Origin of the sequence: Parabacteroides sp. D25, assembly GCF_000307475.1 — a bacterium.
In the GTDB taxonomy this organism is placed as follows: Bacteria; Bacteroidota; Bacteroidia; order Bacteroidales; family Tannerellaceae; genus Parabacteroides; species Parabacteroides distasonis.
Genome location: NZ_JH976500.1, coordinates 351886 through 409556, shown reverse-complemented (window position 1 = coordinate 409556; position 57671 = coordinate 351886). Strand labels below are relative to the sequence as shown.

The window sequence follows — 57671 nt, the reverse complement described above, 5'->3', positions numbered from 1 at the left end:
CAGCATCGACCCGATCGCCGGGACCGCTTTCCGTACCGGTAATATCGAGGTAGACAAACAACGTACCGAGGCCCTGCTAGCCGACCCCAAGGAGAACGCCGAGCACGTGATGCTGGTAGACCTCGCCCGCAACGACCTAAGCCGGAACGCCCACGACGTGCAAGTGGATTTCTATAAGGAGGTACAATACTACAGCCACGTCATCCACCTCGTATCCCGTGTGAGCGGCGAGATCAACGCCGATAGCGACCCGGTAAAGACCTACGTCGATACCTTCCCCGCCGGCACGTTGAGCGGAGCCCCCAAAGTACGGGCCATGCAACTGATCACCGACATCGAGCATCATAACCGGGGTGCTTACGGCGGCTGTATCGGCTTTATCGGTCTGGATGGTGATTTGAACCAAGCGATCACGATCCGTACCTTCGTCAGCCGTGGCAACGTACTTTACTATCAGGCGGGAGCCGGGATCGTGGCTAAGAGCAACGATGAGCGTGAATTGCAAGAGGTAAACAATAAGCTGGGAGCCTTGAAGAAGGCGATAGATCTAGCGGAGAAATTAATCAATTGATTATCCGGTTGTAGAGACGGGGCGTGCCCCGTCTCCCACAGTCTGATAGTATTTTAAGTTACCATTTTGAAAGGATGAGACGGGGCACGCCCCGTCTCTACAACAACAACAATATATATAAAATGAAGATATTATTATTTGATAATTACGATTCCTTCACCTACAATTTGCTACATATATTGAAGGAACTGGGTGCGGATGTAGAGGTACACCGCAACGACAAGATCTCCTTGGAAGAGATAGAGCGTTTCGATAAGATCTTACTATCCCCGGGACCGGGCACCCCCGAGGAAGCCGGCATCCTCCTCCCCTTGATCCGCCGGTACGCCCCGACAAAGAGCATCCTAGGTGTCTGCCTAGGCGAGCAGGCCATCGGCGAGGCATTCGGCGCCACATTGATAAACCTTACCGACGTGCATCACGGCGTTTGCTCCGATATACGGATTGTCGCTAAAGATCCTATCTTCGAGGGACTGGAACCGGGTATACGTGTTGGGCGTTATCATTCTTGGGCGGTCTCCAAGGAAAACTTCCCGGATTGTCTGGAAATTACGGCGGTCGATACGGAAGAAGGACAGATCATGGGCTTGCGCCATCGTGAGTACAATGTACGAGGTATCCAATTCCATCCGGAATCCGTGTTGACACCCAAAGGGAAGACAATTATAGAGAACTGGCTGAAACGCTAATTACCTCCTAAGGCACTTATAGTTTCTTCCTAACGAAACATCAGTTTCTCTATGGTGAAACTAATGTTTCTCAAGCAAGAAACAAGAGTTTTCCCCTAGAGAAACAAAAGTTTTTCGATAAAGAAATATCGCAAAACTGCAATATTTTATCATTCAACACATTACAGACATGAAGCAAATATTATACAGATTATTCGAGCACCAATATCTAGGCCGGGAAGAAGCCCGGAATATCCTCCAGAATATAGCGGAGGGACGCTACAACGATTCCCAGATCGCCAGTCTGATCACCGTATTTCTGATGCGCAGTATCTCCGTAGAGGAATTGACCGGATTCCGGGAAGCTTTGCTGGAGATGCGTGTACCGGTAGATCTAAGCGAATACAAGCCGATCGATATCGTAGGTACCGGAGGCGACGGGAAAAACACGTTCAACATCAGTACCTGTTCCTGCTTCGTAGTGGCCGGTGCCGGTTACAATGTCGTAAAGCACGGTAACTACGGGGCTACCTCGGTGAGCGGCGCCAGCAACGTGATGGAGCAACACGGCGTAAAATTCACGAACGATATCGGTAAACTACGTACCTCCATGGATACCTGTCATATCGCCTACCTCCACGCACCCTTGTTCAACCCGGCGCTGAAAGCGGTAGCTCCGGTACGGAAGAGCCTCGGCGTGCGCAGCTTCTTCAATATGCTCGGCCCGCTGGTCAACCCGGTCATGCCTACTTACCAATTGTTAGGCGTATATAACCTCCCGCTACTCCGCCTATATAATTATACGTACCAAGAGAGCGGCACTCGCTTTGCCGTGGTACATAGCTTGGACGGTTACGACGAGATCTCCCTCACGGCCGATTTCAAGGTAGCCATGCCGGAGAAAGAGAAACTTTATACCCCGGAGATGCTCGGATTCAAACGTTGCACGGAAGCGGACCTCGACGGCGGCGAGACCCCGGAGGAAGCGGCCCGTATCTTCGACGCCGTATTAGGGAACAAGGCTACAGAGGCCCAAAAGAGCTGCGTGATCGCCAACTCCGCCTTCGCCATCCAAGTGATCTGTCCTGAGAAAAAGATCGAGACGTGTATCGCCGAGGCACGTGAATCACTGGAAAGCGGAAAAGCATTGGCTACATTCCGTAAATTTATATCTTTGAACCATTGATAAAGAAACATATCCTATGAAAAAGGACATCTTACAAGATATTATCGCCAATAAGCGCATCGAGGTAGCCCGGCAAAAACAGGCCGTAAGCTTACAGACCTTATTGGCTCTAGGTAGCGACCGTATGGAGCGTGACACACGTTCCATGCGTGCGGCGCTGGAATCATCCCCCTCCGGTATTATCGCCGAGTTCAAGCGTAAAAGCCCCTCCAAAGGCTGGCTGCATCCGGGTGCGAATATCGCCGACGTGGTGCCCGCTTACGAGGCCGGAGGAGCCTCCGCCTGCTCGATCCTTACGGATGGGGATTTCTTCGGAGGTTCCTTGGGCGACTTGCAAAAGGCCCGCAAGCTGGTGGATCTCCCGTTACTTCGCAAGGACTTCATCATCGATACCTACCAACTCTTCCAAGCCCGGGTGATAGGCGCCGACGCTGTCTTGTTGATCGCCGCCGCCCTTACAGAAGAAGAATGCCGGGTACTCGCCGAGACCGCCCATAGCCTGCAATTGGAAGTCTTGCTGGAAGTCCATAGCGAGGACGAGCTCAAATACCTGAATGCGGATATCGATATGCTCGGCGTGAACAACCGCAATCTCGGCACCTTCCATACGGACGTAAACAACTCATTCAAGTTGGTCGATAAGATGCGAGGCTTCTCCCCTCTTTTAGTGTCCGAGAGCGGAATCTCCGAGACCGATACCGTACGCCGATTGCGTGAGGCCGGTTTCCGCGGATTCCTGATCGGAGAGACCTTCATGAAAACCGAGAGGCCGGGCGATACCCTAGCCGATTTTATAGGAGGACTGGCATGATCATCAAAGTATGCGGAATGCGAGACTCCCGGAACATCCAAGAAGTCTCCGCCCTAGCCGTCAACTGGATCGGCCTCATCTTCTACGAACGCTCCCCGCGCTTCATCGGGCAAAGCCCGACGAAGCAGTGGACAGTGGACAGTGGACAATTGACAGTTAAATACCGCTTGTCGCAACTGTCAACTGTCAACTGTCAACTATCAACTAAAAAAGTGGGCGTTTTCGTCAACGCTACCATCGAGTCCATGATGGAGAAAGCCTCCGCCTACAAGCTAGACTATCTCCAACTTCACGGTAACGAATCGCCGGAAGATTGCCACACCTTGCAAAAAAGGGGCTATTCCTTGATCAAGGCTTTCCCCATCGCTACGAAAGAGGACTTCGAAAAAACAAGGGAGTATGAGGGCCGGGTGGATTATTTCCTTTTCGATACGAGATGCGAGGGCTATGGAGGCTCAGGCAAACGTTTCGATTGGTCCATCCTAACCGAGTATAAAGGAGAGACTCCCTTCTTGCTCAGCGGAGGCATCCGTCCGGAAAACGCAGAGGCGATCCGGAACTTCCGGCATCCCCGTTTCGCAGGTATCGACCTCAACAGTGGCTTCGAGATTGAGCCGGGATTGAAAGACGTCGACAAACTAAAGAATTTCATCCAACAAATTTTACATCCAGCTGTAGAGACAGGGCGTGCCCCGTCTCCCACCGTCTGATAGTATTTTTAAAATAGAATTCAAAATGAATCGCATCACAAACTTATTCCAGACCCAGAAAGACGGAATACTCTCCGTCTATTTCACCGCCGGTTATCCGAACTTAAACGATACGGCAAGCATCTTAAAAGCCTTACAGACTAAAGGTATCCACATGGTAGAAGTAGGAATCCCTTTCTCCGACCCGATGGCAGACGGCCCTGTCATCCAAGAGGCCGCCACGCAAGCGTTGCGTAACGGGATGTCACTGCATCTCTTATTCGAGCAATTGAAAGAGATCCGGAGCGAAGTACAGATCCCGATCATCTTGATGGGCTACCTGAACCCCATCATGCAATACGGTTTCGAGAAATTCTGCGAGAGTTGCATAGAGGCCGGCGTAGACGGAATGATCATCCCCGACCTGCCTTATGCCGATTATATCTCCGACTACAAGGAGATCGCCGATCGCCATGACCTAAAAATGATCATGCTGATCACCCCAGAGACCTCCGAGGAACGAATCCGGCTGATCGATGCCCATACCAGCGGGTTTATCTATATGGTATCCAGCGCAGCCACGACCGGAGCCCAACAAGACTTCAACGAGCAGAAGCAGGCCTATTTCCGTCGTATCAACGCCATGAACCTACAGAATCCCCGCTTGGTAGGTTTCGGCATCAGCAATAAAGCCACTTTCGAGGCGGCGATAGCCCATTCTTCCGGTGCCATCATCGGCAGTAAGTTCGTACAGTTACTAAAGAGCGAAGCTACTCCCGCCGAGGCGGTCGATAAGTTACTGGAAGCCCTAAAACAATAGGAACCCTATTCATGTTTACATATAAAAACAGTAAATAGTCCTATGAATAACTTCACTTTTCACAACCCAACCCGTTTATTATTCGGTAAGGGCATGATTGAGAAACTGAGTACGGCCATCCCGATGGTGCATCGCATCATGATCACCTTCGGAGGAGGTAGCGTAAAGCAAAACGGTGTGTACGACCAAGTGATCAAGGCGCTAAAGGATCGTGACTATATCGAGTTCTGGGGCATCGAGCCTAATCCCACCATCGAGACCTTGCGAGAAGCTATCCAGATAGCGAAAGGCAAGCAGGTGGATTTCCTATTGGCGGTAGGCGGTGGCTCCGTCATAGACGGGACGAAGCTAATCTCCGCCGGCATCCAGTACGACGGTGATCCTTGGGAATTGGTACAGAAAGGGTATTACTATCATACCGTGCCCATGGGTACCGTACTGACCCTGCCCGCCACGGGTTCCGAGATGAATAGCGGGGCCGTGATCTCCCGGAAAGAGACGCAAGAGAAATTCCCGTTCTACAGTAATTTCCCCGTGTTCTCGATCTTGGACCCGGAGACGACCTTCAGCCTGCCCCCGTATCAAGTGGCTTGCGGTATCGCCGATACCTTCGTCCACGTGATGGAGCAATATATGACTACGACCGACCAATCCCGCTTGATGGATCATTGGGCGGAAAGTATTTTAAGTACCTTGGTTGAGATCGCCCCGAAGATTAAGGAAGATCCGAGGAATTACGACCTGATGGCAGATTTCATGCTATCCGCCACGATGGGCTTGAACGGCTTTATCGCTATGGGCGTAACGCAGGACTGGGCTACCCATATGATCGGACACGAGCTAACCGCCCTTCACGGATTGACGCATGGAGCGACCTTAGCGATCGTCTTCCCCGGAACCTTACGCACCCTTCGCAAGCAGAAAGAGGGCAAGATCCTGCAATACGGCGAACGGGTATGGGGTATCAATAGTGGAACGACAGAAGAACGGGTAAGCCAAGCCATCGAGAAGACTGAGCAATTTTTCCAAAGCCTCGGTTTATCTACCCGCCTCAGCCAAGAGAAGATCGGCGATACGACAATCACCGAGATCGAGAATCGCTTCAATGAACGAAACGCCGCCTTCGGGGAGGCGAAGAATGTAACGGGTAGCGTGGCACGGGAAATATTGGAGAGCTGTAAATAACGTACAACTTGTAGAGACGGGGCGTGCCCCGTCTCTACAAATGGGTATAGGTTTTATCTTAACAGGACTACTACCCGGATCGGGCCATGCGCCCCGAATACCAAGGCTTGTTCAATATCAGCAGTCTTTGAGGGACCGGACATGAAGACTCCGTAATCATAATCCATAGTGGCAGTACGGCGGTAAGCCTCATTCATCGTATGAACCAATTGAGTCTTGTCCAACAAGATCACCAAAGCGTTCGAGATAAAGTACAGACCTTTATAACGTACCTGACGGGGTAACCAGACAGCGGCATTCTCCGCCACGCCGAAACTACCCTCCACCACAGATACGTCCGTTCCGTTCAACTCCCGGGGATCGGTCAGCCCATCTGGGTTAAAGGTAGCGCAAGTAATCTCCTTCAAATTCGAGGCGATACGTTTCGCCTCCGGAAACTCACGGCGGATCACCTCATTCACATCCTCGCCGGGCTTTAACTCGATGGCCTTGCCACCCGCCCCGGCTAACACCTCCGAGAACGTAGCCAACTTATCCGCATAGGTAATCGCCTCCAACGTAAGCTCAGGCATCTCGTGGCGTGCACCCGTATGACGACGGATACTCGCCAATATAGAATCTTTACTACTCATTATCTCACCTTATTATTCTTCCACATATCATTAAACGACTCCTTGGCGAAAGCCGGAAGCTCACGTCCCTTGCCCCAAGCGTTCAAGCCATTGTAGACCATGAAACGGGGCAAATGATTCACTACCGGAGCAAACTTCAACGCCGTATTGAACAATCCCGGACGTTCCATCAAGAACTTCATGCCGAAAGACATCACTTTCTTCTCCTTGCTCGCCTTACCGATCTTATCCAAATCTTGCCGCCAACGGTAAATCTGCTCGCCCAAATCGATCTTTACCGGACAAACGTTCGAGCAAGAAAGACATAAGGAGCAAGCCGATACGTTATCCGAATATTCCTCCGGATTCCTCAGCATACCCAAGTTGATCCCGATCGGTCCCGGAATGAAATACGTATACGAATAGCCACCACTCCTGCGATATACCGGACAGGTATTCATGCACTCGCCACAACGGATACAATTCAACGTACGGATATGATCCGGTTTCGCCAAGATATCACTGCGCCCGTTATCCACGATAATGATATGGAACTCTTGTCCCTCGGGCGGACGGCGGTAATGAGAAGTATAAGACGTGATGGGTTGCCCCGTACCCGAACGAGCCAGCAAACGAGTGAATACGCCCAATGCCTCCAGATTCGGTACGATCTTCTCCATCCCCATCGTAGCGATATGCACCTTCGGGAAGGAGGTTCCCATATCGGCGTTTCCCTCATTGGTACAAACCACGATCTCGCCCGTAGAGGCGACAGCGAAGTTAGCGCCCGTCATCGCCACGTCGGCATGCAGGAATTTCTCACGCAGATTCTTACGGGCGGCATGCGTCAGGTAGGTAGGGTCGATATTCCCTTTCTCCGTTCCCATCTCACGCTCCATCATCTCGCTGATCTGCTCCCGTTTGATATGGATCGCCGGCATCACGATATGGCTCGGGGCCAAATGCATCAATTGCAAGATACGCTCACCCAAATCGCTCTCCACCACATCGATTCCTTTCGACATCAAGAACTCGTTCATATGGCATTCCTCCGTCAGCATCGATTTGCTCTTGATCAGGTTCCGGGCATCATGCTGGCGCAAGATCCGCAAGACGATCTCGTTATGCTCCTCGGCATCTTTCGCCCAATGCACGATAGCCCCGTTGGCGATCGCATTTTTCTCGAACTCCTCCAGAAGCGTGTCCAGATGGCTGTTGGAGTAAAGCTTGATCTCCGAGGCCAACTCTCTCAACCGCTCCCACTCGGGAAGCGAATGGCTCATCTTATCCCGTTTGGTACGTACCATCCAAAGCGTATGGTCGTGCCAAGCCTCATTCTCCTTATTCTCTAGGAAACGGGCCGCTGCTATAGCATGTTTCGTACTCATAATCCGGACGCTAATATTTGAACGATGTGAATAGTCTTGATCGGAAGTTTCTCTCGCTTGATAACCCCTTCCATATGCATCAGGCAAGAGCTATCCGCCCCGGTGATATACTCGGCGCCGGTACTCATATGATCCTTTACCTTGTCTTGCCCCATGCAAGTAGAGACCTCAGGCTCCTCGATGGCGAACATACCGCCGAAACCGCAACATTCGTCCACCCGCTTCGGCTCGAACACCTCGATACCTTTCACCAAGGAAAGGAGATCACGTAACTTGGAATAGTACGGGATATTACGCTCGCTGGGCGACGAGAGATGCAACTCACGCACCCCGTGGCAACTATTATGGATACTCACCTTATGCGGGAAAACGGCCGGCAGGGATCCCGGTCTCACCACGTCGTGCAAGAACTCGCAGATATCATAAATCTTCTTACTGTTCATACAAACGTGATCCCGCTTTCCCAATATATGGGGATGGTTCTCTTTTACGAAGGCTACGCAACTGGCCGAGGGGCCTACCACGTAGTCATAGTTCTTAAACTGTTCCTCCATCCGGAGGGCCAAGCGAGCCGCCTCATCCTCGAAGCCGGCGTTCGCCATGGGTTGTCCGCAACAGGTCTGGTCCATCGGATAATCGACATCCACACCCACATGCCTCAACAATTTATACGAGGCGATACCCACTTCGGGGTACACCGCGTTAATGTAACATGGGATAAATAATCCTACCTTCATACTAATTTTATCTTATATATCATATACGACACCGTATATAATTAACACCTACAAGCCCCTCATAGCTGCATATTGGCCCTTACCCTGCTTAATGTCTCGGGAGTCATCAGCAAATAAGAGGCGATATGGGACAAGGGGGCACGCTGCACGATCTCAGGGTGTTCTTTCAATAAGCGGGCATAACGTTCATTAGCGGTCTCGAAACGAAGGAAATCCGCCTTCCGTTGAGACAGGATCAGCGAATTCTCCAACAGGCGGCGATACATGACCTCGATCTCGTAATCCTCGGCGCACAATGCCAATAAAGGATCATGAGGAATGCCATACAGCACCGTATTCTCCAAGGCCTCCACCAACAGATTAGCGGGACGCTGGCGCAAGAAGCTCTCGATGCAAATGAAGATGTTGTCCTCGCTGGCGAAATGCTCGGTCAGCTCTTTCTTATTCTTGAAGTAAAACTGGCGAACCATTCCCTTATAGACATAACCGAGTTGCGTACAAACCTCTCCTTCGCTCAAAAACAGGGCGCCTTTTTTCAATTCTGTCCGGATTAAGATAGAGGCCAGTTTCTGGGCGGCTTCCTCACTGAGTAGAATCGATTGCGCCGCAATCCTGCGAGCTATAAATATCGCTGTATCCATATTCATGGTTGTTTTTGTTTGTTTCCGCAAACTTACGAAATAAATACCACTTGATTTACATCAAGCCCCCATTTATTTATATTCCTGCCAACTCTTGATGCAGATATCATCTACGCTCAAGGTACAGAAGGCTTGAATGAAAGCGCTCGCCAGACGGGCATTCGTAATCAACGGGATATTCAGGTCGATGGCGGCACGGCGGATCTTATAGCCGTTGTCAAGCTCGCCGGCGGAAAGGTCACGAGGGATATTCACGACCATATCGATCTGCTTCTCATGAAGCATCTTAAGCGCCTGCGGTTCTCCCTTCTCGCTCGGCCAGTACACCTTCGTACTCGGAATGCCATTCTCCGCCAAGAAACGGTGCGTACCTCCCGTAGCGAATAGGTTGTAGCCTTTCGTCGCCAACATCTTAGCGGCATCCAGCATGGCTACCTTCTGCTTCGGCGTACCGGTGGACAGGAGGATATTCTTCTCCGGAACCCGTTGCCCGACAGCGAGCATACTCGTCAACACCGCCTCGGATACATCGTCGCCCAGACAACCCACCTCGCCCGTGGAAGCCATATCGACCCCTAATACCGGATCGGCTTTCTGCAAGCGATTGAACGAGAATTGAGAGGCCTTGATACCCACGTAATCCAAATCGAACTCATTCTTATTCGGTTTCTCTACCGGCAAGCCCAGCATGACACGGGTAGCCAACTCGATGAAGTTTATCTTCAGCACCTTGCTCACGAACGGGAAGGAACGGCTGGCACGAAGGTTGCACTCGATCACCTTGATCTCATTGCCCTTCGCCAGATATTGGATATTGAACGGGCCGGAGATATTCAGCTCCTTAGCGATCTGCTTACTGATACGCTTGATACGACGAACCGTCTCCACATATAATTTCTGGGCCGGGAACTGAATCGTAGCGTCGCCGGAATGAACCCCGGCAAACTCGATATGCTCGCTAATGGCATACATCACGATCTCGCCATGATCGGCCACGGCATCCATCTCCACCTCTTTCGCATGCTCGATGAACTGACTTACCACCACCGGATGCTTTTGGCTGACGTTGGCGGCCAATTTCAAGAAACGCTCCAACTCCTCTTGATTCGAGCAGACATTCATGGCGGCACCACTCAGCACGTAACTCGGGCGAACCAACACGGGGAAGCCTACCTCCGCCACGAAGCCATTGATATCCTCCATGGAAGAAAGCTCTTTCCAGCGGGGTTGATCCACGCCGATACGATCCAACATGGCGGAGAACTTCTCACGGTCCTCGGCATTATCGATGCTCTTGGCGGATGTCCCCAAGATATTCACATGCTGCTCGTCCAAACGCATCGCCAAGTTATTCGGGATCTGGCCGCCGGTGGAGACGATCACGCCGTGCGGGTTCTCCAGCTCGAGGATATCCATCACACGCTCGAAGGTAAGCTCATCGAAATAAAGACGATCGCACATATCATAGTCGGTAGACACCGTCTCGGGATTGTAGTTGATCATCACGGAACGATAGCCCTCCTTACGGATCGTATTCAAGGCCTGCACGCCACACCAGTCGAACTCCACCGAGCTACCGATGCGGTAAGCGCCGGAACCCAGCACGACAATCGAGCGATGATCGCCCAAATACGTCACGTCGTTTTCCGTACCGCTATACGTCAGGTACAGGTAATTCGTCTGCGCCGGATACTCGGCGGCCAAGGTATCGATCTGTTTCACCACCGGAAGAATGCCATGCTCCTTACGGAACTGACGAACCAACATCATACCCTTCTCCACATCCCCGTCGAGACCGATCGCCCGTGCGATCTGGAAATCAGAGAAACCTTGTATCTTCGCCCGGCGGATCAACTCCGGATTGATGCGCCAACGTTGGATCCCCTTCATATCGAAAGCGTGAAGCTCCTTGGAGGTCTGCATGATTCCATATAGTTTCTGTAGGAACCATCGGTCTATCTTGGTAAGCTCATGAATCTGGTCTACCGTATAGCCAGCACGGAATGCCTTCGAGATAACGAAGATACGGCGATCGGTAGGCTCATGCAAAGCCTTATCGATATCCTCGATCACCAACTCCTTATTCTCCACGAAACCGTGCATACCCTGCCCGATCATACGCAAGCCCTTCTGGATAGCCTCTTCGAAAGTACGTCCGATCGCCATCACCTCGCCAACCGACTTCATGCTGGAACCCAACTCACGAGCCACGCCGTGGAACTTACCCAAGTCCCAGCGAGGGATCTTACATACCACGTAATCAAGAGCCGGCTCAAAGAAAGCGCTAGTCGTTTTCGTCACGGAGTTTTTCAAGTCGAACAAACCGTAACCCAAGCCTAATTTAGCGGCCACGAAAGCCAACGGATAACCGGTCGCCTTAGAAGCCAAGGCCGAAGAACGGCTCAAGCGGGCGTTCACCTCGATCACCCGGTAATCCTCACTCTCCGGATCGTAAGCGTATTGCACGTTACACTCGCCCACGATACCGATATGGCGAATGATACGGATCGCCAACTCACGTAACTTATGATAATCCGTATTGCTCAAGGTCTGCGAGGGGGCAATCACGATAGACTCTCCCGTATGGATTCCCAGCGGGTCGAAATTCTCCATGTTACATACCGTGATACAGTTATCGAAGCGGTCGCGCACCACCTCGTACTCTACCTCTTTCCAGCCCTTCAAGCTTTTCTCCACCAATACTTGCGGAGAGAAAGAGAAAGCCTTCTCTACCAACACGTCCAATTCTTCCTCATTGTCGCAGAAACCGGAACCCAAGCCCCCCAGCGCATAAGCGGCACGGACGATGACCGGATACCCCAGCTCGGCGGCCGCACGGCGAGCGTCAGCGGCATTCTCCACGGCCTCGCTCTTGATCGTCTTCACGTCGATCTCATCCAGCTTGCGTACGAACAACTCCCGATCCTCGGTATCCATGATAGCCTGCACCGGGGTACCCAATACCTTCACGCCATACTTCTCCAGCACGCCGCTTTGGTAAAGAGCCACGCCACAATTCAACGCCGTCTGCCCGCCGAAAGCGAGCAAGATACCTTCCGGACGTTCCTTCTCGATCACCTTTTCCACAAAAAAAGGAGTAACGGGCAGGAAATAAACCGTGTCCGCAACTCCTTCCGATGTCTGTACCGTAGCGATATTCGGATTGATCAATACCGTTTGAATCCCCTCTTCCTTAATCGCCTTCAGGGCTTGGCTGCCTGAATAATCGAACTCGCCCGCCTCACCAATCTTCAAGGCTCCGGAACCGAGTATCAGGACTTTCTTTATATCTTCTTTCATTGCTTTACTTTTTTTAATGTTCTCTTTTAGGGTAAGCCTAAACACCCGTTTAGGGTAGACCTAAACACTCATTTAGGGTTGCCCTAATCCCTCGTTTAGGGTGGGCGTAAATCCCCGGCTACAACAATTCCGTGAATTTATCAAACATGAACTCCGTATCCAGCGGCCCGCTGCAAGCCTCGGGATGGAACTGAGAGGAGAAGAAAGGCTTCGTCTTATGCTTGATACCCTCGTTCGTCCCGTCATTCATATTGATGAACAGCGGTTCCCACTCCTCACCCAGCGTATCGTTATCCACGGCGTAACCATGGTTCTGCGAGGTGATGAAGCATTTCTCCGTGCCTACCATACGTACCGGCTGGTTATGGCTGCGATGACCGTACTTCAATTTATAGATAGAAGCACCGCCGGCTTTCGCCAACAACTGGTTACCCATGCAAATACCGCAAATCGGCTTATCCCCGGAAAGCGCCTTACGGATATTCCGCACGGCGGCATCGCAAGTATCCGGATCGCCCGGACCGTTGCTGATAAACAAGCCATCGTATTCCAGCTGATTGAAGTCGTAGTCCCAAGGCACACGGATCACCGCCACGTTACGCCTCAACAGGCAACGGATGATGTTATGTTTCACGCCGCAGTCCAAAAGCACGACACGCTTTAGGAATTGAGAATTGAGAATCGAGAATCGAGAATTGGAGGCTTCCGATAAAGAACAGGCCTGGCTCGTACCATCGGGCAGGTAACAAATAATCTCTTTGCACGATACCCGATCCACATAGTTCACATGCTCATAATTCTCGATTTTCAATTCTCCATTTTCAATTTCGTTATCGGCATCGCCGATAACGATGCGTCCCATCATCACGCCATGCTCACGCAATTTCTTAGTCAACGCACGCGTATCGATACCGTATATGCCCGGGATCTTCTCCTCCTTCAACCAGTCGCCCAAGCTGTACTCGGCGTTCCAGTGGCTATACTCATGGCTGTAATCGCTAACGATAATCGCCTCGGCGTGGATCTTCTCGCTCTCCATAAACGTAGCGATCCCGTTCGGCTCGAACGTACGAGGCGGGACACCGTAGTTACCAACGAGCGGATAAGTCAACACCATCAACTGGCCTGCGTACGAAGGGTCCGTCAAGCTCTCCGGATATCCGGTCATAGCGGTATTGAACACGACCTCGCCAGCCACCGGTCTCTCATAGCCGAAAAAGTAGCCACGGAAGACGGTACCGTCGTCTAACATCAAAGTTGCTGTTCTGTTTGTCTGCATAGAATCTGTATGTTGTGTCATTTCACTAAATATTCTTCTTCCATATAGTGAATAAAAGCCTCGTTCACTAACCGAGTCCCGCCCGGTGTCGGGTAATCGCCGGAGAAATACCAGTCACCCGGATGCTCCGGACAAGAGGCATGCAAGCCCTCCAAAGTCTGGTAGACGATCTCTACTTTCGCCTGTGTCCCGGCCGGTGTAAGCAACTCCACCATCTTAACGGATATCTCCTCGTCCGTAAACGGGGCGTATATCTCCTTTACGTAATTCACCAACGGACCATCCGCCGCTGTTTGTTGTCGCTTCGCCTTCTGATAAGCGTCCAAGATCACGTATTCCATCCCCCGGTCACGTAACAGGGCCACCGCGGCCTTAAAAGCGATAAACTCGTTCATCCGGGACATATCGATACCGTAATAATCCGGGTAACGTACCTGCGGAGAAGAACTTACGATCACGATTTTCTTCGGATGCAGGCGATCCAAGATACCGATAATACTCTGGCGTAAGGTAGTACCCCGCACGATGCTATCATCTATCACAACCAGATTATCGATAAAAGGTTCAATACTTCCGTAAGTAATATCATACACGTGCGCCGCCAGATCATTGCGGCTATTGCCCTCAGCGATAAATGTACGTAATTTTATATCTTTTATAGCTACTTTCTCCGAGCGGATTCGCATGGAAAGGATTTGCTCCAGTTCCTCTTCCCTGAGCAAGTGACTACGATCGGCGATCCATTCTTTTTTCAGCTTATTCAAATAGTTGTTCAATCCCTCCTGCATCCCGAAATAAGCGACCTCAGCCGTATTCGGGATAAAAGAGAAGACGGTATGATTCAAATCATAATCCACCGCTTTCAAGATCGGATGCACGAGATTATCTCCCAAACGCTTCCTTTCCCTGTAAATATCCACGTCGCTACCCCGTGAGAAGTAGATACGCTCGAAGGAACAAGCCTTATTCTCTTTCGGCTCCACGATCTGGGAGATATGCCACTCGCCTTTCTTGTTGACGAGTATCGCCTCTCCCCGATTCAACTCCCGGATATCCTCTACCTGCACGTTCATCACGGTTTGTATAACCGGACGCTCGGACGCCAACACGATAATCTCATCATCCGCATAATAGAAGGCCGGACGGATTCCCCACGGGTCCCGCACGCTGAACGACTCGCCACTACCGGTGATACCGCAAATCACGAAACCACCATCCCAGCCCGGGGTACAGCGTTTCAGCACGTTCGACAAATCAATTTGATCCTCGATGGCATGCGTGATATCCATCCCTCTCAATCCTTCCGCCTCACACTTTTGGTACAGGCGCTCCACTTCCCGGTCCAGCCGGTGTCCCAGCTGCTCCAGCATGATATACGTATCGGAATATTTCCGGGGATGCTGGCCGATCGCCGTGATCTCCTCGAATACTTCATGAACATTTGTCAGGTTGAAATTTCCGCAAACGGCAAGGTTCTTTGCACGCCAGTTATTGCGTCGTAAAAAAGGATGGATATAAGAGATTCCGGATTTTCCGGTGGTACTGTAACGGAGGTGGCCCATATAAAGTTCTCCGGCGAAAGGTAGGTTGGCTTTGGCGAATAGCGGATCGTTGAGTTGCTCGGGGGTTAAATCCTTGTAGTGTTCGTGAACTGCGGCAAATATCTCGGTAATAGCTCCGGTCCCGACGGCCCGTTCACGGAACATATATTCCTCTCCGGCATTTGCCTCTAACTTCACGCAGGCTAAGCCCGCTCCTTCCTGCCCCCTGTTATGCTGCTTTTCCATCAGCAAATAGAGCTTGTTCAGTCCATACATCCAACTACCGTACTTCTCGTGATAATACTCCAAGGGTTTCAGTAACCGGACCATGGCAACACCACACTCGTGCTTCAATACTTCCATTGTCGAATCAACTTTTTGATTTTGCCGCAAAGATACAGACAATACCTAACATATTGTTTAAACAAACATAAAATAATTGACACTTTCACGGAAAAAATGTTTTTATCGGACGTTTGGTTAACAAAGCTTACATTTTATAAGCAAAAGGGAGCGTTTTATTTTCAATCCATAAGCCACTCATTTCCCTCTTGAAAGAGGCCTTTCAAAGATATCCATCCGAGAACCGTAATATTTCCGTAACAGAAAGAAAAACACCAATATTCTTTCTGGCACAGAAATATTCTTGCATAAATTCTTTCTATCATAGAAATAATTCGGTAATTTTGTGCGTAAATATAATTTCCATAGAATGAATACAAATATACTCCAAACACTGGTAACGGCCATGCAACGCCGATTAGCGGCTCTTCCGCAGAGATTGCGACCATTTACCACGGAGTTTGATGAGCTCCCTAAAAACCTGATGCTAACCGGTGCCAGAGGATGTGGCAAATCTACATTTCTACTCCATCATTCACAAGGCAGGCGCTTATTATACTTTTCTGCTGATAATCCGAAGATTATTGGCGAACCGCTCTATGACTTAGTTAGTAGCGTATTCATGCTTGGTTATGAAGGTGTTATTATCGACGAGATTCACTACGCATCAAACTGGAGCATACATCTGAAGGCCTTGTATGATGACTATCCAGGAAAAATCATCTGGATTTCAGATTCCTCATCGTTAGTACTTCGTGATGGCAAAGCCGACTTGTCCAGACGTTATGTAGCGATACAGATGCCTTTAATGTCGTTCAGAGAATTTCTATATCTTGAAACTGGCCAAATATACCCCAAGTATAAACTGGGAGACACAATACTACCTACACAACCAGATGCGGAGCTGTTGAACCATTTCCTCAATTATCGTAGTTACGGTACACGTCCTTTCTACCAAGAGAAAGATTTCGAAGCACGTTACATGGCTATCATCGACAAAATTCTCAATAACGATATACCGTTCTTCCTGCCTAGCATTTCCGAAAACAACCTACGTGTGATGCGAGCCATTATCGGCACACTGGCAAACTCCTCAATACCTCGTGTACAAGTCACCTCCTTATGCTCCGACTGGGGAATAGGAGCGGAAAAACTCTATCAACTACTCTTTGTGATGGAAAGTGTAGATCTATTGAAAATAGTAAAGTACCCCAATGACACGAAAGCCCGTAGCACTGGCGCAAAAATGTTGTTCGCAGACCCATGTGCTTATAAGGTTTTGAATGCAGACCAAGGAACGGAACGTGAAGCCTACACTGTCCACTGCTTTTCTAGGGCAGGTTACGAGATAAACGCCATGAAAGACGAGAAGAAAGGTGATTATGTGATTACAAAAGACCATGTATCACAAACCCTAGAAGTTGGAGGAAAAAACAAAAATCCTAAAGAAGCGGACTATGTCTTGAGAGACAACACCGACTACCCTGTAGGCAACGCCATTCCATTCTGGCTCATGGGTATGATGTGGTAGTATTATAGTCATCACCTAAAAAAAATAATCACCCCAGCCATTCGTCTCCCCCCTTCAAAAAGGAAATGAATGTCCAAGGTGATTATTTTTAAGTTTATCAGAAAACAAGAAAATCCCTATCTTCCCCACTCCTTTATCATCTGCTCATTCTGCAAACGACAAATCAATAGTTGCCCATTCTTTTCAGCTACGATATAATCCTTAAGTCCTTCAATCACAACTTTGCGCTCATCCGAGGTGTGCACAACACATCCAGCACAATCGATCATCCGTACCTCTGACCCCACGGCTGAATTCCCATCCATATCTTGAGGTAACAAGGAATGTAGTGATCCCCAGCTACCCAAATCACTCCAGCCAAACTCAGCAGACAGCATATAAACCTCTTCAGCTTTCTCCATCACCGCATAATCTATCGAGATCTTTTCGCAAGTAGGGAATAGTTCTCCTATTACTCTTTTCTCATCATCCGTATAAAAGCTTAAACTCATCTTGTCCATCACTCTCGCCAGTTCCGGTGTATATTTACGGATAGCCTCCATAATCATGTCTACATGCCACACAAAGATACCCGCATTCCAAAAATAATGACCATCAGCCAAGTAATCTTCTGCCCCCTTTCGGTTGGGCTTTTCCTTAAATGCCTCAACCTTTACGACCTCATTCTTTATAGAGGAAGAAAATGTTTTTATATATCCATACCCAGTTTCTGGTCTTGAAGGTTTGACTCCTATCGTCACAATCGCCTTCCGCTCTTGCGTGAATGAAAGAGCCTGCGCAATCACCTTTCGAAATCCAATCACATCGATCACCAAGGCATCTGAAGGTGTTACGACGATATTGGCATTAGGGAACCTACACTTGATCTTCCAGCAGGCATAAGCGATACAAGGAGCCGTGTTACGAGCCTCCGGCTCAGCAAGAATATTATCTAGCGGTATTTCCGGTAATTGTTGCTGAACGATCCCCACATACTGTTCACTTGTCACCACCCAAAAATTACTCAAGGGACACAATGAGGAAAAACGTTCCACGGCAAGTTGAATCAATGATTTCCCTACACCCATCACATCAATAAATTGCTTAGGATAATCAGGCGTGCTCATAGGCCAAAATCGAGAACCAATACCTCCGGCCATGATGACGATATGTGTGTTGTTTGTTTGCATATATATTTAAAGAATTAATTTCAGCGACCAAATACGAATGTCATCGCAAAAGATTTACCTATCTTTACATAAAGATAATTCATAAATACTAATATAATCAATGACAGTATCGGAGTTAATACTAAATCGGTAAAGTATTTATCAAGATTATCTAAATCCAGAAAAACACCTAAAACAGTTTCAAGAAAGAAATACTGAAAGACATAGATATACAAAGTATTTTTACCCATATAAGAAATATATCTACCCAACTTAGAAGATTGAAAGAGACTAGACCTCATTTTAAACAAACAAAACAGAAACACTGAACCACAAAGGCCAATTATTATTTTATAAAATAAGACACTAAAATAATGCGTTAAAGAAGAAGAAGTATCAAATAAAACAAAAGGACCTAAATGTTCATAATATATTTTAAGATACTCATTATTCCAAAAACAAAACAGAAACAAAAATACGGTGGCTGATAAAAACGAAACAAGACGAATCTTACGATAGACTAATCTTTCAAATTCACGAAGGAACGTACCAAATAAAAAGCAAATGTACATTTCATTAAATTTATAATAGACGACAAACAGACTCAGTACTATTGTAAAAAATAGAACATACACATTCTTATATTTTGCATATGGATAATAAAACACAAAGCACAAGAATATAGATTTCAAAAACCATAAACAATAAAAATATTTACCTAAAAGACTACCTCTATATATATATATATATATATACGAACATAAAAAACCATAAATTATACAAGGAAATATCAATTGAATAAATTTCTTTTTTAGAAACTTCCCAAAAGAATACTTTGCAATATTGCCCGCAAAGAAACCTGATATCATCATAAACAAAGGCATATGAAAAGAATAGATACCTATATGTATATCATTTTCAAGGTAATCCGTAACACCATATTGAATAACGTGTCCCCAAATCACTAAAAACATCGCAAAGCATTTAAGAGCATCCAACCATAATATACGATTCAAACTAACAGGATCTTGCTTAATACACTCCATACAACTAATATTTTTATTTTATATACTTCATAAAACCCTTATAAGCAAAAATCAGCATAAAGTAAATAGAGGGGATCCATTTCACACCCTCTACCTTCCGGAGTACGAACCACTGTTGGGCGAACATCTTCCATTTATTTCCTGAACGAGAATTCACAGCCTCACGATACAATGCATGTATCTTACCCGTGTTATAAGCCTTTACCCCTTTACGCAAAATCTCTAGCCAAAAGGCGTAATCTTCTTTGGGAATCGATCGGAAGCGAGTCTGCTCGATTAACTCCCTATGCAACAATACTGTCAAGCAGGGAATCTCATTACTCTCTAGTATATCCCAATAAGTAGATACACTCCTAACCCGAATCCACCGATCAGCCCTAGCTCCATTCCACGACATCTTCTCGTAGTCTGAATAAACAAAGTTATAAGAATAAGCCTCCATGAACGCCACCTGCTCTTCTAGTTTATTAGGAAACCAAGCATCGTCACTATCCAAGAAGGCGATATATTCGCCCTGCGCTTGTTGAAGTCCAATATTCCTTGGCAGCGACGGACTGCCCGACGGATTCTCCGTCCTCAAATACCGAATTCTTGTGTCACGTTCCACATACGTTTGAATAATTTCAGCTGATCGGTCTGTCGAGCAATCATCTACGATCAACATCTCCCAATAAGGATAAGTTTGAGATAAGACAGATTCAATCGTTTGGGTAATAAAAGGAGAAGCATTATAACAAGGAGTTATAATAGATATAAGGGGGTTCATAAAATAAAAGTTTAGTAAGCACTTTATTTAGCCCATATGAGGCACTTGTTTGTGCCCCAAACTGAGTTTAATCATAAGAAAGTATATCTTATCTAATTATCTGTAATTTAAAAATTTACAAATAGGCACATCTACATCGATTCACCGCTCAGTCGCAAAATTAACGCCAAACCTACTCAAAATACTTTTTAGCGTTCTCCGTTGCCTAGGTGATATTTTCCACTGAAGCCAATTAGTCATATCAATCTTTATCTGTTGAGAGAGAGGAACAACGCCTCTACCAGAATCTATATACAAGCTCAATCCACTCAAACTTTCAACAGCATGCCTAATCCATTTACCTTTATATACTCCATGTATATATGGCAAGATATATTCTGAAACTGCCACCACATCTTTATAATCCTCTGATGGAGCAACAGCGGCTTGTTCATTTATTGAGTTTTCAATATCCCATGCGCTAAGAGAGCCATCACCTAACAGCTCAACAAAAAGATCCTTTCGAAATATTCCAAATTGAAGATTGATAGCATAGGGGATTTGCTTATTGACACTACGCAATAAAGGAAAAGATTTAATTTTAGATCCTTTAGGAGTAGGGCCTAAATTACAATACCTTATCTCGTGGCTATCCATATAGTCAAGTAACCGCTCTATTAATGAATTGTCAACATTGTCACTCAAGATAATGTCATCACACATCAACATTACATACTTCGATTTTATAACTGGCAAAGCCGCTATAGTACGCTCAACCCAAGTATCATTTTGCTTATTATTGCATATACAAGTAATACCTTCATACGATTTGGTATTGGTGGTTAGAATAAACTCATAGGGACAATCACTCCAATATCTCCGATATCCTTTTAAAAATACGGCAAGCACATCAGAATACGAATCCGGAGAACTAACATAAATAGAAAGTCGCTTATCCATCAGCTATTTTACTTTTTCTATATATTCCTTCAAACTCATCAAGTTTTTATCCTTGTCAGAAATGATCAATTTCTCAATACCGCCAATCTTACCGAAAGGCCACTCTATAGCCATATCCGGATCATTATACATTATGCCGGCATCACCTTCACCATAAAACACCTCACCACATTTATAGCTAACGACAGAATCCTCCAGCACCAAATAGCCGTGGCCAAAATACTGAGGTATGTATAGAGCCTTCTGATTCTCTCCGGTCAGATCAAAACCTTGCCATTTACCAAATGTTGGCGAATCAGGGCGAAGATCTATGATTACGTCATACACATGGCCACTTATACAACGAACAAGCTTGGCTTGCTGTTTAACAAGCTGGAAGTGCATCGCACGAATTACACCCTTTTTACTAATGGTATAGAACACCTCTTTAAGTTCATGATCTATACCATTTTGCTTAAATGCATCAATATTGTAATCCTTGATAAAGCCACCACGTTCGTCTGTGGCATAGAAGGGAGTTATCTCATATGCCCCCTTCATATCAAGTTCCTTGAATTCAAATTTCTGTATCATGACTAATTCCGCTATAACATCAAAGAGTTTTTAAGCCAATTAATAGTTTTATCAATGCCTTTATCAAAGTCTATAGACGCATATTCTCCAATAGTACTAACCAAGTTACTATTGTCAAACATATCCATTGTATACTTTACACCATCATCTTCACGGACTCCTATCCCTACCTTATCTGCGCAACCAACTAGTTCTCCTATACGAATAAGATAATCTTTCAAGACTCTAGGATTGCCAGAGCCTATATAATAGAACGGCTTATTCGTTTCCTTAAAGCCTAGACGATATACAGCTTCTATAAGATCATCCACATAAATAAAATCATATGGTTGTAAAGCTGGACCAAATGCGGCTTCTTTACCAGCCATCAACTCACCTAACGTATAACTAACCAAATTGCCCGTTTTATTACCTACACCGTATATATTTGAGAACTGCATCCACACAAACTGTTGAGCGATATTCTTGCAATAATCTTCCAAAATTATTCTGCAAGCATGCTTAGCCACACCATACATCATTCCACCAGTCGTTTTTTTCAGATGCGACAAACTAAATGCTACATTCTCCGCTACAGTACCCGCACAAAGAAATTTTTTCACATTTAGCCTCTTGCAAATATTAGCGCAATCTACTGCCATCTGAATATTTGATAATTGAACCGTAGGATCTGCTTTATCAGCCCCATTTACACCTTTCCACGCAAAATGATAGAAAGAGTCATATTCAATTACTGGCAGTCTTTCGACTAGAGATGTATTCACCCCTGATTCTATCCTCGTAATAAGATTTGAATCAGGCAAACGATTGCCATGAAAGGTAATATCAACAGCAACAACCCTAGTACCTTTTTCTATCAATTTCTTTATAAGTGAACTACCTATAAAACCATTGCCCCCTGTGACGATTACGTTCTTCATATTATCGTTATACGTTTAAAAATTCATCTATCTGTTTATCCATACAAACACGAACATCCCCACCTGCTAGCCAAACCTTACTCCATTCAACAATCTTTTCCATTGCCTCATCCAGATTCCATCGAGGGCTCCATCCAAAAGTCTTTTTCAATTTAGAGCAATCAAGCTTCAAGAAATTAGCCTCGTGAGGACCACCGTCATACTTGTTCACCCACCTCATGCCTTCGCCCCACTTGTTCACAAATAGCTCAACAAGAGCGCCTGTTTGAAAACAATCCACATCATCGGGACCTACATTATAATAATCCGCAAAACCGATATCCTCATATTGCTTCATCGCTATCAGCAGGTAAGCATACAAAGGTTCTAGAACATGTTGATAAGGACGGGTAGAGTATGGATTACGCACAACAATATCCTCATGTTTTACAGCCGCACGGATACAATCAGGTACTATTCTATCATTGGCGAAATCTCCACCACCTATCACATTACCCGCTCTAGCAGTAGAAATAGGAATAATAGGCAGACCATCAATATCTGTAAAGAAAGAACGCTTGTAGCTATGAGTCACCAGCTCCGAACAGGATTTGGAATTTGAATAAGGATCATACCCATCCAATTCCTCATTCTCCCTATAACCCCAACTCCACTCCCTATTCAAATACACTTTATCCGTAGTGACATTCAAGAAAGACTTCACGCAACAATTATTGCGAACACACTCAAGAATATTCACGGTACCCATCACGTTTGTCTCGTAGGTATAGGCAGGATCTTTATAAGAATCTCTAACAATGGGCTGAGCGGCAAGATGCAGCACAATTTCTGGTTGAGACTCATCAAAAGCCTTCTTTAGAGAGGCATAATCTCGTATATCGCCAATCACGGAATGTATGTCATCTTCAATATTGGCAATTTGAAACAACGAAGGCTCTGTTGGGGCTTCAAGTGAATATCCGGTAACGACCGCTCCGGCATTAGCGAGTATCCTACACATCCAAGAGCCCTTAAAGCCGGTATGGCCCGTAAGGAAAATCCTCTTGCCTTTATAAAAATCCAATATATTTCCCATTCGTATGATAACTTATTATTTTGCGTAATCTGGTATTTCCGGAACAGAGCGCTCCCAACGCTTCCAAGGAGCTTTATCCTCGGCAAGCAGTTTTTCAAGCATAGATTTTTCACGTATATTATCCATGCACTGCCAAAAACCAGTATGGATATAAGACATCAACTGACCCTCTTGCGCTAACCTGACAAGTGCGGTCTTTTCGAAGACACAAGAGTCACCCCCTTCCAGCATATCAAAAACCTCGGGTTCTAACACCATGTAACCGGCATTAATAGGAGCGCCATCAGAGGCGTTCTTTTCCCGAAAAGCCCTTACGGCTTGATCTTTAGTAATATCTAAGACTCCTTTATCTTGTGCTATCTTGACGGCCGTAAGGGTCGCAAGCTTACCATGGCTCTTATGAAACTCCACCAATTTATCAATTTCTACATCACAAACACCATCGCCGTATGTCATCAAGAAAGTCTCGTTCTCTATATATCTCTGGATACGCTTAATACGGCCTCCAGTCATAGTGTTGTAGCCCGTATCAACGACAGTGACTTTCCAAGGCTCCATATTAGTTTGATGAACGGTCATTTCGTTGTTGCCACCACGATAGTCGAAAGTCACATCAGAGTTATGAAGGAAATAGTTGGCGAACCACTCCTTAATATATTCCTGTTTATAACCGGCGCAAATGATAAACTCGGTATAACCATAATAGGCATACTCTTTCATTATGTGCCACAAGATTGGCATACCACCAATCTCAATCATTGGCTTTGGCTTGAACTGGGATTCCTCAGATATACGAGAACCGAAACCTCCTGCAAGAAGTACTACTTTCATTGTAATAAATTTATAGTATTGTAATCAATGCATTGTCTTAAATTAGACATACAATAACCTAAACATCAGAATAATATCAAAAAGCATCTATAAAATCTCTGAACTTATTTTCAATCACCGAAGTCTCATATTTTTCAGAAAATAGCTGATAAGTATATGGATTAAACCTGTTATCAGAAAGAGAATTTATAGTATGAATAAACTCTGATGGCGTATTACATTTCCCCCCCATACGACAATAATCACATTCTATACCCTGAAAAGCTTCATCAGTACCTATGATAGACTTACCAAAACTCATCGCCTCTATCACTTTCGTTTTCATACCCGACCCCTTAAATATAGGGGCTACAACAGCTAACGCACTTTTATAATATGAAGATAAATCATCTACATATCCCTCAAGTTTCACATTAGACAGAGTTTTATTTCTTAAAGTAGGATTATTACAACAAGCCCCAACAATGCGTAAATCCAATTGGATAAAAGGGGATACATGTTCAATAAACCATACTATCCCTTCTATATTTGGATAAAAATCAGCACCAACAAATAATAAAAACGGTCTATTTATAGCGGTTAATACAGGAACATCATCTAAGTCCACCTTAGGACTTGTTATCGGAAAAATCAGTTCTGGTTTCCGTCCATACATTCGCTCGAACCCATCACAATCACGTTTATTAAGTGCTATTAAAGAGGTAGCATATCTCACAGTTCGCTTTTCATTGAATTTTATAAAGCGATATTTTACGTAAGAGACAAGAGAATGATCATACAAGTATTCTTGATAAGCCATTGACGCATCTACATTATGCTCAAATATCACGGACTTTGCTTCTAATCCATGCAACAATTTAACAATCCTACCAAATAATGACCCTTCAAAGAAAACGAAATCAAAAGAATCCTTACAATAGACATCCATTATAGTTTCTTCGTCTCTTTTAGAAACACCATAACACCCCATGCGTAATAAAGATAAAACGATGATTTTCAGAGTAGGGCGAGCTACTGAATAACAAATGACATTATCTCCTCCAAATAAGCGAGTAAGCATCTCATAATTTCGATGCATCACATAAGTTCCACCGTTAAGGACTGAGGAAAATTCTCGATGGACATATAATATTCTCATGATTCAAGATATTAAATAATTTGAGACAGAAATAAACTTAAGATCGAATTAATTCTTTTGTACTATCCAAGGAAGAAATTCGCAGCAATAAAAAAGACAACAATAGATAATCCTTACTACTATAAAACACGAATAACATCATTATAAATGCAAAAAATGACATTACTTGTCTGGAAAGAAATAATTTTATTAATAAATGGATATACATAATCAAAATAATAATACCACCACGCACAAAAACACCATAGATCGCCAAGTGTAATCTTACATAATCATTGCGTATCATATCCAATTCTTTATATCCTCCATATCCCGCAAAAGGCTGAAACCAACCAAACAAATCCGGAACTCCTGCTCCTGCCCCCTTACCTATAATAAAATAAATAGGATTAAGAATAAAGTAATATAACAAAGTTACTAACTCTGCGACAAGATTACCAATACTACTAAAGTCTGATGCAACATCCAATATACTAATTGAATTAAAAAGCAATAATACTTGATGAAACTTATAAGCAATTGTTCCATTCTCTAGATTCTCACTCAGAAATTCTAATAAAAACAAAAACCATGGAATAAATAACAGTATTAACAAAATATTAACCCAAAAAATCTTTTTATTATATCCAAGAATCCAGAGAAGTAAAAGCCCAAAACTTATAATCGTTTTTCCTGAAACAAAATAGGAATTGGTTAACAGCAAAAATATTATTATCACAACAGAAGATAAGAAAAAAAATGAGGTATAATATTTTCTCATTATAAAAACCCCACATGGTAATAAATAATACAGGCTATTATATACAACAAACTCACTTCCACCATATTCCATTTTACGATGTAGAAGAAAAGCAAATAGTAATGAAATAACACTAATAGAAAAAGTATATATCAATACTTTTTTCAAGCTTTCGACATCTAAATTTTTAAATAGAACAAAGTAGAATAGAACAGGTAAAATAGCCAGCAAATCATCTATATAGTTATCCGAATAAATATTTCCAAAAAGGACATTAACAAAACCTACGACAGCTATCCATATCAAATATATAAGTAAAAACCTAGAATAAGGATCCATGCAGTAGCTAATAGATAATCTCCGTTTTAATATTAAAATCACACAAAAAAAGAACTGAATTACAATATTCAACGAACCCCCCCCAAATCGTATTCCCCAATAATTCAAGGAAGAATTGTCTAAATGATAATAATTACCCCATCCTATAGTCAACAAATTAAAAGAGATAAGATATAATATAGCATTTTTTTTATTTATAAAAAATAATATTACCAAATAGGCATAAACAAGGCAGGAAAATAAAAACTTAATTAAATCTATCCCTTCTATTCCATATAAAAAAACATCGATCAAGGAAAATAGAAGTAAAATACAGAAATTATAATTGTCCATAGAGAGCCTTTTTCCACAACTTGTAGATATCAACTTAAACATCATGTTTATTCAATAGAAATTTATAATCAGGCATTAACGCCAACAGATCATTAACACTCTGCGATACTTCAGATGACGACAAAGACAAAAGCGTTTGCAGCGAAGAAAGCACATCACTATTAGATGTAAAATATCGAATATCAATTCCTACATTTTGATATTGACGAAAATAAGAAGTATCACTTACCAATGCTTTTTTATGATTAGAAAGTGCCTCAAGTAACACCCCACTAGTTCTATACTGAAAAGACCGAGGATAAGGTAAAAAAATCACATCACTTTTTAGAAATAAACACTCATAATCCTCTTTCTCCATCACATCACGTATGATATGAATATATCCACAGGTTGATTTCAAGACTTGTGAACGTAGAACAAAAAGAACATTATTACTAGCCAAATAATCAAGAAAAGCGGAATCTGCGATAAGAAAGGCTAGTACATGTTCATCAACGCTGGTCAAGGAAGGAGAAAATATAATTTTACTATAACCCTTAAACTTTTGATCGTACACAGAAGTAGCACTTTTATTATAAAATGGTTTAACTAAACCATGTGCAACGACTTCCACATTGTCAACACCTAACGAATGTAAATAAACCTTTGACTCTGCATCAAGGACAATCTGCTTATAACGCTTTGACACACATCTGTAAAAAAAACGTTTTATCCTACTAAATGGTAATCCACTTACATTTATATGATTAATTAAATATGTAAACAATGGATATTTAACAAAAAAAAGACATATTTCATCATAATAGGAAAATAGGATAACATCATAATCATTCAGTTTTATATTTCGCTTTATCAAATAGTACACATATATGGTTATCAGCCTACTTAATAAAGAATTTTTTGTCCTTTTGTAATACCTCAAAGGTATGCTATAAACAATATTATCAGATGCAATATTTAAGTCTTTTTCATATCCTTCTTTAAAAACAAAATCAACTCTATCTGCTATCTTACAAAGAGCCTCTATTTGCATTCTATTATAATTAGAATGAGCCAAAAATGATGCAGGATCTATATAAAGTACTCTCATATTAATTTACCATCTTAGCAAGTATAGACATTGATTTATTTCTCTCTGTACTCAAAATAGCATTTACAGGCGTATAATCTATATCATTTATGGCAGTTTCACCATTATACATTCTTCTCGAAAGATTAAATTTATTCAATATAGAGACACTTCGACTGGAATACTTATCAGGTAAAACCGCTAAAAATTGCTTATTAAAATTAATAGAAAAAGCTGTTCCATGAAAAGAACTTACAATCACGTAGTCAGCCTTACTAAATAGAGAAATAAACAAATCAGGCGTTCCAAATACAAAACGCTTATCACATTTTACACTTTTAACATTCCAACTGGTAGAATACACATATATCTTCAAGCCTCTCAACGATGCTATATCTTTAGCCAATTTCATAATTAGATCATCATTGTTCCATTCGACCGAATACACCAATAAAAAAGGCTCTACTTTTATAAATGAAGATTTCTTGAACACAGAAAGCCATTCCTCTTTGGATAAAAGGAGCGTAGGATCTAGAACTTGAGTAGAGTCATACCCTAATTCGGTCAACTGAGCTTTAGCTAAATCTTCCCTTACAGTCAAACAAGCATAGCATTTCAAAGCACTACGCATAGATTCTTTTTCTATATCAGACAAACTATTTTGTCCGATACTTGCCGCATAAGCAATTTTTTTTGCGTGTTGAGGAGCAAAATCTAAATAAAATACTGGATCTATCCCCCTATTGTACTCATTATTCCATACTTGATCACTTCCTGTCATATAAATAGTATTTCTATCATCTATTTTAGATAAGGTGTTTAAACTACACATCGGAATTACCTTACGGACTATGTGCTTCAACCTCATTCTTAAAATTTGCTCCAAACTAATATTAATAATAGAAAGCCCTTTTCGAAAAAATGATTTCGACTGATTCCTAAAAACATTCTTTACCAGGTATACAAATCTTAAATGAGGACGGCTATAATTAACAAGTACAGGATTATGTCCCAATTTTCTTACACATACACCTAACGCCAATGCTTGCAAAAAAGTACCCGTATTTATATTATCAAGAATTGTAGCTATAACTATCTTTGCCATACTACTTATTTATATATTAGCATTTTCAATTTATTAAAAGCTGATCTAAGATGAAAAACATCAATCCATTTAGAAACATAATTTCTAACGGAAAAAGGCTTATGAAACACTTTGTATTTTCTTAAAAAGTCATCCAAATGCATATTATCAAAATCCTCATAAAACGTATCCCTAAGATTTGGACGTCTGCTAGCTCTAAATATATTAGGATTAGCCAATTTAGCCTCTTTCAAACTTCGAGCCTCACAATATGCCTCTTTTTGTATATCTTGCCATAATTCTATCCCTTTAGAATTATTGATTAAAATACATGATACTCCATGAGTTGTATCATGGCCAAACAACTTCCACCTACCTATACCCCAAAAATCTCCAATTGAAATATCTCCTTGCCTAGGTAAAGCCGCAAATGGACACCGATAGCAAGATTCTCTAAAGTTTAATCCTTTTAAAAAGGATTGAAGATATATATCATCCGGGCTATTATATTTAACAACATGATTACCATAGCTTTGTTGACACTTCCATGTTTTTGTATCCCTAAAGATGAGAGATTTCGTCACATCATATCCCCTATCGCTCAGTATACTTGATGTTTTATGTAAAAATAAAGGCGAGGGAACCCCATGACAAAATATATCTACTAAAAACAGATTAGGGTATGGTTTCCTTAAAAAACGTTTAAGGCCTGCTATTTGACATGGGGTACCGGTAAACAAGACTAAACGACCTTTCTGTAAGATCTCTCGTACCTCACGATATGAATAACCAAGGGTACTTTGAACATATTTTGATCCTCGCAATTTATCTAACTCATCTATAGACGTGATACTAGTATGATATACTTCGTTATTAGAATTAATAGCCGCACCAAAAACAACACCACCTCTATTTATAAACAGCATAGCCAATAAAGAGAAAGCACCTCCAGAAGAACTGCGTTGACAAATAGAATCCTCAGCACATAAAGCATATGTAGAAGGAGCTGGATCATTATCATACAGTTTATCCTCATTCAAGACAGGACATGCTTTTTCACACAAACTACACTCTTTACATTTATCCACATCTATCACAGGATACAAAAATCCTTCTTTATCCGGTTGCATAGACAGCGCCTGGTGAACGCAAACATTATAGCAAGAGCTACAACCTGTACAATCTTTTTTATCACACAGTTTTATCATAAACTTTTATTTTTTTAATCTTTCTAAAGTAAGAGCCACCATTCTACGTTCACTCCTATCTAAGCCTATAAAGTAAAAGAGTACTCCTACGCTTAACAAAGATGAGATAATGGAACTAACAATCTTAATAATTGGAAATGAAATATTTAAAGAAGAAAAACAAACAAGCTCATAAGAAATGGCTGTCACAATAATACTTCTAAAAACAACTTTTCGCAAATAAGAATTTGTAGGAAAACTAAATAGATATTTCAAATATAATAGCCTTACTATATATATCAAAACATTCATTACCACCTTTATGCCCAACGCCACCTCAGGAACATAACCTAGTCTAAAAAACAAATAGCTTATGGGTACGTTTGATAAGATCATTATGCCCATCAGGATTTGATAATTGCGGATATTTCCAGTAGCCTGTACAGAGATCCAAAGCGGTCCCTGAATGGCATCTAATAGAGAGAAGAGAATCATCCACCGACAAAAGGAGACTGTATATGTAGGCACCTCACCTAGCCACAAGGCCAACACCTCCTCACAGCAGAGATATAAAGGCAGTGAGATTACATAAAGCAAATAATAAGAATACTTGGAAGTTCGCATGATCAAGTCGATGAAATAGCCTCGATCGCCCGAGGCGTAAGACTTAACAATTTGCGGATTAAAAGCCGTCTGGAAATTTCCAACGAAGCTATAAACCGCCGATTGTACTTGATTAGCAATGCCCATAGCGGCATTTACCGTCACACCAAAAAAGAGATTCAGTAAGATATTCAATCCCTGCGAAGCTCCCATATTGGCCACTCCCCCGAACAGGCTCCAACCGGAGAACCCCAACAACGAACGATACAAGCCTTTGTCCCAAAAGAACCGATAAAGGCATACGGCAAACGACCGCCTACAATACAAATAATAGCAAACCGTTATCAAAACCAGCACGACAAACATCAAGAACGCATAAAAGATCAAACGATCCCAAGATGCCAAAGCTAGCAAATAGACAATCAAAAGGCGAAGCACGGCCTCAATCACGCTACTATAAGCATAAAACGACATCCGCTCATGAGCGATGATGGCAGCGTTATAAGGGGTACGAACGACATTGATGCAGGTGGATAATATCGTAAACTGATACGTTAGTGTCACCGCCCATTCCCTGTCCGAAGGATACTGGATATAATGCTCCAAAAACCACAATCCCACGGTCTCCGCCAGTACGAACGTCAACAACGCTATACCCAGATGGATCGTGACACTAGCTGAGAACACTCGCCGTACCGCCTCCGAATCTCCATGCCCCAACTCATAATTCAAGAACCGTTGCGTGGAGGTGACCATGGCGTTATTGACAAATGTGAAGAGTACCACTATTCCCCCCACCACATTATAAATCCCGAAATCCTCTACCCCCAATACTTGTAGCACGACCCGGCTGGTGTACAGCGTCACCCCCATGATTAGGAGCATTCGCATGTAGAGGAATAGCGTGTTTTTCGCTATCCGCTTATTATTCTCTGACGTAGCTGACATAAAAATGAGCACATAAGACACGCTTACCCCGCCGATACACCAGCGGGACAAACACATCGAATATTTAGATTTAAAATGAGCTCAAGCGATATTTATAGAGATAGATCACTGGGACAAATCATTCAGCATAATACAAATAGCAGAGTTTCTAGGATCTCTCATTTATCTCATCCCTTCCCCCAGCACATACTTCCTGATCCCATATCGAATGCTCGGTACATTCGCCCCGTTCACGAACGTGAGGTGAGGCAAGAGGGCGCTGATGAAGGCACGGCTCTTGACCAGCTTGAGGGGAGACGAGTAGTCGGCTAGGATCTCGTTGTAAAGGTCTGTCAATACCGTCTGGCAAAGGGTGACCGTGTCCGGGCAGGCGCATAGGCGGGCCTCGTAGACAAGACGGGTCGCCTCGTCCGGGATGAACAAGGCCAACGAGGAGGGTTCAGCCGTCACTGGAGGGGCAGGAGAGTTTATCGGAGGAGACGGAGACTCATGAAGTCCCGATTCCGCGGGCGTAATCCAACGTTCCGTCCGTGTCACCGTCCCGTCACCCCAATGGATGTTCTGGATAGCGATGGTGGCATTGGGCAGGATCTGCACGTTACCTCCATTGACCGTAAAGGCAGAACGTGCCTGTTCCGCCCGCTCTTGATTTTCTGTCATATCCGTTTTTAATTTAAGTGTTAACAATAATCACCCTTTTCACGGGGGATATTTATTTCTATCCTCATTTCATCCACCATACGTCCGTTTCCGTACCCGTCCCGTCCATCGCTATTCCGGGAACGGGCAGGAACGCGTTCCTTTACCGGCAGTAACCGAATAATCAATTTATTTTATCCGATCATGAAAGAGTCTATCTTTTCCTTTTTCAACGCCCCCATCACCAATCAAGTACCGAACGGGGTCGTCTGTGTCAGTCAATTGTACGCCTATATCACCACCAGCGAGTGGCTGCGTGAGCGTACCGATCAGGTACGTGCCGCATCGAGCGACGAGAAACGGTTCAGGCGGCTGAAACAGAGTTTGCTACCCTATGTCACGCCCGCCGGTATCTTCTCCTACCGCAAGGAAGATCACTTGCTCGTGCCCTCGGGCGAGTTCGTCATCGACATCGATCACCTCTCCTCACCCGAAGAGGCGATCTGTTGGAGGGACACGCTCTTCGCCGATGAGCGGCTACGCCCCGATCTCTCCTTCGTGAGTCCCAGTACCACGGGAATCAAGCTCCTCGTACCCTATCGCCTGTCGATCAAGAAAACCGTAGAGGAGTCTTTCGACGAGGCGGTACGATTCGCTTGGGAATACCTTGAGTGGAAATACGGGCTGAAAGCTGATGCCACGAACGCAGACCTCTCACGGGCTTGCTTCCTTTGCCACGATCCCTCAGCGAGGCTAGGAGACCGGAATTGTTGACAGAGGACAAGTGACAGTTGGTAGTTATAAATCATTATTCACCATTCATTATTCATTCATCATGAACCCATTATCAGATCTGGAGCGGCTCGTTGCCGCCATCGAGAAACAGGGGGCGAACATCGCTCCCACCTATCAAGAGTATATGCCGATCGCCTTCGCCATCGCCAACGATTGCGGAGAGGCCGGCCGGACATTCTTTCATCGTATCTGCCGGATGTCGGAGAAATATGTCTCTACCGAGGCGGATAAGCTATACGACCATGCCCTCAAAGGAGGCAATGGACGGAATGGCTTGGGATCCGTATTCCACTTGGCGGACCTAGCCGGCGTGAAACTGGACAAATCCATGGCCGAGGCCGGGAAACTTTCAAACTTTCAAACATTCACGCCTCCTTCACACACGCACACGTGTACGCACGAGGAACAGTCCGTGAAAAATGTCCCGCCCGCCTTTCCGGAGTATCCTTGGCCCGCTTTCCTCAAACGGATGATCGACCGGGGCGATACCCCCGCCCAAAAGGATATCCTCCTGCTGGGAGGTATCACCGTGTTGGGAGCGACACTCAACAAATCGATCCGGATATCGTACGGGCGAAAATTCTACTACCCTTGCCTGCAAACGTTCATCGTCGCCCCTCCCGCCTCGGGAAAGGGAGCCCTCGCTTGGACACGCCGGCTTGCCGAGCCGATACATGAGGCGATGATGGCGAACTACCGGCAGAGGCATAAAGCTTACCGGGAGGAGAAGAGCCGTTGGGACTCGCTGGGCAAGAAAAAATCCGATACGCCGGAGCCCGAGATGCCTCCCCTCAAGATGTTCCTTATCGCCGGTAACAATTCCGGCACCGGCGTGCTGGAGAACCTCATCGAGGCCGACGGCATAGGGCTGATCTGCGAGACCGAGGCCGATACCGTGAGCACGGCCATCGGCACCGAGCACGGGCACTGGAGCGATACCTTGCGTAAATGCCACGACCACGAGCGACTGGCTTTCAACCGACGCACGAACCGGGAATACCGGGAGTGCCCGGCCTCTTACCTCAGTGTCTTGTTAAGCGGGACCCCGGCGCAGGTACGGCCACTCATTCCCTCGGCCGAGAACGGGTTGTTCTCACGCCAATTGTTCTACCGGATGCCACCCATCGACGAGTGGGCGGATCAGTTCGAGCAGGGCGACGAGGACATGGATAGCCTCTTCTCCGATTGGGGGAAGCAGTGGAAAATGCTCGTGGACTACCTGCGTGAGAGGGTCAATATCATACAATTCCATCTCTCCGACACGCAAAAGGAGCGATTCAACAGCTGCTTCGCACGCATATTCGGGCACGCCGGCCTTTCCTACGGATATCCGATGCGAAGCTCCGTGGCCCGGATCGCTATCAATATCTGCCGGATCGCTTCCGTGGTGGCCTTCCTACGATCGGTGGAGAATCTCCTCATCCCACAAGCCATTCTCGATTCTCAGTTTTCAATCCTCAATTGTCCCGGCCTCTCGCCTGCCCCCGAGATCCCGGAGGAGAACGTACGAGACGGTATCGTTCCTTCCCTAGAGTTACGTATCGATGATGACGATTTTAAGGCTGTCCTCTCGCTCGTGGAGCCGCTCTACCGTCATTCGGCGGGCATACTCACCCTGCTTCCGTCTGACGAGGTGCCACGCTCTCGCACGCCCACGCCCCAAGAGGCTCTCTTCGCGGCCCTTCCACTCTCTTTCAACCGACAACAGGCCTTGGAGGAAGCAGAGAGGAACAACATCCCCACCGCCACCCTAGATACCTGTCTCAAGCGAATGCAGGAACGAGGCACGCTGGAGAAGAACGGCCGGGGCGAGTACAGCTTCGGCGGCCGTGTCACCCATAAGTAATCCCGGCCTCCCTCACACCCCTATATAACGTACCCCACGGGCGTGTGTGTGTGAGGGGGGGACGAATGTTTGAAAGTTTGAAAGTTTCATTCTCCCAAATCTATAAATCATAAATCAAATGTTCTTGCCATTAAGAAAGTCCGCACTAGCGGCATCCTATTTCCCGGAGCTGGCCTCCCATCAAGCTTGCAACCGCTTACGTCGTTGGATCATTCGATGCACGGAATTGCACGACAAGCTGCTGGAGACGGGCTACCGCCCCGAGCAACGTATATTCACGCCCCGACAGATCAGATTAATCATCCACTACCTAGGAGAACCGTAAATTAGTTGACAGTTGCGCACAGAGGTAAATAAAAACAGCCTACTGTCACTAGTCAACTGTCAACTTGGATGGGTATTCTAAGATCTTTACAATGCCCATCCAAGGCTTCTTATAATGCCTATTCAAAGGGGCTTACGATAGGCAGCGTAAGAAACCGGCGGTTATCACTGCGTCCCATGTTAATTAATCGTTATTCCCTACCCCGGGCATCAATCGGCATCACCGTCCCTTACGGCGGAACCTATCTTTGTAACATTGATCAGCAAGCAATTAATTTTCTATTATTAATCTTTAATTATCAAACTATGCCACAAGCATTTCAAGCACGAAAGTTTTTTATCCCCAAGACGGATCCTAAGCAGGAGGTGTACAAGCCGGTTCCCTATTATTTCGGTACCCTGTCCACACAAGATGCGGCCGACCAGATCGCCGAGGAGTCTTCGCTCACGAAGGGTGACGTATTGAACGTATTGGATCGTTATCAGCGGTATGTCATCAAGAACCTACAGAAAGGTTACAAGGTGGAGCTGCTAGGGTTCGGAACCGTCTATAACCGCTTCGTCACGGAGAAGGGGGTAGCGACCGCCCCCGAGGTCAAGGCTACGCATATACGGACTATCGTGCCGGGATTCTCGCCTTCCTATACCATACTGAACGGGGCACGACGCTACTCGCTGCTGGGCGAGAAGACTTCGTTGCTCAAGGTGACGATACTCGGGACGCCGGTAGAGGAAGGGGGCGGTTCCGATTCTGAGTCGCCTGATGAGATCTGATGTGTCACTTTTGGCTTGACCCAAAAGTAACCAAAAGGTCAAGGCTGACGCTGACGGGCTACTTCGAGACCTACGCTCGCTGTCGCATCCCAACTCGCTTCGCTCAGACAGGGATGCTCCGGGCGCTCGCTGCGGTCTCTTCGCTTGACGCCCGTCCGCTGAGGCCGTCCAAAGGAAAGCCAAGCTTTCCTCTTATATCAGCCGGGATTCCTAATTCATAATTCATAATTCATAATTTAAAATTCATAATTCATGAAAAAGTCCGTATGGAGTACCATTATCAAAGTAATCATCGCCGTAGCTACCGCCATCGCGGGAGCACTTGGCATCCAATCCTGTATTCTCTAATTTTCAATTTCAATTATCATGGGTAAGGTTTATTGTTTCTACCAGAATTACAGGGAGGTCAGCCTCCTTGTAATTCATTGCTCGGCCACACGATATGACAGGGATTTTCCTATGGAGGCGCTCCGTTCATCGCACAAGGCACGGGGATTCGCCGATATCGGCTATCATTTCTATATCACACGGGACGGGGAATTACACCGCTGCCGGCCGGTCAACCAGATCGGGGCGCACGCAGCCGGATGGAACGACAAAAGTATCGGTATATGTTACGAGGGAGGACTCGACGAACAAGGCCGTCCAGCTGATACCCGGACCTACGCCCAGCGGTGTACCTTGATGGATCTGCTACGGCAATTACGAAGGGACTATCCGGAGGCACGCATCCTAGGACATTACCAATTAAGCCCTTACATACGCAAGGCTTGCCCTTGCTTTGACGCAAGGGAGGAGTATCTCGTCTTATAAAATAGATACCGGCTCGTCATTCACTCGCTAGATTGTCCGGTTTCACGACTTACTTTGTAAAAATACCCCCTATCTCTTTCAGCTCTTGCTCTTTATGATGCCTCGTTATGAAGCGGTTGATCGTCAAGTGAAGGATAGACCATAAAACCAAGTTCAAGAGCAAGAGGTAGGTGGCGTTTACCTTCATGGCCAATAAGACATTCAATACGATGAAAAAAACAGATACGCACAGAATCGTCACCATCACCATCCGTACACGCATACCCGTACGAAGCAACTTGTGATGGAAATGATTCTTATCGGGCAAGAACGGGTTACGATGATTACGAAGGCGATGAAGCACCACACGGATCACATCGAGTAAAGGGACCAAGACCGTGGAGAAAGCGATCACCATATAGGGATTTGGTAACTCCGGTAAGACTTGATTCGACACGCACAGATGGATGATCAGAAAACTGATCACGTAGCCCAGCGTAAGACTACCCGCATCGCCCATGAAAAGCTTATGGCCACGGTTTGCGTTGCCAAAGACGTTGTAACACCAAAAAGGCATGAGGACTCCCAGCGTACAGATGGCCAACAAGGCGTAAACATATTGCATGCGGATAAAGAAGATCACGCTCAAGACCGACAGGGCGATGCTACACAAACCGGAGGCCAAGCCATCGATACCGTCTATCAAGTTAATAGCGTTCGTGATATACACCACGATAAAGACCGTGACAGGGATCCCCACCCAAGCGGGAACCGAGTACACACCGAACAAGCCTCCCAAGGAACCGAACCAATTACCGGACAGTACCAATAATAACGCCGACACGATCTGGACGGCGAACTTGTAACGGTAGCCAACACCCACTAGATCGTCGCAGACACCCACTAGATAGAGTAACGTCATGCCCACGAACAGAAAGAGATACTCATAGAGCATGTTGAACGACAGGCTCGATGAGCCCATATCCCAAAAGTACAGGCGGAAGCCTATCACAAGGAACATGGACATCAGGATCACCGGAAAAAACGACAGGCCGCCCAAACGGGGGACCGGCGTCGTATGTACCTTACGGGAATCCGGGACATCATATAACCGTTTCTTGTGGGAGATCACCAAGATCCTCGGGATGATCACCATCCCGAACAGCACGGAGAAAAGGAAGCCCGACAGTAGTAGTAATGTTATTTGCATGATTTGCGTATTAGTTATTTCTTCTTGTCACCGGCCTCGAAACCGTAACCATAGCCGTAGCCATAACCGTATCCCTTGCCGTAGCCGTATTTCTTGCCGTAACCGTAGCCGTAGCTGTTCTTGCGCTTCGTCATGTCCAAGCCGTTGATCACCGTCGCGAGCTTCGGGAACTTTCGCTCACGCCGCAACACGTTGATGTAGCTGAAACCGGCCTTCGGTGTCACGTCCGCACGGCAGACGTACACGCACATGTCGGCCACACGGCCGATGATCGCCGTGTCCGTAACCATGCCGATAGGGGCTGTATCCAAGATGACATAGTCGTAGCGTTCCTTCAACCGGGCGATAGCCTTCTCCAGCACGTCACGGGCGACCAGCTCAGTCGGGTTCGGGGGGATAGGACCGCCCGGGAGGATATCGAGGTTAGGGCTGATATCGGATCGCTGGACCATGTCGAACAACTCCACGTGATCAGGGTCGCTAAGGTAGTTCGTGATGCCCTCCATCTTACGGGAGATATTGAACACCTTGTTCAGGCCCGGCTTGCGGATGTCCATGCCGACCACCACCACCCTCTTGCCCAAGTAAGCCAAGCTCACCGCCAAGTTGCCAGCGACGAAAGACTTGCCCTCGCCCGGTTGCGTGGAGCTGAAAAGGATCACACGCTCGTCCTTGCCTAGCATGAACAAGAGGTTCGTGCGCAACCCCCGGAACATCTCCTCCATCAGGTCGTTCTTGTTCTCACGCACCACGATCGAGCCCTCACCCGTCTTCTTGACCAACGGGAGCTCCGCCAAGATAGCCACGCCCGTGATCGCCTCGACGTCCTCACGGTTCTCGATCTTGTATTTCAACAGGTCATGAAGGTAGACAATGCCCACCGGGATCGCCAGGCCCAAGATCAACGCCGCAAGCATGAAGACCATCCTCTTCGGGGCGACAGGACGCTCATCGGCGAGCGGCTCCTCGATGATGCGGCCGTTGTTTGCCGTGGCTGCCAGCGTGATGGCGTTCTCCTCACGCTTCTGCAACAGCATGACGTACAACGTGGCCTTGATCTCCTGCTGGCGGGAGATCGTCATGAACTCCTTCTCCTGCCTCGGGGCGTCGCTGATGCGGCTCTCGAACTTGCTCGCCTGACGGTCGATGTCCGCCTTGGCGATCTGGAGACCCCTCAAGACACTGTTCACCGTCGTCCTCACGTTGCGGCGCATAGCCTCGATGCCGGCGTTCATGTTGATGATGGCCGGGTTGCTGTCCGAAGAGGTGCGCAACAGGCGCTTGCGCTCGATGATCATCGTGTTGTACTGGTCGATGACAGAGGTGAGGTTTTGATCCCGCAGGCCCACGTTGGCAGGGATCACCTCGTCCATGTTCGCAGGATCGTCGATATAATTGCGGAGATACTGCACCAAGTTGATCTGCGTGGCGTTCTCCGTACGTTGTTGCTCATACCTCGAGCTTTCCTGCAAAGCCATCTGGGCGTCGCTCGTCAAATTCGTCAGGCCGGAGCGTTGCTTGAAGGCAGCGAGCTCGCTCTCCGTAGTGCCCAGCTCGCCGTTGATGATGCCGATGCGCTCCTCGATGAACTCAGCCGTCTTCTGCGCCACCTCGTTCTTCTCGTCGTTGGCGTCCTGGTTGTAGAACGACACCAAGCGATTGATGAAATCAACGCCTCGTCGCCTCACCGTGTTCCTCAAGGATACCTTGGCGATCGTCGTCGTCTTGGACGAGGGCGTCACGCTCAACTCCTTGCCGTAAGCCTCGGCAGTGGACGTGGGCGTATGGACGTGGGCCACCAGCTCGATCTCCCCGCCCTCCAACTCCGGTATGGAATCCATGCCCGTGAAACTGAAAACCCCTACGGGGGTGGGCAATATGGCGGGGAGCCTGTCGAAGCCCTGCTCCATCGTCTCCTCGTCACCCTCCTTGTCAATCTTGTACTCCGCTCTCACCGTTAGCTGACCCTCCTTCGTGTAGCGCATGCGTAGCTCGACGGGGGCCACCAGACGGTCCGCCTCCTCGGGGGTGATGAACACGTTAACGGGGGAGTTCTTGTATAAAGGGGGGTTAAAGCCCAAGGCGTTCGACTCCTCCATGTCGATATACAGGCCCATGTCACTCACCACCTTCTTGATCAACGTGCGGGACCTCAGGATCTCGACCTCGTTGTCGAAGTTGCTCGTCATCGAGAGCATGCCAAGGTCCTGTATCGCAGCCAAGCCGCTGGCGGCGTTTGCCCCCTTCTTCTCGTCCTCCTTGATCAGCACCGACGACGTGACGTTATACACCGGCGTCTGGTAACGCAGGAAGACGTACATCCCGATGCAGCAGGCCAGCACGCTCGCCACGAACCAAGGCCAATAAACCATATACTTGAAAAACACGGCGTAAAGATTGATCTCACGATCCTCCCCCTCCGGATTGTTATTGTTATTATTATTATTGCTTGTATTTATACCATCGTCCACCATCTCTCTAAATTTTCAATTCTCAATTCTCTATTTTCAATTATTTAAGTATGTTCACCAACAGGCCGGCGATCGAGACCAAGATCGAGATCGAGCTCACCCACAACGTCGTGCTGTTACCGATATCGGAGTTCTTCGCCTTCGTCTCGTTCGGCGTGACATAAAGGATGTCGTTCTGTTTCAAATAATAATACGGGGAGGTCACGATTCCGGCGTTGTTCAGGTCAAGGTTGATGATCTTGCGCTTCCCGCTCTCGTCCTCGCGGATCAGCTTCACGTTGTCACGTACGCCGTAGATCGTCATGTCGCCGGCCATCGCCAACGCCTCCAGAACGTTCACCTTCTCGTTGCCGATCGTGAAGCTGCCCGGACGGGCCACCTCGCCCAAGACCGAGATCTTGTAGTTCGCCATGCGCACCGTCACGATGGGCGCCTCCTTCAAGTAAGGCCTCAATCTCTCACGGATCAGGCTCTCCGCCTCGTTCTTCGTCAAGCCGCCGACCCTCAGCGTACCGATCACAGGGAAGTCGATCTCGCCGGAGTTGTTCACGAGGTATTGCTGCAACGTGGGTTGCGTCGTCGTGTTGATGTTCGTCAGGGCCGCGTTCAACGGGGTCTGCACCGTCAGGTTGAACGGGGCCGCCGCCTGAGGGTCCGTCGTGTTGACCGTGATGCTCAACAGGTCCTTCGGCATGATCTTGGCATCGTACAACGGGAGAATCTCCCCGAAATCGTTCACCACCTCCGGGTTCTGGAGGTAGGGCACGTTCTTGTAGGACGTGCACGCCGCCAGCAAAAGGGGCAGCGAGAATAGGAACAGTAGTCTTTTGATCTTCATGTTATCTTGTTATCATTTTTATTTCCTTGAACACGGATGACACGGACTTAACGGAAAAGGCGGGACAGGAAACCTTTGGGTTTCTCCGGCTCGTATTCCGACTCGTATTTATGTGTCAAGTCCTCATAGCTCAGTCCCTTGGTCACCATCTCGTAGATCGTGCCCCAGTCCGGGAGGCCGCCGAGGTTGCGGTCGTCGATGAAAACGTCCGCCTTCAGCTTGCGGGAGAAGTGGTTGTTCCGGTCTCTCTCCTCCTCCGGGTAGTCACGGTTCACCGCGTAGAACTCCAAGCCACGCTCACGGCAGAAGGACAGCGCCTCCTCCAAGAGCCCGCCCTCACGGACCGTCCAAAGGATCAGCTTATGCCGATCCGATTGCAATTTCCTCAACGTCTCGATGGCGAAAGGAAGCTCACGCCCGATCGCCGGATACTTGTGCTCGACGATCGTACCGTCGAAATCTACCGCTATTATCATCTCTTTAATTCTCAATTTTCAATTCTCAATTATAAAAGGGCCGGACCACCGGACGGCCGGAGTGGTATATGTTAAAGCGGGGTCAGCCTATCGGCCAAAGCCAAGGGGTCTCCTAGCCGCTAGAGACGGCCATTGCCATCCGGGGGATCCGACCGTTTCTTTTCTGCCCTTATCTAATTCTCGCTTAACCGGGGCAATCCCTCCACCTCGCCGGCGTGCCATTCACGGTAGTCCGCCAAGGGAAACCCGGGGACGGTCAATAGCTTGTAATCCGACCCGTCTCTTCTCAAGATATGCTTGCGAGTATATGAGCGGAGCGAGCGATCCGTAACGGACACCATCACGATCGGGAACGGGTAGGCGAACAGGCGCAACGGAGTGGTCTCGCTATCCGGGAACGCACGATGCAGCTGGTAGGCCGAACGCTCGAACGCTACCCAGTAGGGACCCGTGCAATACAGGTGTATTGAGTTTCGGTTCGCACGCTCACGATCCATGATCTCTGTCAAACGCTCACGCAACAGGTTCATCAGCCGGATGCCCGAAGGGACGCCGCATGTCTCTCTCTCTTCTCTCATATCTTTTATTCATCGCCGTTCCCGTGCCCGAACCAGCGGTCGTAATCCCGTAAACGACGTATCAACACGGACTTGCTCCTCTTGGGCGAGGCCTCCTCCATCCAAGGGCCAACCAGCTCGTGCGCCATGCGCTGGTAGAGGCTGCTATCCGTACAGCCGTACAGCGTGACCAGCAACAAGGCACGGGATTGCCCCGCTTTTATCACCGGGAGCATGCTGCGCATCGTGGCATGCAAACGATCGAACTCATCCGACTCGCCCAAAAGCAGATAGGCAGGAAGGAGCAAAGAGTAAAGCTTGCAACGGATCACGTCGGTCTCACCACGGAGAGAGGCGTAGCCACGCAGGACCTCACGGGCCAGACGGGCATCCTCATCCACTACCACGCCAGAGGCGTGGTAACGGCCCAAGGCCCCGTGCAAGCCCTCCGACAGACGGTCGTTGTCCAAATGGGTATACACGTGCTTGCCCCCCGTGTTCAGCTCGATCAACTCGTACTCCCCCGCTCTCACCTCGAACAAGGGGACCCACAGACAGTCGAGGATACGCACCATCACGTCCTTATGCCCACCGCCCGGCTGCACCACCACCTCCGCCTCCATATTGGAAAAAGGGCCGGAGGTGATACGCACACGGTCGCCTTTCAACAAGCGGCCGCTATCTGGCACGTACACCGGAAGCTCGTTGGAGTAAGAAGCCGCGACCCAACGCAAGGTATCCATCTCACGATCCGAGAGGTACGGGAAATAGGACCGCCCGCCGGAGGAAACCCGGGGGAGGAAATTATACAGGGGAAGCGTACGCTTCAGGCGGAAGATCTCGTCCTCCGAGGCGTGGACGAACACGTAGTTGTACAACAGGGGTTGCCTCGTGTTGACCATCTTGCCGCCCACCTTCCTCGCCTCGACATACGAGGGGGAGAAATACTCGAACAAGGCCTCACCACGACGCTCACGGCGGGAAAGCTCAGCGTCCAGCCCCTTCGAGGGACTGATCCTGTCACGCCCGCCACCGGCGGTAGGGAGCGTGAGCACGTACCAGCGGACGGCCTCCTGGTCACGTCGCTTCAGAACATGCGCCATGAACCTATCCGAGCACTTGCCTGTCAATATATCCATCTCTATGATTATCTTTTCCAGTGGTTATCCCGTGGCCCGAAAACAGACCCCACGGCAATTCAGAGCCCTACCAAGAATCTTTTATATTATCTTGATAAACAGTACTTTATATTTTTAAATGTGGCATTACTGAAAATTACCATCTCTTGAAATCTTAGGCTACTTGGGGAGTAGCCTAAAAGGTGCGAGAACGGTTATCACCCGGTTGTAGAGACGGGGCGTGCCCCGTCTCCCACTGTCTGATAGTATCTTTAAGTTACCATTTGGAGGGGATGAGACGGGGCATGCCCCGTCTCTACAGGAATACACACAGGTTATAAGGCATGGTGGAATGATACCGGGAACAAGAGGTCATTTCACCCGCATCACCATGTCTATACGTCTAGGATAAAACAGGAAAATCAAAAAATAGAGAGGATCAAACGCCTACAATGAGTAAACAAGCGCATTTGTTTGCTTGTTTTTAGTTATTTTTTACTACATTTGCGCCGTGAAAGAATACGCTACTCCCCAAGTAGCCTACTCCCTTTACCCTACTTTCGGTACATGATTGTACACACTCTCAAAACAAATTTTATTCACCGCAGACATCTTTTCCAACGAGAAACTTTTCAAATAGATTTGCGTAGTCTTGATCGATTTATGGCCCAATAGTTCGCTGATCATCTCAATCGGGACATCCTGTTCCTTCAAAATCATCGCAAAAGAATGACGGATCGAATATGAGGTGATCGGGATAGACACACCGCAGGCTCTCGCCAACCTCTTCAAATTCCGGTTAAAATGGGCCAAAGCGGAAGTGTACTCCTTGTAGGCTTCTTTTCCCACTTTTATCCCTTTCAAGAAAGGAAACAAATAGGGTGAGTCCTTACCTACATCACTTGACAGTTCCCTCAGCGACTCCCATGCGGTAGATTGTACCTCTATAAGCATCGGAGTACCCGTTTTCTGGCGTTTATATTCCAAAACCCCACCCCGGACATTCTCCTTTTTCAGATGAGCGAAATCCACGAATGCCATACCGCAAAACTGGAACATCAGGCACAATGCCTGCCGTGTTTTTCTCAGTTCCGGATCATCTAATGAGGCCGTCATCAGAGAACGTAATAAATCCTGTGGTAACGCCTTTTTGCGTTTGCTCTCTATACCCGTGAAAACTCCCTTAAATAAATAAGGGATATAGGGGGCCAACCCTTCCTCCACCGCCATGTTGTACACACAACGGATCCGACGCATATAGGTCGACACCGTGTTCCATGTACATCCTTTATTCAACAAAAAGGCCTGATAACGCCGAAGGTTCTCCTTATTGACATAAATATAGGGAATTACCTCCAACCCACAAAACCGCATGAATGAGTTCAATGCATCCTGATAGCTCTTCGCCGTGGAATAACGCCCATCCACACGCAATTTATAGATATACAACCTCATCCCTTCTACTAAATCCTTTTTCTCCATACTATCGCTATTTTTTCGTGATAAAACTTAGCAAATGTAATACAGATCCGGGAGGTTGAGCATATACAAAAAAAGGCGAACCAACCGGTCCGCCTTTATAAAATCTCCATTTCTAGATTATTTCAGTCCTCTATTCTTCAGCAACGGATCCGTACCCGGTTCCTTGCCACGGAAATTCTTGTACATATCCATAGCGTCGTCGATACCGCCCGGGGTCAAGACATATTTACGGAATTTATCGGCACATTCTTGATTGAAGATATCGCCGGTTTCCTTGAATGCCTCGAAAGCGTCGCAATCCAATACCTCGGCCCAGATGTAGCTATAATAGCCGGCGGTGTAGCCACCACCCATCGTATGGTTGAAGTAAGTCGTGCGGTAGCGGGAAGGGATTTGTTTCAGCAAACCACGACGGCCTAACGTCTGTTGCTCGAAATCCATCACATTCAAGTTGGCCGGAACATTATTCGTCTGGTCAACGAACTTGATCACTTTCTTATCCGCAGCGTCACCGCTGATCGCATGGAAATCCATATCCAGATAAGAAGCCGCCAGATACTCCGTCGTAGCGAAGCCCTGTCCGTACTTACCGCTCTTATCCAACTTCTCGATCAACTCGGCCGGGATCACCTCGCCGGTCTGATAATGCTTAGCGTACACCTTCAATACTTCCGGCTCGAATACCCAATGCTCCATAACCTGTGAAGGCAACTCCACGAAATCACGAGGAACACCAGAAACACCGGAGTAATGCACGTCACGGAACAAGCCGTGCAAACCATGACCGAACTCATGGAACAATGTATTCGCCTCATCAGCGCTCAACAACGCAGGTTGTCCCGGAGCGGGCTGGCTAAAGTTACAAACGATCGTTACGACCGGAGCCACACGCTTGCCATCCTTATAAGCCTGCGGACGATAAGAACCGCACCATGCGCCACCACGCTTGCTGGCACGAGGGAAGAAATCGAAATAAATAACACCTAAATGAGAGCCATCCTTATCTTTGCACTCAAAAACCTGCGCTTCCGGATAAGGCAACGGGATATTACGGATCGGGGTGAACGTGATACCATATAACTTATTAGCAACATAGAAAGCACCCTCACGCACATTATCCAACTTCAAGTAAGGACGAACCTCGTTCTCATCCAAATTGAATTTAGCTTTCTTGGCCTTCTCGAAATAATAACGCCAATCCCAGCCCTCGGCCTCGAAATTGCCGCCTTCTTTCTTGATCTCGGCGTTGATATCGGCCAATTCCTCTTTCGCTTTCGCCAAAGCAGGCTTCCAAACCTCATCTAACAATTGATAAACCTTATCCGAGCTTTTCGCCATACGATCCTCCAACACGAAAGAAGCGTAATCATCATAGCCCATCAACTTCGCTTTCGCCAAACGAGCGGCAACCAAATCACGAACCACTTCCTTGTTATCGTTCTCATTATTATTATTACCACGGTTGATATAAGCGTTGAACATCTTCTCACGCAACTCACGTTTATCGGAATATTGCAAGAACGGCATCACGCTCGGGTTCTGCAAGGTAAATACCCATTTGCCTTCCATCCCGGCATCCTTAGCCGCTTGAGCGGCGTTAGCGATCAAGGTCTCGGGCAGACCGGAAAGATCCTCCTGCTTGTCGATCACCAATTTGAAAGCGTTCGTCTCTTTCAGCATATTCTGTCCGAAAGTAAGCTGTAACATGGAGATCTTGCTATTCAACTCACGCAATTTAGCCTGATCCTCAGCGGAAAGATTAGCGCCACCCCGAACGAAGTCCTTATAAGTCTCCTCCAACAACTTCATTTGCTCCTTATCGAGACCCAACTCATCCTTTTTATCGTATACCGCCTTCACACGAGCGAATAATTTCGGATTCAAGTTGATATCATCACTATATTTTGACAATAGCGGCGACATCTCACGGCTTAACGCCTGCATCTCATCATTCGTATTCACGCTATTCTGTCCACCGAAAACGATCTGGACCTTCCGAAGCAACGCACCCTGCTCATCCAAAGCGACAATCGTATTCTCGAACGTCGGCTCCTCCGGGTTATTCACGATCGCCTCGATCTCCTTGCGCCCCTCTTCCATGCCTTGCAATAGGGCCGGTTTGTAGTGCTCGAACTTGATTTGATCAAAAGGTGGAACTCCAAACGGGGTGGTATATTCCGCAAAGAACGGGTTTCCCCCCTCCACGGTCTTCTTTTCGGAAGTACCGCAGGCAGTAAGCATAACGGCTAATCCTGCTGCCATAATTAATTGTTTCATCTTTACTGATTTTTTGATTTATGAGTTATAAATTGTTCTGCTCATTTTAGCCCTCTGTTCTCCAACAGCGGATCGATGCTAGGTTGTTTGCCACGGAAATTCACGTACATGTCCATAGCGTCATCGATGCCGCCCGGGGTCAGTACGTATTTACGGAATTTAGAGGCAACCTCCGGGTTAAAGATATCACCCGTCTCCTTATAAGCTTGGAAAGCGTCGCAATCCAACACTTCCGCCCAGATATAGCTATAATAACCGGCGGTATATCCACCTTCCATCGTATGTCCGAAATAAGTAGAGCGGTAGCGAGACGGAATCTGACGGATCAGACCACGATCGCCCAAGACCTTCGCCTCAAATTTCTCGATATCCAAATCGGCAGGGATCTCTTTCAATACATGATAATCCATATCCAGATAAGAGGCGGCCAGATACTCCGTCGTAGCGAAGCCTTGTCCATACTTGCCACTCTTAATCATCTTGTCTACAAGGGCTTGCGGTATTACCTCGCCGGTCTGGTAATGTTTAGCGTACACTTTCAATACCTCCGGCTCAACGGCCCAATGCTCATCGACTTGCGAAGGTAGCTCCACAAAGTCACGAGGCACGTCGGACACGCCATAATAATGAACGTCGCAGAATAAACCGTGCAAGGCATGACCGAACTCATGGAATACGGTCTCGGTCTCGTCGGCCGTCAAAAGCGCCGGTTGTCCCTCCGCCGGTTTGCTGAAATTAAATACGGTAGTAACCACCGGGGCTACCCGTTTCCCATCCTTATACGTTTGTGAACGGTAACCGCCGCACCATGCGCCACCTCCTTTGCCCGGGCGGGTAAAGAAATCCATATACAATACGCCCAGATGCGTACCATCTTTATCCTTGCACTCGAAAGCGAGAGCGTCGGGGTCCGGTTTCGGGATGTCCTTGATCTCGGTAAACGTGATACCGTATAATTTATTGGCTACATAGAAGATGCCCTCACGTACATGTCCCAACTCAAAATAAGGACGCATCTCGTTCTCGTCCAAGTTATATTTCGCTTTCTTGGCTTTCTCGAAATAATAACGCCAGTCCCAGCCCTCGGCCTCGTAATTACCGCCTTCCTTCTTGATCTCGGCGTTGATATCGGCCAATTCCTCTTTCGCTTTCGCCAAGGCAGATGGCCAGATTTTATCAAGCAAGTCGTACACGTTCTTCTCGTTCTTCGCCATATTCTCTTCCAATACGAAAGCGGCATAATCCTCATATCCCATCAATCGGGCTTTCTCCAGACGAGCGGCAACCAGCTGCTTAACGACCTCCTTATTATCATTCTCATTATTATTGTTGCCACGATTCGTATACGCCTTGAAGATCTTCTCACGCAAATCACGCTTATCGGCGTATTGAAGGAAAGGCATCACGCTCGGATTATGGAGGGTAAACACCCACTTACCATCCAGACCATTCTCTTGGGCCGTTTGCGCCGCCTTGACGATCACGTCTTCCGGCAGACCGGATAAGTCCTCTTTATTATCGATCACTAATTGGAAATCGTTGGTCTCTTTCAGGGTATTCTGTCCGAAAGTAAGTTGGAGCATGGATATCTTCTCGTTCAGCTCACGCAACTTCGCCTGCTTATCCTCCGGCAGATTGGCTCCTCCCCGGACAAAACTTTTATAGGTTTCCTCCAACAGCTTCTTCTGTTCCTTATCCAGATGGAAGCTCGCCTGATTCTCATATACGGATTTCACCCGGGCGAAAAGCTTGGGATTTAAGCTGATATCATCCGAATGTTTGGATAAAAGGGGATAAAGCTCACGTTCGAGCTCTTGGATCTCGTCCGTGGTATTCACACTGGATTGGCCACCGAAAGCATACATTACTTTAGTAAGCAACTCGCCACTTTGGTCTAAGGCCACGATCGTATTCTCGAATGTCGGCGCATCCGGATTTGCCACGATCGCCTCGATCTCCTTCGACTGCTCTTCCATGCCTTTCAAAAGAGCCGGCTTGTAATGAGCCACCTCTATTTGGTCAAACGGAGGCACCCCGAACGGTGTCGTATACTCCGCAAAAAACGGATTGGGTGTAGCGCCTTCCGCTACATCGCTTTTCTTTGAGGAGGAACAAGCTCCCAAAATAACCGCTAAACCTGCGGCCATAAGCGTTTTATTCATGCCATTGTTATATTAGAATTACAATGGACAAAGATAACGAAGTTTTGCGTTACAATTCTATTTCAAATTGTTATTATTTAGAATCCGGAAAAAGATTTTCACAATTCACACAAAAAAGATCCCCAAAGGGAGATCTTCCCTTCGGGGACCCAATATGCATTCATTCAATGTTCAATCGAATCGCTCTCTATACCGTCCTCGATATTTTCATTTTCGATCGTTTCTTGTAAATCTTGAATGTCATTAGACGTGTAATCATCCGACAATACCGAATTGGTAGACATGGTCTCATCGTGAAGATCATCGCTCTCATCCCATAACGTTTTCATTATATTCTCTGGCATATCTCTTATATTTTAAAGTTATATGCCTATTCAACAACCTCGACAAAGAAATTGTTGTTCCAATAAAAATAGTTCACTAATTTTAGCGAGATTAACGCAAGAAATAATATGAATCGAATTTGTAGTCTTTTTGGTATTCAGTATCCCATCATACAGGCGGGAATGGTTTGGTGTAGTGGTTGGCGGCTAGCTTCAGCGGTTAGTAACGCCGGTGGATTAGGATTGATCGGGGCAGGCTCCATGCACCCGGAAGTGCTCCGGGAACATATCCGTAAATGCGAGGCGGCGACCGACAAGCCTTTTGGCGTGAATGTCCCGCTAATGTACCCGGAAATCGATACCTTGATGCGGATATTGGTGGAGGAAAAAGTGAAGATCGTATTTACTTCCGCCGGTAACCCGAAAACATGGACAAAGTATTTGAGGGATCATGGCATGACGGTCGTTCACGTGGTAAGCAGCTCTAAATTCGCCACGAAATGCGAGGAGGCCGGAGTGGATGCCATCGTTGCCGAAGGCTTCGAGGCCGGCGGGCACAACGGACGGGAGGAAACAACTACGATGTGCCTGATCCCCGCTGTCCGGAAAGCGACCTCTCTCCCCCTTTTGGCGGCAGGAGGTATCGGAAACGGTCAAGCGATGCTAGCGGCACTCGCACTAGGGGCCGACGGCGTACAGATAGGCACTCGTTTCGCCTTGACCAAAGAAAGCTCGGCACACGAGAATTTCAAGAAACTATGCTTGAATCTTAAGGAAGGCGATACGAAGTTATTATTAAAGAAACTGTCTCCTACCCGTCTGGTAAAAGGAGATTTCGCTACGGCAGTGGAAGAAGCGGAAGCCCGGGGAGCGTCCGTGGAAGAATTACGTGAGTTATTGGGCAAAGGACGTGCCAAGAAAGGAATCTTTGAGGGCGACCTAAAGGAAGGCGAGTTAGAGATCGGACAGGTAGCGTCTTTATTCTGGGAGGAATTATCCGTGGAAGAGGTGATGAAAGAATTGATCCGTGACTTTAAGCGATCCTTAGAGAACGTAAAAACACAGTTGTGTTCGTGAGAAAACACAACTGTATCTGTGGATAAACACAACTGTGTTCAAGAGAAAACACAGTTGTGTTCCTTATCATAATCGATACTTATACAATTGCGCCATGACCTTTTGGTATTGGTTTTGCAATTGCAGGTAGTTTTGCACGCTTTGGTAATAGGTCGTCACATCCACGAAATACTCGATCATAGAGATTTGCCCGGCCTGTATAGCCTTGTTCAACAAGACCAAGCTATTCTGCCTTTTCAGCACATCCTTATATTCATCGATAGATTTCTTTAAGGAGACAGACTGGTCATATAGCTGCCTCAACCCATTCTCTACCGTGAAAGAAGCGCTCTCCAACTGCATCTCCGTATAACGGACCTGAGCCTTCGCCTGTTTCACGTTATTACGGTTCGAGAACAACGGGATGGTAATTCCTACCAAGAAACCATTGAAACGCTCTCCACCCGAGGCGGGATTCATACGATACCCTAACTCAAAGCCGGGCAGACCTTTCGCCTTATTCACGCTCACCTGCCGAAGAGCTGTCGTCTGGTCGCTACGCAAGGTCTGTAATTGCGGATCGGATTGCATCGCCTCCGTCCGCAGCTCATCAAAGGAAAGCACATCCTTATCCGGCAAGGCGTAAACCGTATCCGTAAACTCGATAGCGATACCGCCATTCAAGGTAGCCAGCTCCTGCAGCTTGGCAATACGGGAAGTCTCGTTCATCCGGGCCTCTGTCCGAGCGTTCAATAATTCCAGATCGATCTTGTTTGTCTCAAGGATATTCGCATTTCCTTTCTCCAAACGAGTCGCATAAAAAGCGGAAAGTTGCTCGGCGTTCCTAAGACGGGTATCCAATAGGTTCTTCTGCTGGTTCAACAGCACCAAATCTAGGCAAACCTCTTTCACCTGCAACAAGATTTGCTGACGAAAAGCCATCCCTTGACGATCCAAACCCGCGGATTTCGCCTTCGTCAGCTTATGCTTCCGGACATATACGGACGGGAAATCAAAGCTTTGGGAAGCCACGAACTCGCCCGTGAATCCCATCCCTTCTTTATTCCCCCAGAAATGCGAATAAGAGACCGAAGGGTCTGGCAAATTATTATCCAACTTCGCCTCCAGCTTCTGCGACTGGACCAACTGGCTGTTCGCCTGTAAATCCTTATTGTTCGCCTCCACGCTCCGGAGCACGTCCTCTATAGAAGTCTGGGCGGAAAGGCCGCCTGTCAATACAGACAAGGCGGCGACTATAATATATGATTTCATAAAACTTATTCTTTATTCTTGTTCATTATCAGATAAACAATCGGGATGATGAATCCGTTTAAGAACGTAGAGGTTAATAAACCACCCAAGATCACCGTCGCCATCGGGCTTTGGATCTCATTCCCGGGAAGATCGCCATTCAACGCCAACGGGATCAACGCCAAGGCGGAACTCAACGCCGTCATCAAGATCGGGTTCAAACGGTCTAGGGAACCTTGTATCACGGACTCACGCAATCCCATTCCCTCTCCACGCAAATGCGTATAGTGGCTGATCAGCAGCATACCGTTTCGGGTAGCGATACCAAACAAGGAAATGAAACCGATAATCGCCGGGATACTGATCTCGCCGGAAGTAAGCCATAGGATAATCACGCCACCGATCAACGCCAACGGCAGGTTCAACAAGATCACGCCGCTCTCCTTCACGTCCTTGAACTCATTGTACAGTAACATGAAGATCACCAATAACGACATCAATGACGTCAGCAATAAGGTACGGCTGGCCGCCGCCTCGCTCTCGAACTGGCCGCCATATTCGATATGGTATCCCTCCGGCAAACGGATATTAGCCTCTACCCGATCCTGTATCTCATTAACCACACTTCGCAAGTCACGTTCCGATACATTGGCACTAATCACGATCTTACGTTGCACATTCTCACGATTGATCGTATTCGGACCGGTCACGGAACGGATATCGGCCACGTAACTTAGCGGCACTTTCTGTCCGGCGGCATCGATCATCAGATTGCTAATATCATCCATCGTGGCACGGCTAGCGTCGGAGGTCTTCACGGTCAGGTCGAAACTCTTGCCATCATCGTACACCTGACTGACGGCCTCTCCTCCCAACATCACATTGATATATTCCTCGAACTCCGGCAGGGGAATGCCATATTTAGCCAACAACTCACGTTTCGGGGTGATTGTCAACTGCGGACGCTCGATCTGCTGCTCTACCTTCAAGTCCACCAGACCCGGGATCGTTTGGATAGCGGCCTTGATCTGGTTACCGACCGTAAACATCAGGTTCAAGTCCGTACCAAACAGCTTGATAGCGATATTCGCCTCCGTACCGGAAAGCATAGCGTCGATACGATGGGAAATAGGTTGCCCGATCTCTATATTAGCGCCACTGATCGTAGATAACTTCTTGCGGACATCATTCATCACCTCATCCCGACTACGGTCTTGCAATTCGAAAGGAGCCTCGATCTCGGAAACATTCACGCCCAAGGCATGCTCATCCAATTCCGCACGACCGGTCTTCCGAGCCACAGTCTTTATCTCGGGCACTTGCAACAGCAACGCTTCCGCACGGCGTCCGATCTGATCCGACTCGTCCAAGGAAATTCCCGGAAGCGAGCTTACGTTGATCGTAAAAGAACCCTCATTGAACGGGGGCAAGAAACTACGTCCCAAATGAAAGAAGATCACCAAGGCGACCACAAACAAAGCGATCGTGGTACCTAGCACCCATTTCTGGTAAGCCAACGCTAACTCCAAAGCCCGTTTATACACCACCTTCAACTTCCGGGCTATCCAAGCCTCACGCAGTTCCTTCATTCCCGTCGCTTTACGGTTCAGCAAATAGCTACAAAGCACCGGGGTCAAGGTAAGCGCCACCACCGTAGAAGCAAACAACGCCACGATAAAAGCGATACCCAGCGGAACCAACATACGGCCTTCCATACCACTCAAGAAGAACAAGGGCACGAAGCTCACCACGATAATCAAGGTAGAGTTCAAGATCGGCATACGTACCTCACGGGAAGCGTCGTAAACCACCTCCAAGGTAGAGCGTTGCTGATCCGGAGGCAAGAGCCGGTTTTCCCGGATTCGTTTATACACGTTCTCCACGTCCACGATAGCGTCATCCACCAAGGAACCGATAGCGATCGCCATACCTCCCAAGCTCATCGTGTTAATCGTCAATCCCATGTAGTGCAATACGATGATAGAGACCAGCAAAGATAACGGCAAGGCTACCAACGAGATCACCGTCGTACGTATATTCATCAAGAACAGGAACAAGACGATCACCACGAAGAAACTACCCTCAAACAAGCTCTTCTTTACATTATTAATAGAGTTATCGATAAAATGACTCTGGCGGAATATATCCGTAGAGACATGTACATCCGCCGGCAAGTTCTTCCGCAAATCGACAACAATCTCGTCCAGCTTCTCCGTCAACTTCTCCGTACTCGTATCCGGCTGTTTGGTCACGGTAATCAGCACGGCTGGCTTTGTCCGCTCGGAAGCGGTTCCCAGCTTCGGGCTTTTACCGCCGATCTTAACCGTAGCGATATCACCCAGCGTAACCGGATACTCATTCACGGTCTTCACCACACCCTGAGCGATCTCTTCCGCCTTCGACGTAGACAAGACTCCCCGGATGATATACTCATTATCAAACTCATACAATACACCACCATTGGCATTCCGGTTCATATTCCGACAAACATCCAACACCTCGTTCAACCCTACACCGTAGTGCTTCATACGAGCCGGGTCCAACAAGATCTGGTACTCCTTAATATCGCCACCGATCACGGCAACCTGCGCCACACCGCCCGTAGACAACAAACGGGGACGGATCGTCCAGTCGGCGATCGTACGTAAGTCCAACAAAGACGTGGAATCGGCGGTCAAACCGAGAATCATCATCTCACCCAAGATGGATGACTGCGGGCCTAAGGTCGGTTTACCTACGTTCTCGGGAAGGCTCTCACCCAAGACAGCCAGTTTTTCGGACACGATCTGACGAGCCCGGTAAATATCCGTACCCCAATCGAACTCTACCCAAACCACGGAGAATCCGGTGGTAGACGAGGAACGCACACGCCGTACGTCCATCGCACCGTTCACGGCAGTCTCCACAGGGAATGTCACCAAGCGTTCCACCTCCTCGGGAGCCATACCGTTCGCCTCGGTCATGATCACGACCGTTGGGGCGTTCAAGTCCGGGAACACATCCACGTCCGTATTAAACGCCGTGTACGTACCCCAGATCATCAGCAATAGCGCACAAACCAAGATTACCAACCGGTTGTGCAATGAATAATAAATTATCTTATTTAACATGCAACATCCCTCCTATTAATGGCTATGGCTATGAGCCGGTATCGCGTTAGAAGCGGAAGACAACTTGATCTGGTAAGCGCCACGGGTCACGACCTCATCGCCCGGTTTCAATCCGGAAAGGATCTGTACCTCCGAGCCGTTATTCGCTCCCAGCGTCACCCATTGCTTCTTATAGCCTTCCTCATCCAGACGGATAAATACCGAATAAACGCCCTGCTCCTCGATAAGGGCGGAGACAGGCACGCTCAAGACATTCTCCATCGGCTTTGTCAACAAAAAGATCTCCACGAAAGAACCGGGGATAACCGCTCCTTTATTATCGAACTCGAAAGTCACCGGTACATAGAAAGAGTTCATATCGGAAGCCTTTCCATACGATAACAACCGTCCACGCAAATCAGACAATTTATAGAGAGCGTTATCATACGGAGTCATGAAATTAGCGGTTTGGATCATGGGAAGATCGTTGTAATACCTCTCAGACACGTCCGCACGCAATACCAAACGATTGTTTTGCGAGATCGTAGCCAAAGGCTGACCTACGGATACATAATCACCCTCTTTCACTTGGATGTTCTTCAAGTAACCGTTCAAGGGAGAGACTACAGACACGCCTTTCGCCGTCTGTTTTCCCGCTATCGCCTCATAAGCGACCTTGGCGTTCTCGTAATTCAAGCGGGCCTGCTCGAAATCCTTGGCGGATACGATCTTATCGCCTACCAAGGCTTGCATACGCTCGTATTCCTTTTTCGCTGTCTCATAAGCGAATTTAGCCTTTGCCGCCACGTCTCCATCAGAGAGGGCGTTGGAAGCGATACTCAACACGGCCTGTCCCTTGCGTACCGCCGTACCATCCACGAACGGCAAGCTACCAAACGAGATCACGCCGGGAACGGTAGCGACGATCACGGACTCCTCCCCTTGCGCCGCCATCACTCGTCCGCTCGTCTTAATCACATCCGTGAAAGGAGCGGGATTAACCATTACGGTCTGCAAACCAACGGCCTCGGCTAAGGCTTTCTTAAAGACAATCTCGCCGGGATGGGTACCACCGGCCTCATGCTCATGGTCATGGCCTTCGTGTTCATGTCCCTCATGATCATGATCGTGAGCCTCTAATTCATGATTATGCTCATCGTGTCCGGCTTGCGACGCATTTCCCGCACAACCGGCAAACAGGTAAGCGCACATCGCACCTACCAAATATATTTTCTTCATTGTGTAAAAAATCTTGATATCGTTAATAATAAATAGATAGGGGCAAGTCTGTCCTCACCCGCTCTCACAAACGAGGTATCAAGACATAGGAGGGGCACGAAGTCCCGAGGCACTCACTATCCAAGTATCGTGCAGCGACTCAATGTAGGGGGCGTTCTCGTGATCAAGGAGCTGTCCGCAAAACGCCAGTTCAGGTGGATAAATGTAATCAAATAAAACGAGTAACGGCATCAGATGTATATCCACATCTCCATCCATAAAATGAGAAATATGCGTACTGAAATAGGCCAAGTTATGCCCGTCGCAACCGCAATCATGCGTATCAGTGCTTTTATCGCCATGCGCTTGCTCCGCGGTCAAGGATTGATAACAAGGCATCCCGTCCCGGTGATGATGGTGAGGGATAACCACAGAAAGCAATGCCAAGATGCCGGCCATCAGCACCACGTATTGTACAACCCTCTGTTTCATTTTCTCACGCATGGCACAAAGATAAGGATATTTTTCCGTTTTTTACATGAATGTTGTAAGTTTGCGGTAAATAAAAAGATAGATGAAGTTTGGAGTAAATAAAAAGGTATTATTATATACCGCCGGTTGCGTATGGATTTTCGCCGGTATCAATATCTTACGCATCGGTATCGTCACATGGTTAAACGATACCCATTATTGGTTATTCAAGATCGGAGAAGCGACCATCGTTTTCTTACTTTTCTTCAATTTGGTCTTTAAACGGCTTTTCTATAAACATTCCGAACGGATCTCCCGGAAAAACGGGAAACATTGCCCGTTCTCTTTCTTCGACGTGAAAGGTTGGATTATCATGATCTTCATGATCGCTTTCGGGATCACGATCCGCACGTTCCATTTACTGCCGAATTCTTTCATTTCCGTATTCTATACGGGATTATCCA

General features: G+C 47.0%; 54 protein-coding genes (2 of these 54 only partly in view). 17 read left to right on the top strand and 37 right to left on the bottom strand.

All coding sequences use genetic code 11. The annotated features are described in order from the left end of the window. The 7 genes from HMPREF0999_RS01605 to HMPREF0999_RS01575 all read left to right on the top strand — a co-directional run. Positions 1–571, top strand: partial view of an anthranilate synthase component I family protein gene (locus HMPREF0999_RS01605; RefSeq protein ID WP_005857838.1) — the end only. 833 nt of this gene lie to the left of the window's left edge; only the last 571 of its 1404 coding nucleotides appear in the window; its start codon lies beyond the left edge, outside the window; it ends in the stop codon at positions 569–571. A gap of 122 nt (positions 572–693) precedes the next feature. Further along, positions 694–1260: an anthranilate synthase component II gene (locus HMPREF0999_RS01600; RefSeq protein ID WP_009275006.1), complete on the top strand. Its 567-nt coding sequence runs from the start codon at positions 694–696 to the stop codon at positions 1258–1260. Between the two features lie 169 nt (positions 1261–1429). Further along, the gene (gene trpD, locus HMPREF0999_RS01595; protein WP_009275005.1) at positions 1430–2425 is read left to right on the top strand and encodes an anthranilate phosphoribosyltransferase; all 996 of its coding nucleotides are present in this window, start codon (positions 1430–1432) and stop codon (positions 2423–2425) included. Positions 2426–2441: 16 nt separating this feature from the next. After that, complete coding sequence (trpC, locus tag HMPREF0999_RS01590) at positions 2442–3236, top strand: indole-3-glycerol phosphate synthase TrpC (RefSeq protein WP_005857844.1); 795 nt, start codon at positions 2442–2444, stop codon at positions 3234–3236. After that, positions 3233–3946 carry a phosphoribosylanthranilate isomerase gene (locus HMPREF0999_RS01585; RefSeq protein WP_009017217.1) on the top strand — a complete coding sequence of 238 codons (714 nt, stop codon included), beginning with the start codon at positions 3233–3235 and terminating at the stop codon, positions 3944–3946. Before trpC ends, HMPREF0999_RS01585 begins: the two co-directional genes overlap by 4 nt. A gap of 25 nt (positions 3947–3971) precedes the next feature. Further along, on the top strand, positions 3972–4745 hold the full coding sequence (trpA, locus tag HMPREF0999_RS01580; protein ID WP_009017216.1) for a tryptophan synthase subunit alpha: 774 nt from the start codon (positions 3972–3974) through the stop codon (positions 4743–4745). Between the two features lie 42 nt (positions 4746–4787). Further along, positions 4788–5930 (top strand): iron-containing alcohol dehydrogenase, encoded by a 1143-nt coding sequence (locus HMPREF0999_RS01575; protein WP_009275004.1) that lies wholly within the window; start codon positions 4788–4790, stop codon positions 5928–5930. Positions 5931–5983: 53 nt separating this feature from the next. Here HMPREF0999_RS01575 and HMPREF0999_RS01570 read toward each other — a convergent pair whose 3' ends face one another. The 7 genes from HMPREF0999_RS01570 to HMPREF0999_RS01540 all read right to left on the bottom strand — a co-directional run bounded on the left by HMPREF0999_RS01570 (position 5984) and on the right by HMPREF0999_RS01540 (position 15790). Continuing rightward, positions 5984–6562: a lactate utilization protein C gene (locus HMPREF0999_RS01570; protein WP_005863111.1), complete on the bottom strand. Its 579-nt coding sequence runs from the start codon at positions 6560–6562 to the stop codon at positions 5984–5986. Then, complete coding sequence (locus HMPREF0999_RS01565) at positions 6562–7929, bottom strand: lactate utilization protein B (protein ID WP_009275003.1); 1368 nt, start codon at positions 7927–7929, stop codon at positions 6562–6564. Before HMPREF0999_RS01565 ends, HMPREF0999_RS01570 begins: the two co-directional genes overlap by 1 nt. Then, positions 7926–8666, bottom strand: a complete 741-nt coding sequence (locus HMPREF0999_RS01560; protein WP_005857855.1) for a (Fe-S)-binding protein — start codon at positions 8664–8666, stop codon at positions 7926–7928. Before HMPREF0999_RS01560 ends, HMPREF0999_RS01565 begins: the two co-directional genes overlap by 4 nt. A gap of 59 nt (positions 8667–8725) precedes the next feature. Then, positions 8726–9307 (bottom strand): Crp/Fnr family transcriptional regulator, encoded by a 582-nt coding sequence (locus tag HMPREF0999_RS01555; RefSeq protein ID WP_005857857.1) that lies wholly within the window; start codon positions 9305–9307, stop codon positions 8726–8728. Positions 9308–9379: 72 nt separating this feature from the next. Continuing rightward, the gene (gene carB / locus HMPREF0999_RS01550; RefSeq protein ID WP_005863118.1) at positions 9380–12607 is read right to left on the bottom strand and encodes a carbamoyl-phosphate synthase (glutamine-hydrolyzing) large subunit; all 3228 of its coding nucleotides are present in this window, start codon (positions 12605–12607) and stop codon (positions 9380–9382) included. A gap of 118 nt (positions 12608–12725) precedes the next feature. Further along, the gene (gene carA / locus HMPREF0999_RS01545; RefSeq protein WP_009275002.1) at positions 12726–13907 is read right to left on the bottom strand and encodes a glutamine-hydrolyzing carbamoyl-phosphate synthase small subunit; all 1182 of its coding nucleotides are present in this window, start codon (positions 13905–13907) and stop codon (positions 12726–12728) included. After that, positions 13904–15790, bottom strand: coding sequence for an amidophosphoribosyltransferase (locus tag HMPREF0999_RS01540; RefSeq protein ID WP_009275001.1), 1887 nt, complete (start codon positions 15788–15790; stop codon positions 13904–13906). The genes carA and HMPREF0999_RS01540 overlap by 4 nt, the downstream gene beginning before the upstream one ends. Before the next feature lie 349 nt (positions 15791–16139). Between HMPREF0999_RS01540 and HMPREF0999_RS01535 the strand changes: the two genes are divergently transcribed. Then, on the top strand, positions 16140–17300 hold the full coding sequence (locus HMPREF0999_RS01535) for an ATP-binding protein (RefSeq protein ID WP_005857865.1): 1161 nt from the start codon (positions 16140–16142) through the stop codon (positions 17298–17300). Between the two features lie 116 nt (positions 17301–17416). On the opposite strand, the gene HMPREF0999_RS01530 is transcribed toward HMPREF0999_RS01535, so the two are convergent. From HMPREF0999_RS01530 to HMPREF0999_RS01460, 15 genes are all read right to left on the bottom strand, one after another. Then, entirely contained in the window at positions 17417–18469 is a 1053-nt protein-coding gene (locus HMPREF0999_RS01530) for a mannose-1-phosphate guanylyltransferase (protein ID WP_009274999.1), read from the bottom strand. Positions 18470–18489: 20 nt separating this feature from the next. After that, positions 18490–19494 (bottom strand): acyltransferase family protein, encoded by a 1005-nt coding sequence (locus tag HMPREF0999_RS01525; protein ID WP_009274998.1) that lies wholly within the window; start codon positions 19492–19494, stop codon positions 18490–18492. 13 nt (positions 19495–19507) lie between these two features. Beyond that, a complete protein-coding gene (locus HMPREF0999_RS01520; RefSeq protein ID WP_009274997.1) occupies positions 19508–20260 on the bottom strand; it encodes a glycosyltransferase family 2 protein in 753 nt (250 codons plus the stop codon). Positions 20261–20401: 141 nt separating this feature from the next. Next, on the bottom strand, positions 20402–21199 hold the full coding sequence (locus HMPREF0999_RS01515) for a hypothetical protein (protein ID WP_009274996.1): 798 nt from the start codon (positions 21197–21199) through the stop codon (positions 20402–20404). A gap of 3 nt (positions 21200–21202) precedes the next feature. Further along, positions 21203–21772, bottom strand: coding sequence for a dTDP-4-dehydrorhamnose 3,5-epimerase (rfbC, locus tag HMPREF0999_RS01510; RefSeq protein WP_009274995.1), 570 nt, complete (start codon positions 21770–21772; stop codon positions 21203–21205). Positions 21773–21783: 11 nt separating this feature from the next. After that, the gene (locus HMPREF0999_RS01505) at positions 21784–22692 is read right to left on the bottom strand and encodes an NAD-dependent epimerase/dehydratase family protein (protein ID WP_008780448.1); all 909 of its coding nucleotides are present in this window, start codon (positions 22690–22692) and stop codon (positions 21784–21786) included. A 7-nt stretch (positions 22693–22699) separates the two neighbouring features. Continuing rightward, a complete protein-coding gene (rfbG, locus tag HMPREF0999_RS01500) occupies positions 22700–23767 on the bottom strand; it encodes a CDP-glucose 4,6-dehydratase (RefSeq protein WP_009274994.1) in 1068 nt (355 codons plus the stop codon). A gap of 15 nt (positions 23768–23782) precedes the next feature. After that, positions 23783–24598 carry a glucose-1-phosphate cytidylyltransferase gene (gene rfbF / locus HMPREF0999_RS01495; RefSeq protein WP_009274993.1) on the bottom strand — a complete coding sequence of 272 codons (816 nt, stop codon included), beginning with the start codon at positions 24596–24598 and terminating at the stop codon, positions 23783–23785. A gap of 76 nt (positions 24599–24674) precedes the next feature. Then, on the bottom strand, positions 24675–25736 hold the full coding sequence (locus HMPREF0999_RS01490) for a glycosyltransferase (RefSeq protein WP_009274992.1): 1062 nt from the start codon (positions 25734–25736) through the stop codon (positions 24675–24677). 37 nt (positions 25737–25773) lie between these two features. Beyond that, positions 25774–27147: a hypothetical protein gene (locus HMPREF0999_RS01485; RefSeq protein ID WP_157261306.1), complete on the bottom strand. Its 1374-nt coding sequence runs from the start codon at positions 27145–27147 to the stop codon at positions 25774–25776. A gap of 34 nt (positions 27148–27181) precedes the next feature. Next, entirely contained in the window at positions 27182–28237 is a 1056-nt protein-coding gene (locus HMPREF0999_RS01480; protein ID WP_009274990.1) for a hypothetical protein, read from the bottom strand. 1 nt (position 28238) lies between these two features. Next, on the bottom strand, positions 28239–29321 hold the full coding sequence (locus HMPREF0999_RS01475; protein ID WP_009274989.1) for a polysaccharide pyruvyl transferase family protein: 1083 nt from the start codon (positions 29319–29321) through the stop codon (positions 28239–28241). Positions 29322–29326: 5 nt separating this feature from the next. Beyond that, positions 29327–30508: a Coenzyme F420 hydrogenase/dehydrogenase, beta subunit C-terminal domain gene (locus HMPREF0999_RS01470; protein ID WP_009274988.1), complete on the bottom strand. Its 1182-nt coding sequence runs from the start codon at positions 30506–30508 to the stop codon at positions 29327–29329. Between the two features lie 6 nt (positions 30509–30514). Then, a complete protein-coding gene (locus HMPREF0999_RS01465) occupies positions 30515–32038 on the bottom strand; it encodes a lipopolysaccharide biosynthesis protein (protein ID WP_029257230.1) in 1524 nt (507 codons plus the stop codon). 162 nt (positions 32039–32200) lie between these two features. Next, positions 32201–32698 (bottom strand): hypothetical protein, encoded by a 498-nt coding sequence (locus tag HMPREF0999_RS01460; RefSeq protein ID WP_009274986.1) that lies wholly within the window; start codon positions 32696–32698, stop codon positions 32201–32203. 17 nt (positions 32699–32715) lie between these two features. Between HMPREF0999_RS01460 and HMPREF0999_RS22395 the strand changes: the two genes are divergently transcribed. From HMPREF0999_RS22395 to HMPREF0999_RS01440, 5 genes are all read left to right on the top strand, one after another. Continuing rightward, positions 32716–32853, top strand: coding sequence for a hypothetical protein (locus HMPREF0999_RS22395; RefSeq protein ID WP_154396230.1), 138 nt, complete (start codon positions 32716–32718; stop codon positions 32851–32853). A 28-nt stretch (positions 32854–32881) separates the two neighbouring features. After that, complete coding sequence (locus tag HMPREF0999_RS01455) at positions 32882–33451, top strand: BT4734/BF3469 family protein (protein ID WP_005863156.1); 570 nt, start codon at positions 32882–32884, stop codon at positions 33449–33451. 61 nt (positions 33452–33512) lie between these two features. Beyond that, positions 33513–35318: a DUF3987 domain-containing protein gene (locus HMPREF0999_RS01450; RefSeq protein ID WP_009274985.1), complete on the top strand. Its 1806-nt coding sequence runs from the start codon at positions 33513–33515 to the stop codon at positions 35316–35318. 118 nt (positions 35319–35436) lie between these two features. Beyond that, a complete protein-coding gene (locus tag HMPREF0999_RS01445) occupies positions 35437–35643 on the top strand; it encodes a DUF4248 domain-containing protein (protein ID WP_005857913.1) in 207 nt (68 codons plus the stop codon). A 305-nt stretch (positions 35644–35948) separates the two neighbouring features. Continuing rightward, positions 35949–36416: an HU family DNA-binding protein gene (locus HMPREF0999_RS01440; RefSeq protein WP_005857915.1), complete on the top strand. Its 468-nt coding sequence runs from the start codon at positions 35949–35951 to the stop codon at positions 36414–36416. A gap of 103 nt (positions 36417–36519) precedes the next feature. Here HMPREF0999_RS01440 and HMPREF0999_RS23115 read toward each other — a convergent pair whose 3' ends face one another. After that, entirely contained in the window at positions 36520–36642 is a 123-nt protein-coding gene (locus HMPREF0999_RS23115) for a hypothetical protein (RefSeq protein ID WP_009274984.1), read from the bottom strand. A gap of 26 nt (positions 36643–36668) precedes the next feature. On the opposite strand from HMPREF0999_RS23115, the gene HMPREF0999_RS23290 reads away from it, so the two are divergent. Next, positions 36669–36764 (top strand): smalltalk protein, encoded by a 96-nt coding sequence (locus HMPREF0999_RS23290; RefSeq protein WP_005855736.1) that lies wholly within the window; start codon positions 36669–36671, stop codon positions 36762–36764. 18 nt (positions 36765–36782) lie between these two features. After that, complete coding sequence (locus tag HMPREF0999_RS01435) at positions 36783–37229, top strand: N-acetylmuramoyl-L-alanine amidase (protein WP_008778430.1); 447 nt, start codon at positions 36783–36785, stop codon at positions 37227–37229. Between the two features lie 49 nt (positions 37230–37278). Here HMPREF0999_RS01435 and HMPREF0999_RS01430 read toward each other — a convergent pair whose 3' ends face one another. The 10 genes from HMPREF0999_RS01430 to HMPREF0999_RS01385 all read right to left on the bottom strand — a co-directional run bounded on the left by HMPREF0999_RS01430 (position 37279) and on the right by HMPREF0999_RS01385 (position 50143). Continuing rightward, positions 37279–38418: an MraY family glycosyltransferase gene (locus tag HMPREF0999_RS01430; protein ID WP_005857920.1), complete on the bottom strand. Its 1140-nt coding sequence runs from the start codon at positions 38416–38418 to the stop codon at positions 37279–37281. Between the two features lie 14 nt (positions 38419–38432). Beyond that, entirely contained in the window at positions 38433–40892 is a 2460-nt protein-coding gene (locus tag HMPREF0999_RS01425) for a GumC family protein (RefSeq protein WP_009274983.1), read from the bottom strand. A gap of 37 nt (positions 40893–40929) precedes the next feature. Further along, positions 40930–41727, bottom strand: coding sequence for a polysaccharide biosynthesis/export family protein (locus tag HMPREF0999_RS01420; RefSeq protein WP_009274982.1), 798 nt, complete (start codon positions 41725–41727; stop codon positions 40930–40932). A 47-nt stretch (positions 41728–41774) separates the two neighbouring features. Next, complete coding sequence (locus HMPREF0999_RS01415; protein ID WP_005857927.1) at positions 41775–42203, bottom strand: BT0820 family HAD-type phosphatase; 429 nt, start codon at positions 42201–42203, stop codon at positions 41775–41777. 173 nt (positions 42204–42376) lie between these two features. Then, the gene (locus HMPREF0999_RS01410; protein ID WP_005857929.1) at positions 42377–42781 is read right to left on the bottom strand and encodes a hypothetical protein; all 405 of its coding nucleotides are present in this window, start codon (positions 42779–42781) and stop codon (positions 42377–42379) included. Positions 42782–42786: 5 nt separating this feature from the next. Next, positions 42787–43899, bottom strand: coding sequence for a transcription termination/antitermination protein NusG (locus HMPREF0999_RS01405; protein ID WP_009274981.1), 1113 nt, complete (start codon positions 43897–43899; stop codon positions 42787–42789). 528 nt (positions 43900–44427) lie between these two features. Then, positions 44428–45360 (bottom strand): tyrosine-type recombinase/integrase, encoded by a 933-nt coding sequence (locus HMPREF0999_RS01400; protein WP_005857932.1) that lies wholly within the window; start codon positions 45358–45360, stop codon positions 44428–44430. Between the two features lie 117 nt (positions 45361–45477). After that, positions 45478–47637 (bottom strand): M3 family metallopeptidase, encoded by a 2160-nt coding sequence (locus HMPREF0999_RS01395; RefSeq protein ID WP_009274980.1) that lies wholly within the window; start codon positions 47635–47637, stop codon positions 45478–45480. A 41-nt stretch (positions 47638–47678) separates the two neighbouring features. Beyond that, a complete protein-coding gene (locus tag HMPREF0999_RS01390) occupies positions 47679–49799 on the bottom strand; it encodes a M3 family metallopeptidase (protein WP_009017180.1) in 2121 nt (706 codons plus the stop codon). A gap of 164 nt (positions 49800–49963) precedes the next feature. Further along, positions 49964–50143: a hypothetical protein gene (locus HMPREF0999_RS01385; RefSeq protein ID WP_005857938.1), complete on the bottom strand. Its 180-nt coding sequence runs from the start codon at positions 50141–50143 to the stop codon at positions 49964–49966. A gap of 108 nt (positions 50144–50251) precedes the next feature. Here HMPREF0999_RS01385 and HMPREF0999_RS01380 point away from each other — a divergent pair, with 108 nt between their 5' ends. Then, positions 50252–51199 carry an NAD(P)H-dependent flavin oxidoreductase gene (locus HMPREF0999_RS01380; protein WP_009274979.1) on the top strand — a complete coding sequence of 316 codons (948 nt, stop codon included), beginning with the start codon at positions 50252–50254 and terminating at the stop codon, positions 51197–51199. Positions 51200–51265: 66 nt separating this feature from the next. Here HMPREF0999_RS01380 and HMPREF0999_RS01375 read toward each other — a convergent pair whose 3' ends face one another. The 4 genes from HMPREF0999_RS01375 to HMPREF0999_RS01360 all read right to left on the bottom strand — a co-directional run bounded on the left by HMPREF0999_RS01375 (position 51266) and on the right by HMPREF0999_RS01360 (position 57240). Further along, complete coding sequence (locus tag HMPREF0999_RS01375) at positions 51266–52450, bottom strand: TolC family protein (protein ID WP_009274978.1); 1185 nt, start codon at positions 52448–52450, stop codon at positions 51266–51268. A 5-nt stretch (positions 52451–52455) separates the two neighbouring features. Next, positions 52456–55539 carry an efflux RND transporter permease subunit gene (locus tag HMPREF0999_RS01370; RefSeq protein WP_008772501.1) on the bottom strand — a complete coding sequence of 1028 codons (3084 nt, stop codon included), beginning with the start codon at positions 55537–55539 and terminating at the stop codon, positions 52456–52458. A gap of 15 nt (positions 55540–55554) precedes the next feature. Beyond that, positions 55555–56757 carry an efflux RND transporter periplasmic adaptor subunit gene (locus HMPREF0999_RS01365; RefSeq protein WP_009274977.1) on the bottom strand — a complete coding sequence of 401 codons (1203 nt, stop codon included), beginning with the start codon at positions 56755–56757 and terminating at the stop codon, positions 55555–55557. 78 nt (positions 56758–56835) lie between these two features. Beyond that, positions 56836–57240, bottom strand: a complete 405-nt coding sequence (locus tag HMPREF0999_RS01360; RefSeq protein ID WP_009274976.1) for a DUF6769 family protein — start codon at positions 57238–57240, stop codon at positions 56836–56838. A gap of 70 nt (positions 57241–57310) precedes the next feature. Here HMPREF0999_RS01360 and HMPREF0999_RS01355 point away from each other — a divergent pair, with 70 nt between their 5' ends. Continuing rightward, a protein-coding gene (locus HMPREF0999_RS01355; protein WP_009274975.1) for a hypothetical protein crosses the window boundary here: on the top strand, positions 57311–57671 show its 5' portion. 59 nt of this gene lie beyond the right edge of the window; 361 of the gene's 420 nt are visible here — the first part of the coding sequence; it begins with the start codon at positions 57311–57313; the stop codon falls past the right edge of the window.

What these genes read in the sequence shown, in the direction of transcription:
- HMPREF0999_RS01600 (WP_009275006.1), top strand. Translation starts at nt 694, where the DNA reads ATGAAGATATTATTATTTGATAATTACGATTCCTTCACCTACAATTTG.
- trpD (WP_009275005.1), top strand. Translation starts at nt 1,430, where the DNA reads ATGAAGCAAATATTATACAGATTATTCGAGCACCAATATCTAGGCCGG.
- trpC (WP_005857844.1), top strand. Translation starts at nt 2,442, where the DNA reads ATGAAAAAGGACATCTTACAAGATATTATCGCCAATAAGCGCATCGAG.
- HMPREF0999_RS01585 (WP_009017217.1), top strand. Translation starts at nt 3,233, where the DNA reads ATGATCATCAAAGTATGCGGAATGCGAGACTCCCGGAACATCCAAGAA.
- trpA (WP_009017216.1), top strand. Translation starts at nt 3,972, where the DNA reads ATGAATCGCATCACAAACTTATTCCAGACCCAGAAAGACGGAATACTC.
- HMPREF0999_RS01575 (WP_009275004.1), top strand. Translation starts at nt 4,788, where the DNA reads ATGAATAACTTCACTTTTCACAACCCAACCCGTTTATTATTCGGTAAG.
- HMPREF0999_RS01570 (WP_005863111.1), bottom strand. Translation starts at nt 6,562, where the DNA reads ATGAGTAGTAAAGATTCTATATTGGCGAGTATCCGTCGTCATACGGGT.
- HMPREF0999_RS01565 (WP_009275003.1), bottom strand. Translation starts at nt 7,929, where the DNA reads ATGAGTACGAAACATGCTATAGCAGCGGCCCGTTTCCTAGAGAATAAG.
- HMPREF0999_RS01560 (WP_005857855.1), bottom strand. Translation starts at nt 8,666, where the DNA reads ATGAAGGTAGGATTATTTATCCCATGTTACATTAACGCGGTGTACCCC.
- HMPREF0999_RS01555 (WP_005857857.1), bottom strand. Translation starts at nt 9,307, where the DNA reads ATGGATACAGCGATATTTATAGCTCGCAGGATTGCGGCGCAATCGATT.
- carB (WP_005863118.1), bottom strand. Translation starts at nt 12,607, where the DNA reads ATGAAAGAAGATATAAAGAAAGTCCTGATACTCGGTTCCGGAGCCTTG.
- carA (WP_009275002.1), bottom strand. Translation starts at nt 13,907, where the DNA reads ATGACACAACATACAGATTCTATGCAGACAAACAGAACAGCAACTTTG.
- HMPREF0999_RS01540 (WP_009275001.1), bottom strand. Translation starts at nt 15,790, where the DNA reads ATGGAAGTATTGAAGCACGAGTGTGGTGTTGCCATGGTCCGGTTACTG.
- HMPREF0999_RS01535 (WP_005857865.1), top strand. Translation starts at nt 16,140, where the DNA reads ATGAATACAAATATACTCCAAACACTGGTAACGGCCATGCAACGCCGA.
- HMPREF0999_RS01530 (WP_009274999.1), bottom strand. Translation starts at nt 18,469, where the DNA reads ATGCAAACAAACAACACACATATCGTCATCATGGCCGGAGGTATTGGT.
- HMPREF0999_RS01525 (WP_009274998.1), bottom strand. Translation starts at nt 19,494, where the DNA reads ATGGAGTGTATTAAGCAAGATCCTGTTAGTTTGAATCGTATATTATGG.
- HMPREF0999_RS01520 (WP_009274997.1), bottom strand. Translation starts at nt 20,260, where the DNA reads ATGAACCCCCTTATATCTATTATAACTCCTTGTTATAATGCTTCTCCT.
- HMPREF0999_RS01515 (WP_009274996.1), bottom strand. Translation starts at nt 21,199, where the DNA reads ATGGATAAGCGACTTTCTATTTATGTTAGTTCTCCGGATTCGTATTCT.
- rfbC (WP_009274995.1), bottom strand. Translation starts at nt 21,772, where the DNA reads ATGATACAGAAATTTGAATTCAAGGAACTTGATATGAAGGGGGCATAT.
- HMPREF0999_RS01505 (WP_008780448.1), bottom strand. Translation starts at nt 22,692, where the DNA reads ATGAAGAACGTAATCGTCACAGGGGGCAATGGTTTTATAGGTAGTTCA.
- rfbG (WP_009274994.1), bottom strand. Translation starts at nt 23,767, where the DNA reads ATGGGAAATATATTGGATTTTTATAAAGGCAAGAGGATTTTCCTTACG.
- rfbF (WP_009274993.1), bottom strand. Translation starts at nt 24,598, where the DNA reads ATGAAAGTAGTACTTCTTGCAGGAGGTTTCGGTTCTCGTATATCTGAG.
- HMPREF0999_RS01490 (WP_009274992.1), bottom strand. Translation starts at nt 25,736, where the DNA reads ATGAGAATATTATATGTCCATCGAGAATTTTCCTCAGTCCTTAACGGT.
- HMPREF0999_RS01485 (WP_157261306.1), bottom strand. Translation starts at nt 27,147, where the DNA reads ATGGACAATTATAATTTCTGTATTTTACTTCTATTTTCCTTGATCGAT.
- HMPREF0999_RS01480 (WP_009274990.1), bottom strand. Translation starts at nt 28,237, where the DNA reads ATGAGAGTACTTTATATAGATCCTGCATCATTTTTGGCTCATTCTAAT.
- HMPREF0999_RS01475 (WP_009274989.1), bottom strand. Translation starts at nt 29,321, where the DNA reads ATGGCAAAGATAGTTATAGCTACAATTCTTGATAATATAAATACGGGT.
- HMPREF0999_RS01470 (WP_009274988.1), bottom strand. Translation starts at nt 30,508, where the DNA reads ATGATAAAACTGTGTGATAAAAAAGATTGTACAGGTTGTAGCTCTTGC.
- HMPREF0999_RS01465 (WP_029257230.1), bottom strand. Translation starts at nt 32,038, where the DNA reads ATGTCAGCTACGTCAGAGAATAATAAGCGGATAGCGAAAAACACGCTA.
- HMPREF0999_RS01460 (WP_009274986.1), bottom strand. Translation starts at nt 32,698, where the DNA reads ATGACAGAAAATCAAGAGCGGGCGGAACAGGCACGTTCTGCCTTTACG.
- HMPREF0999_RS01455 (WP_005863156.1), top strand. Translation starts at nt 32,882, where the DNA reads ATGAAAGAGTCTATCTTTTCCTTTTTCAACGCCCCCATCACCAATCAA.
- HMPREF0999_RS01450 (WP_009274985.1), top strand. Translation starts at nt 33,513, where the DNA reads ATGAACCCATTATCAGATCTGGAGCGGCTCGTTGCCGCCATCGAGAAA.
- HMPREF0999_RS01445 (WP_005857913.1), top strand. Translation starts at nt 35,437, where the DNA reads ATGTTCTTGCCATTAAGAAAGTCCGCACTAGCGGCATCCTATTTCCCG.
- HMPREF0999_RS01440 (WP_005857915.1), top strand. Translation starts at nt 35,949, where the DNA reads ATGCCACAAGCATTTCAAGCACGAAAGTTTTTTATCCCCAAGACGGAT.
- HMPREF0999_RS23115 (WP_009274984.1), bottom strand. Translation starts at nt 36,642, where the DNA reads ATGAATTATGAATTAGGAATCCCGGCTGATATAAGAGGAAAGCTTGGC.
- HMPREF0999_RS23290 (WP_005855736.1), top strand. Translation starts at nt 36,669, where the DNA reads ATGAAAAAGTCCGTATGGAGTACCATTATCAAAGTAATCATCGCCGTA.
- HMPREF0999_RS01435 (WP_008778430.1), top strand. Translation starts at nt 36,783, where the DNA reads ATGGGTAAGGTTTATTGTTTCTACCAGAATTACAGGGAGGTCAGCCTC.
- HMPREF0999_RS01430 (WP_005857920.1), bottom strand. Translation starts at nt 38,418, where the DNA reads ATGCAAATAACATTACTACTACTGTCGGGCTTCCTTTTCTCCGTGCTG.
- HMPREF0999_RS01425 (WP_009274983.1), bottom strand. Translation starts at nt 40,892, where the DNA reads ATGGTGGACGATGGTATAAATACAAGCAATAATAATAATAACAATAAC.
- HMPREF0999_RS01420 (WP_009274982.1), bottom strand. Translation starts at nt 41,727, where the DNA reads ATGAAGATCAAAAGACTACTGTTCCTATTCTCGCTGCCCCTTTTGCTG.
- HMPREF0999_RS01415 (WP_005857927.1), bottom strand. Translation starts at nt 42,203, where the DNA reads ATGATAATAGCGGTAGATTTCGACGGTACGATCGTCGAGCACAAGTAT.
- HMPREF0999_RS01410 (WP_005857929.1), bottom strand. Translation starts at nt 42,781, where the DNA reads ATGAGAGAAGAGAGAGAGACATGCGGCGTCCCTTCGGGCATCCGGCTG.
- HMPREF0999_RS01405 (WP_009274981.1), bottom strand. Translation starts at nt 43,899, where the DNA reads ATGGATATATTGACAGGCAAGTGCTCGGATAGGTTCATGGCGCATGTT.
- HMPREF0999_RS01400 (WP_005857932.1), bottom strand. Translation starts at nt 45,360, where the DNA reads ATGGAGAAAAAGGATTTAGTAGAAGGGATGAGGTTGTATATCTATAAA.
- HMPREF0999_RS01395 (WP_009274980.1), bottom strand. Translation starts at nt 47,637, where the DNA reads ATGAAACAATTAATTATGGCAGCAGGATTAGCCGTTATGCTTACTGCC.
- HMPREF0999_RS01390 (WP_009017180.1), bottom strand. Translation starts at nt 49,799, where the DNA reads ATGAATAAAACGCTTATGGCCGCAGGTTTAGCGGTTATTTTGGGAGCT.
- HMPREF0999_RS01385 (WP_005857938.1), bottom strand. Translation starts at nt 50,143, where the DNA reads ATGCCAGAGAATATAATGAAAACGTTATGGGATGAGAGCGATGATCTT.
- HMPREF0999_RS01380 (WP_009274979.1), top strand. Translation starts at nt 50,252, where the DNA reads ATGAATCGAATTTGTAGTCTTTTTGGTATTCAGTATCCCATCATACAG.
- HMPREF0999_RS01375 (WP_009274978.1), bottom strand. Translation starts at nt 52,450, where the DNA reads ATGAAATCATATATTATAGTCGCCGCCTTGTCTGTATTGACAGGCGGC.
- HMPREF0999_RS01370 (WP_008772501.1), bottom strand. Translation starts at nt 55,539, where the DNA reads ATGTTAAATAAGATAATTTATTATTCATTGCACAACCGGTTGGTAATC.
- HMPREF0999_RS01365 (WP_009274977.1), bottom strand. Translation starts at nt 56,757, where the DNA reads ATGAAGAAAATATATTTGGTAGGTGCGATGTGCGCTTACCTGTTTGCC.
- HMPREF0999_RS01360 (WP_009274976.1), bottom strand. Translation starts at nt 57,240, where the DNA reads ATGCGTGAGAAAATGAAACAGAGGGTTGTACAATACGTGGTGCTGATG.